We start from the raw sequence: 57,671 nt of genomic DNA on the forward strand, positions 1-57,671 counted from the left end.
CTCGACCACGAACTCGACACCCTCGTGCGCAAGCACGCCAAGGCGCAGGGCTACACGTTCGCGGGACCGGTGACGATCGCCATCACGCGAGACGATCAGCTCTCGACCGGCACGCTGCGAGTCGACTCCTTGACGGCAGAAGGCCGGGTGTCGTGGCGGGGTGTCGTCGATGTCGAGGGCAAGCGGCATCCGCTCGTCAAGGCCCGCACCGTGATCGGCCGTGGCAGCGATGCCGACATCACCATCGCCGACGCCGGCACGAGCCGCCGGCACGTCGAGATCCTCTGGGACGGCGAGCGAGCGATGGTCCGCGACATGAACTCGACCAACGGAACGCTGCTGAACGGTGTGAAGGTGGTCGAGGCCGCGCTGACCCCCGACTCGACCGTCACGATCGGGCGCACCGACATCGTCTTCCACGTCGTGGCGCAGGCATCGCCGCCGCTTCCACCGAAGCCGCCGCTTCCGACCGACATGACGCGCGCCTTCGACATCCGCGAGGGAGGTCCGCTCCCTTGAGCGAACTGACGCTCCTCCTCCTGCGCATCGGCTTCCTCGTGCTGCTGTGGGCGTTCGTCTTCGCCGTGGTCTATTCGCTGCGTGCGGATCTCTTCGGGGTGAAGGTGCGCCGGATGCCGGAGCCCCAGGCCGCAGCCGTGCCCGCCGCGGCGGCGGCCTCGGCATCCGCCCCCACCAGCGCCGTCCCGGCAGCCGCCGCCGCCCCGGTGAAGGGGGGCAAGGCGACCACCTCGACCGTTTCACGCATCGTCATCACGAGCGGCCCCAAGGCCGGGCTCGAACTGCCCCTCGGCACCGAGCCCCTCACGATCGGACGATCCAGCGAGTCGGGCCTCGTCATCCGCGACGACTACACCTCGAGCCACCACGCCCGCCTGCTCCTCTGGGGCGAGCAGTGGATGATCCAGGACCTCGACTCCACCAACGGCACCTGGCATGACAGCCTCCGTGTGACCACTCCCGTGCCGATCGTCGTCGGAGCGCCCATCAAGGTCGGCGCCACGACGTTCGAGCTGCGGAAGTAGCGAGCGGTCACCCGACAGATGGTCTTCCAGGGCTCGAGCGTTGCGATCTCGCACACCGGCAAGGTGCGCTCCAACAACCAGGACTCCGGGTATTCCGGCTCGAACCTGTTCGCCGTCGCCGACGGAATGGGCGGCCACGCGGGCGGCGACGTGGCCTCGAGCCTCGCGGTCGCCCGGCTCGAGTCGGTCGACCAGCCCTTCGACTCGACCTCGCAGGCGGAGCTCGCCCTGCGCCACGCCATTGCGGATGCCGCGAGCGAACTGAGCGAGACCGTCAGGATCCGTCCCGAGCTCGCCGGCATGGGAACCACCGTCAGCGCGCTCGTCATGGTCGACGAGTACGCCGTGATCGCCCACATCGGCGACTCGCGCATCTACCTCTACCGCGACGACACCCTCACCCAGATCACCACCGATCACACGTTCGTGCAGCGGCTGGTCGACTCCGGTCGCATCACGCCCGAAGAGGCGCGGTACCATCCCCGGCGGTCCGTGCTCATGCGCGTGCTCGGCGACATGGACACCGACCCCGAAGTCGACACGTTCATCATGCCCACGCAGCCCGGCGACCGGTGGCTGCTGTGCTCCGATGGTCTGACCGGTGTGGTCGACGAGGCGCACATGGCGAAGGTCCTCACGCAGGGCCTCCCTCCCGGGCGCACGGCCGACATCCTTCTGAAGCAGGCGCTCGACGGCGGGGCCCCCGACAACGTCACGATCGTCCTCGTCGACGTGGGGGGCCAGCATCCCGTCTTCTCCGGCACGCCGACCATCGTCGGATCCGCTTCCACGCCCATCGGGATCGACATCCCGGCGGCGCGGTCGGGCCGCGGGGGATGGCTGCACCCCGTGCGTCAGGCCGCGAATGAGCCCTCCCACTTCGAGCCGGCGCCCGAGTTCCTCGAGGAGCTCATCGAAGAGGATCGCCGGCGCGCCAGGCGGCGCTCGATCGGCTGGATCGTCGGAGTCACCCTCGCGCTGCTGCTGCTCGCGGCGGGGCTCGCACTGGCGTATCAGTGGACCCAGACGCGGTATTTCGTGGGCGCCGACGAAGACACCGTCGTGATCTACCAGGGGATTCAGCAGAACCTGGGCCCGTTCTCGCTCTCGACGCCGTACGAGGACACCGGCATCCCCCTCGACGATCTCTCCGAGTTCGCGCGCAGCACCGTGGAGCAGACCATTGCGACGTCCTCCCTCGAGCACGCGCAGCGCATCGTCGCGAGCCTCGCCGATTCAGCGGGAGGAGGAGGATGATGACCGCAGCAGATTCGACCGCCACAGGAGCGATCGCGACCGACACCGCCGTCCTCCGTGCGCTCAAGCGCATCCGGGTGCCCCAGACGCAGCGCAACCGCGAGCTCGGTCTGCTCGTCTTCGCGTTCATCATCAACGCGTCGGCCGTCGCCCTGGTGCAGCTCGGCGCGCTCGGGGCCATCGACGGCAACTTCCTGATCTACTGCGGTGGCCTGACGGCCCTCGTGCTCGCGCTCCACATCGTCCTGCGCCTGAGGGCACGGGATGCCGACCCCTTCATCGTGCCGATCGCGACCCTCCTCACGGGACTGGGCATCGCGATGATCTACCGGATCGACATCGCGATCGAGGATCAGGGCTGGGATGCCGCATCCACTCGCCAGCTCGCGTGGACGGCGATCGCACTGGTCGGCGCAGTCGCGGTGGTGCTGCTGCTGCGCAACTACCGGGTGCTCTTCCGCTACACCTACATCGCCGGGTTCGTCGGCATCGGGCTGCTGCTCCTCCCGGTGATCCCGGGGCTCGGAGCCGACGCTAACGCCGATGTGTGGGTGCGTCTCGGCTTCTTCTCCTTCCAGCCCGGTGAGCTCGCGAAGATCGCCCTCGCGATCTTCTTCGCGGGCTATCTCGTGCGCACGCGCGAGTCGCTCAGCTCGGTGGGGACCCGCTTCCTCGGGATCACCTGGCCGCGTGCCCGCGAGCTCGGTCCGCTGCTGGTCATCTGGTTCGTGTCGCTCGTGATCATCGTGCTCCAGCGCGATCTCGGAACCGGGCTCCTGATCTTCGGAATGTTCGTCGCGATGCTCTACGTCGCAACGGGCAAGACCAGCTGGGTCGTGATCGGCGTCGCCCTCGCGCTGGCGGGCGCCTTCCTCGCCTCGCGGGTGCTCCCGTACGTGCAGGGCCGGTTCCAGAACTGGCTGGATGCCTTCAATCCGGAGGTGCTCGAAGCGACGGGCGGCAGCTACCAGCTCGTCCAGGGCATCTTCGGCCTCGCTCAGGGAGGCCTGGTGGGCACCGGCCTCGGACAGGGCCGGCCGTACATCACCCCGCTCTCGCAGAGCGACTACATCCTGCCGAGTCTCGGCGAGGAGCTCGGGCTCGTCGGCGTCTTCGCGATCCTGTCGCTCTACATGGTGTTCGCGAGCCGCGGCATCCGCATCGGCCTCGCCGGTCAGGACGACTTCGGGAAGCTCCTCGCGACCGGCCTCTCGTTCACCATCGCGCTGCAGGTGTTCATCATGGTCGGAGGCGTCACTCGCGTCATCCCGCTCACCGGCCTCACCACCCCGTTCCTCGCCGCGGGTGGCTCGTCGCTGGTCGCCAACTGGATCATCGTCGCGCTGCTCCTTCGGATCTCGGATGCTGTCCGCAGCCGCCCGCGGGTGGTGATCGGCTGATGCCCGCCGACATCCCGACACTCCTGACCCGTGAGCCTCCTTCTGCCGGACGAGAGCGCGGGGCGCACCCGCGTTCTCGGCAGTCCGGTGGAGGCTCACGGTCTGTTCACGGGAGGTGCAGGTCGTGACCAAAGAACTGCGCCGCCTCAGCATCGTGATGCTCGTGATGTTCCTCGCCCTGTTCGCCTCCACCAGCTGGATCCAGGTGGTCCAGGCCGAGACTCTGGCGGAGAATCCCCGCAACACGCGCGCCCTCTACGACTCGTACCAGGTCCAGCGCGGCTCCATCATCGCGAGCGGCGCGGCGATCGCGACCTCCGTCGCCTCCGACGACGTCTACAGCTGGCAGCGGGTCTACACCGATGCCCCGATGTGGAGCCAGGTCACCGGCTGGATCAACCCGGTCCTCGGCTCCGCGACGGGCATCGAGCTCGAGATGAACCAGGAGCTGAGCGGAACGGCGGGCTCGCAGTTCCTCGCGCGACTGGAGCAGATCGTGACGGGTCAGCCCCAGCGCGGATCCAACGTCGTGCTGTCCCTCGACGCCAACGTGCAGCGCGCCGCCTTCGAGGCGCTGGGTGACACCCAGGGCGCGGTCGTCGCCATCGAGCCGTCCACCGGGCGGATCCTCGCGATGGTCTCCAGTCCCACCTTCGACACCAACCTTCTGGCGGCTCACGACTCGACTGCGGCGAACGACTACTACGACGCGCTGGAGGCGGATGCCGCGCATCCGCTGTTCAATCGCACGATCGGCGGCGATCTCAACCCGCCCGGGTCCACGTTCAAGCTCGTCGTGGCTTCGGCCGCGCTCGCTTCCGGGAAATACACCAGCCAGTCGACGCTGCCGAATCCCGCGTCGTATCAGCTGCCGCAGTCCAGCAGCCTCGTCTTCAACTCAACCGGCGGCACGTGCGGCCCGGGTGACACGGTCACGATCGCCGAGGCGCTGAGGCTCAGCTGCAACATCCCCTTCGCGGAGCTCGCCGTCGAGCTCGGAGACACCGCGATCCGCGACGAAGCCGAGAAGTACGGCTTCAACGCGTCATTCGAGCTTCCGCTGGTCACGACGCCGTCGAGCTACCCCCGGGGCCTCGACGACGCGCAGACGGCGCTCACAGGATTCGGACAGGGCCAGGTGACCGCCACGCCCCTGCAGATGGCAATGGTGTCGGCGGGCATCGCGAACGGGGGAATCGTCATGAACCCACGCATGGTGGACAGAGTGCTGGCACCCGACCTTTCGGTGCAGCAGACGTTCGAGAGCACCGAGTTCGGGCGCGCGCTCGACGAGGATCTGGCACAGGAGATGGTCGCGATGATGGTCGCCAATGTCAGTGACGGCGCAGCATCGGGTGCAAGAATAGACGGCGTCGATGTGGCCGGTAAGACCGGGACTGCAGAGAACGGCGACAGCGAGCCATTCACGTTGTGGTTCACGGGTTTCGCACCGGCCGACAACCCCCGGGTGGCTGTCGCGGTGGTCGTCGAAAACGGCGGTGGTCGAGGACAATCGGGCAGCGGCAACACGCTCGCGGCGCCTATCGCGAAGCAGGTCATGGAGGCGGTGGTGGGCAAATGAGACCGACGCAGGGTGCGACGTTCGGCGGACGCTACGAGCTCGATTCGCGGATCGCGATCGGCGGCATGGGCGAGGTGTGGGAGGCGACCGATCACGTCATCGGCCGAACGGTCGCCATCAAGATCCTCAAAGACGAGTACATGGGCGACCCCGGATTCCTCGAGCGCTTCCGCGCCGAGGCCCGTCACGCCGCGCTCGTCAACCACGAGGGCATCGCGAGCGTCTTCGACTACGGCGAGGAGAACGGCTCCGCGTTCCTCGTCATGGAGCTCGTCCCGGGTGAGGCGCTTTCGACGATCCTCGAGCGCGATGGCCAGCTTTCCACCGACAAGACGCTCGACATCGTCGCCCAGACGTCCGCCGCCCTGCAGGCCGCGCACTCGGCCGGCCTCGTGCACCGCGATATCAAGCCGGGCAACCTCCTCATCACGCCCGATGGGCGAGTGAAGATCACGGACTTCGGCATCGCGCGGATCGCCGACCAGGTGCCGCTCACCGCCACCGGCCAGGTGATGGGCACTGTCCAGTACCTCTCGCCCGAGCAGGCATCAGGCCATCCGGCGTCGCCCGCGACCGACACCTACTCGCTCGGCATCGTCGCGTACGAGTCGCTGGCGGGCAAACGGCCTTTCACCGGCGAGTCGCAGGTCGCGATCGCGATGGCGCAGATCAACGAGCAGCCCCCGCCGCTGCCCCCCACGGTCGCCACCCCGGTGCAGAACCTCGTCATGGCGATGATCGCCAAGAAGCCCGAAGACCGCCCCGCGACTTCCTCGGCTGTCGCCCGCGCGGCGACGGCGCTTCGGAGGGGGGATGTCGCAGCCGCAGCGGCCGCCGTGCCCGCGGTCGCCGGCGGCTTGATCGCGGCGGACGGTGCGACGCAGCTCCTCGAGACTTCCGCCGCGACTCGTCTCCTCACGGAGCCTGGCGTCATCGTCGATCCCGAAGCGGACGACCAGAAGCGCAAGCGAAGCCCGTGGACGTGGCCGCTCATCGCGCTGATCGCGCTGCTGCTGCTCATTCTGGGCGGCACGTTGTGGGCGATCTTCGCCAACAATGGCGACGACCCGAAGCCCTCGCCGACTCCATCGGCGACCCAGACGTCGGCTTCGCCCACGCCCACTCCCACCCCGACCGAGACGCTCATCGACATCGACGCGCTCGCACTCAAGGGCATGAACTGCGACGAGGCGGCGCAGACTGCGAAAGACGCGGGTGTGGATGCCGTGAACTGCGTAGGCGGGAACGCCGCTGCCTCCGGAGACCAGATCGGCATCGTCTACCAGGTGTCGCCGAGCGGCAGGATCGCGCCGTCGCAGCTGCTGACCCTCACCTTCTACGGAGACCAGACGCCGCTCACCGCGCCCTCCGCCCCGAGCCTCGCGTCGCCGGTCGCCCAGGGCGACACGGTGCAGGTGACGTGGACCGGCTACTCGTGCCCCTCAGGGGCGGGTTCGCCCAGTGCGTACAACCTCACCGCCACACAGGGGACGTTCCCCGTGACGGGTCAGTCGACCGCATCGTTCCCGGCGGCGGAGCGCTCGGCCGATCTGCTCATCACCGGCGATTCCGGGCAGACCGTCATCGTGACGTACACCGTGACGTGCACGGGCAACGGCGAGCAGCGCACGTCTCCAGCGTCCGCCGAGGCGAACGCCCAGATTGAATCGGCGGAGCAGACCGAGCCCGAACCGCAGGCGTCCCCCACCCCGTGACCCGCGCCGCGGGTGCGACCGGATCCGTCCGTTAGGCTGAATCTGGTCCACCCAGGGAGTTACCGTGACAGCTGAGCCGCGTGTGCTCTCGGGACGCTACCGCGTCGATGAACCCATCGGTCGAGGCGGCATGGCGAGCGTCTACCGAGGCTACGACCTGACCCTCGGGCGGGTGGTGGCGATCAAGGTGCTGCGGAGGGACCTCGCCCACGACGGCGCATTCCGGACGCGCTTCCGCCTCGAGGCGCAGGCCGCCTCCCGCATGTCGCACCCGACGATCGTCCGCGTCTATGACGCCGGCGAAGACAGCGAGATGGCGCCGGACGGCACCGTCAGCCCGGTCCCGTTCATCGTCATGGAGCTCGTCCAGGGCTCGCTGCTCAAGGACATCATCGCCGCGGGTCCCGTGCCTGTGCCCGACGCACTGCGCTACGTCGACGGGATCCTCGAGGCGCTCGAGTACTCGCACAGGGCGGGGGTCGTGCACCGCGACATCAAGCCGGGCAACGTCATGGTCACCGACGCCGGCCAGGTGAAGGTCATGGACTTCGGCATCGCCCGCGCCGTGTCGGACTCGTCCTCCACGGTGGCCGAGACCACGCAGATCCTCGGCACCGCCGCGTACTTCTCCCCCGAGCAGGCCAAGGGCGAGCCGGTCGATGCCCGAGCGGACGTGTATTCGGCGGGCGTGGTCCTGTACGAGCTGCTCGCCGGACGTCAGCCGTTCCGCGGTGAGACGCCCGTGGCGGTCGCCTACCAGCATGTGAGCGAGACGCCGGTCCCGCCGTCCGAGATCAACGAGACGGTTCCGCGGTCGCTCGATGCGATCGCACTGCGCGCGCTGGCGAAGGACCCCTTCCAGCGCTATCAGGATGCGGCATCCTTCCGCGAAGCTCTCGATGCCGCGATCGACGGCAAGTCGCCCTCGAAGCGACAGGTCGGCGCGCTCACGAGCGAGCTCTACGGGCCCAACCCCCGTCAGGCGGCGGAGACCGCCCGATCGCTCCGACAGCTGAGCACCGACACCACGATGACCCGCACGCAGTCGGGTCCTCCGGTGGCCTGGATCTGGGCGGGGGTCGCGGTCCTCGCGGCGCTGCTCATCGGGCTCGTGTTCTGGGTGACCTCCATCCAGACCCAGGAGCAGGTGCCCGCGGGCTCCCGCATCATCCCTGACGTGACGGACATGACCTATGACCGCGCGAACGAGATCCTCGGACAGGAGGATCTCCTCGCCTACCGCCTGGATGAGCCGAGCACCGAGGTGGCAGAGGGCAATGTCATCCGCACCGACCCTGAGGCGGGCATCTCGGTGGCGCAAGGCCAGCAGGTGAAGGTGTACGTCTCCGCCGGTCAGGAGACGGTGGTCGTCCCGCCACTCCAAGGACTGGGAGAGGATGCCGCGCGCTCCGCCCTCGCGTCCGCTCAGCTCGCCGTCGGTGCCATGACGCCGCGCAACGATCCCGACCTCGCGGCCGGCACCGTCATCTCGGCGGATCCGGCATCCGGGACCGAGGTCGCGATCGGAACGGTCGTGAACCTCGTGGTGGCGTCCGGCCTCGTCACCATCGTCGACTACAAGGGCTACACCGTAGATGCGGCCACGAGGGAGCTCGAGGCACCCGACGTCGCCCTGGTGGTGACCACTGCCGAAGACCCGGGGTGCCCCGCTTCGCCGTCTCCGACCGTGAGCCAGCAGTCCCTCCCTCCGGGAGACGTGCCGGTGCACTCCACCATCACGCTCACCTACTGTACGGGCGCTCCGGCCGGCGACGCGGGCTGAGTGCGGCGCCGCGAGCCGCGGCATCCCTGAGTCCTGCCGTCTCCAGCCAGTTGCCGAGCAGGCGGTGCCCGCCCTGGGTGAGCACCGCCTCAGGGTGGAACTGCACGCCTTCGATGGGCAGCTCCGTGTGACGGACCCCCATGATGACGCCGGTGTCCGTACGGCTCGTCACCACGAGTGACGGAGGCACGGACTCCGGCACCACGGCGAGCGAGTGGTAGCGGGTGGCGATGAACGGGTCAGGCAGCCCCGCGTAGAGCGCCCCACCGTCGTGGTGGACGAGCGAGGTGATCCCATGCATCAGTTCGGGCGCATGGTCGACCTCCGCGCCGAACGCGGCGGCGATCGCCTGATGGCCCAGGCACACGCCGAGGAGAGGGATGCGCAGATCGGCTGCGGCGCGGACCGCCGCGATCGACGCCCCCGCGCGCTCCGGAGTGCCGGGACCGGGTGAGACCAGCACTCCGCCATAGCCCGCGATCCGCTCGAACACCTCGTCCGGAGGTATCGAGTCGGCTTCGACGAGGTCGGTGCCGGCGCCCAGCTCGCGCAGATACCCGACGAGGGTGTGGACGAAGCTGTCGTGGTTGTCGATGACGAGGATGCTCGTCACTCGACCGTCACTTCCTGCGGCAGGAAGGTGACGCTCACCCACGGGAAGACGTAGAAGAAGAGCCCGTACAGCACGGCGGTGAAGAGGATCACGAGCAGAAGCACCCGCAGCCACCACGGCCCGGGGAGGAGGCGCCAGAGCCCCGCGTACATCAGGCCACCCCTCCCGTCAGAGAGGCGGGTACGCCGGCAGACCGCGGCGTGAAGGACTCGAACGCGCTGAACCCGACGATGCGCTCTGCCAGCGAGTACATCGGGCTGCAGCTCGTCATGGTCAGATAGCGGTCGTCGGCCTCGACTCCGACTTGCTGCGGCACGGGCAGGATCACCTCGACCGCGCTGGGCCGGACGTATTCGAGGGTGCGGAATCGGTAGGTGTACCAGCCGTCCGGCGTCTCGATCACAATGGCGTCACCCACATGGATCTCCGCGATCCGGTTGAACGGCTTGCCCCAGGTCGTGCGGTGGGCCGCCAGGGCGAAGTTGCCCAGCTCACCAGGCATCTGCGTGCCTGGATAGTGGCCGATCCCGATCGGGTCCAGTGTGCCGGCGCGTGTGACACCGCCGGCGATGTTCACGTGGTAGTCCGCGCCGAGTCGCGGGATCCACATGATTCCGAAGATCTGGGCGTCGGCGGGCTCAGCGAGGATGACCGGGTCGGCGGTCGGATCCGCGGGCGCGGGTTCGGGTGTCTCCGTCGCCTCGGGCGTCGCGGTGGCCTGCTCCTCGTACTGCTGCTGCCAGAGCTGGCTCTGCTCCTCTGCCTGGGACGCCMGCTCGGCGCCGTAGATCACATCGCCGAGCCACAGCTGCCACGCGACGAAGAGCAGCGTGACGACACCGAGAGTGATGAGGATCTCGCCCAGGATGCCGACCACCGACGCGCGGCGCCGGGGTCGGCTGCGCGCGCGATCACGGCGCCTGGGCGCGTCATCGTCCGTACCCGTTCCCCCCGGGCTGGAAGCGTCATCCACAGGGGGATTCTAAGTCAGCAAGGTGACCGCGACCGCGGCGATAGACTGGGCACATGGCACGATCTGGCAAAGACGAGGAGCTCGTCGAGCGCAACGAGGGCGAAGCGGCCCCGAATCCCGTCTGGTTCAAACCCGTCATGATCGGCCTCATGCTGATCGGGCTGGTCTGGATCCTGGTTTTCTACCTCAGCGGAATGGCGGCGCCGATTCCCGGCATCGCCGGCTGGAACCTGGTGATCGGGTTCGGCATCGCCTTCATCGGATTCCTGATGACCACCCGGTGGCGCTGACAGCCGCCCCTTCGTCCTTCACCGGCCGAGACTCGCACGTCGAGTCTCGGCCGTGTGGTTTTCCACAGGTTGACGATCACAAGAATTACACGCCTGTGATTCATCCCCACCTGGGGATGAACCTGTGGATAACTTCTACCGGTAGATGAGCGCGGGAATCGCCAGAAGGGCGATGCACCCGAGCGCCACGGCGACCAGCAGCCAGATCTGCAGGGCACGCTGCTCACGCCGGCGCGTACGCGCGAAGATCAGCCCCACCAGACCGCCGATCAGCAGGCCACCGAGGTGCGCCTGCCACGAGATGGAGATCGCGGCCAGAGCATCGCTGAAGGAACCGCGTCCGATGCTGCTCGCCAGCGCGTAGATGAACGGCCATGCGAAGTTGATCGCGATGACGATCGCGATCCGGCGGATGTCGGCGCCGATGTGGCGCCCGATCACGAGGAGCGCGCCGAAGAGGCCGAAGATGGCGCCTGACGCCCCCACGACCCATACTCCTGGAGCCAGCAGCGCGACCGCGACCGATCCGCCGAGGCCCGCGAGGAAGTACAGGACCACGAATCGCCAGTGGCCGAGCATCGGCTCGAGGATCCTGCCGATCATCCAGAGCGCGAGCATGTTGAGCGCGACGTGCAGGAAGCTGCCGTGCACGAAGAGCACCGTGATGAGCCGCCATGGCTGGAGCGGCGCCTGCCCGCCCGGCAGGACGAAGAGGCTGTTGAACGCCAGCCACGGTTCGACGAAGGGGATCAGGAGCTGCAGCACGTAGACGATGGCGGTCACGAGGACGATGCCGTACGTCGCGTACGGGCGCCCGCCCGACAGAGCCATCGGCTGAGAACGCGACCACCGCCGCTCGGCCTTGCGCTGCGTCTCGGAGACCGCCTTCTGCTGGTCGCGCATGCACTCCGGGCAGATGACGCCCACGGCGCCCTGGGTCTGGCACTCGGGGCAGATCGTGCGCAGGCACCGCTGGCAGAGCACGAAGCTCACGCGGTCGGGATGCCGGTAGCAGAAGTTGTCGCTGTTGCGACGGAACGCGTCGGTGGTCACGGACGAGAGCGACGGTCCCGGGCCGGTCAGGCCGCGGTGACGTCGATCGACTCGAGGACGACGGGCTCGATGGGCCGGTCACCCGCGGCGGTGGCGACACCGCTGATCTCATCGACGACCGCGCGGGACGCGGCATCCGCCACCTCACCGAAGATCGTGTGCTTGCCCTGGAGCCAGGGAGTGGGATCGGTCGTGATGAAGAACTGGGAGCCGTTCGTGCCCTCGGCCTTCCCCGTGATGGCGTTGCGGCGAAGACCGGCGTTGGCCATGGCGAGGATGTACGGCTGCTGGAAGTTCAACTCGGGGTGGATCTCGTCGTTGAAGGTGTAGCCCGGGCCGCCGGTGCCCTGCCCGAGCGGGTCGCCGCCCTGGATCATGAAGTTGGGGATGATGCGGTGGAACACGATGTCCTTGTAGAGCGGGCCCTCGCCGGGCTTGCCGGTCGCGGGGTTCTTCCACTCGCCGGTCCCGTCCGCCAGGCCGATGAAGTTCTCGACCGTGCGCGGAGCGTGGTCTCCGAACAGGTTGACGACGATGTCGCCGTGGTTGGTGTGCAGGGTCGCGACCGCGGTGGGGGTGGGCATGTGTACATTGTCGCAGAGTTCGATGCAACCCCTCCCGCGCTGAGCGCTGTCTGGCAAGATGGAGAGAACCACATCCCCCAACGACCGGGAGGGCCCCGTGAGCCTCAGCCGTAAGCGCAAGAAGGAACTCCGCAAGCTCCAGAGTCAGGCGACCAAGCTGTGGGAATCGCAGCAGGTGCTCGTCGGCGACGCGACCTCGGTCGCGCGTGAAGCCGGCCGCCAGCTCGGCTATTACAACCGCGAGCAGGTCGTTCCTCAGGTCAAGGCCACGTACGGCCGCTACGTCACACCCGTGGTCGACAAGGGCGTGACGGCTTCGAGGAACGTCGTGGATCACACGATCGTCCCTGCCGCCGGTGCCGTTGTCGGCTCCGCGATGTCCGTGTGGGATGCCGCCGCTCACACCCGTGCGAAGCTCTCGAATGGCCGGATCCCACTCCCCGTCATCGAGCCGCCCAAGCGCGGGATCGGTGCGGGCGGCGTCATCGCGATCATCTTCGGCGTCGCAGCCGCTCTCGGTGTCGCGTATGCCGCGTGGCAGACACTGCGTGCGGATGACGAGCTGTGGGTTGCCGACGACCCGCTGCGCGCACCCGACGCCTGAGTGACAGACCCGACGGAACGCGTCCAGGCCGCCGCAGCAGCGCGCGGCCTGGACGTGGAGATCCGCGAGCGTCCCGCAGCAGCGAGCCTGCGAGAAGCAGCCGAGCTCCTCGGCATCTCGCCGGCGGGCATCGTCAAGACCCTCGTCGTCAAGCGCAGCGACGATACCTATCTCTTCGCGCTGGTGCCGGGCGATCGCGCCATCTCGTGGCCGAAGCTGCGAGGCGTGGTCGGCGTCAACAAGCTCCAGCTCCCTGATCCTGAGCGCGCCCTCGCCGCCACGGGCTACGAGCGCGGGACGATCGTCCCGCTCGGCAGCTCGACGGAGTGGCCGATCTTCGCCGACGAGCAGATCGTCGGCCGGCGAATCGCGATGGGGGCCGGAGCGCACGGCTACAGCCTCTTCGTACAGGCCGACGATCTCATCGCCGCCTACGGAGCGACGGTCGCCGACATCTCACAGCCGATCGACTGACGTCCGGCTGCGGCATCCCCGCCCTAGCGGTGCCCTGCCATCGACAGCGCGATGTCGACCAGCTTGACGCGCTGAAGGGCGTCGACGGCGGGGAGAGGAAACCATTCCGCCCGGTCGGTCGACCCTCCCACCTCGTTGCGAAGGTGACCTCCGGTCACGCGGGCCCGGTACACGATGCGGAGCGTGTGGAGCGGCCCTTCCGCGCCGTCGGGGATGCGGTGAGAGGCAGGGATCACACGGGAGTGGATGCCGAGCAGCTCCTCGATCTCGACCCGGTAGCCCGTCTCCTCCAGGACTTCGCGCCGCGCCGCGTGCTCGGGCTCTTCGCCGGCCTCGATGCCGCCGCCGGGCATCGTCCAGGCTGCACGACGTCCCTCGTTCCAGTGGGCGAGGAGGACGCGTTCCTCGTCATCGACGATGACTGCATAGGCTGCCACACGCATGTCCATGCTTCACCATAGGCCGGGCGGTGTGCTCTGGGTGCAACGCGGAAGCGCCGTCCCCGCAGGAACGGCGCTTCGCACATCGTGGAGCCTAGGAGATTCGAACTCCTGACATCCTGCTTGCAAAGCAGGCGCTCTACCAACTGAGCTAAGGCCCCGGGGCTTGTTTCTGTGGGGCTACCAGGACTTGAACCTGGGACCTCTTCATTATCAGTGAAGCGCTCTAACCGCCTGAGCTATAGCCCCGCTGTGCCGGCACTTGCGCGCCGTCAACCTCCAAGACTTTACCTGACGCGCGGCCATTTCTCGAATCGAGGCCGATAGCCGCGACCCTGGTGCTTGACTGGGGTCGTGACTGCAGCGCCCCACGCCGGAGAAGTTCATGCGGGCAACCTGGGCCAGCGCCTCAATTGGCTGCGCGCGGGCGTGCTCGGTGCGAACGACGGGATCGTCTCGATCGCGTCACTCGTCGTCGGTGTGGCCGGCGCGACCACCTCGACGCCTGCCCTCCTTGTCGCCGGCATCGCGGGACTGGTGGGCGGCGCGGTGTCGATGGCCCTCGGCGAGTATGTGTCGGTGAGCAGTCAGCGCGATACCGAGCGCGCGCTCATCGCCAAGGAGCGCCGCGAGCTGGAGGAGATGCCCGAAGCCGAGCTCGAGGAGCTCACGCAGCTCTACCGCGACAGGGGTCTGTCCGAGGCCACGGCAGGCCAAGTCGCCAAGGAGCTCACCGCTCACGACGCGCTCTCGGCCCACCTCGAGGTCGAGCTCGGCATCAACCAGGACGATCTCGTCAACCCGTGGCACGCGGCCATCTCGTCGGCCAGCGCGTTCACGGTCGGTGCCCTCCTGCCGCTCCTCGCGATCCTCCTGCCGCCCCCGGAGTGGCGCATCCCGGTGACATTCGCGGCGGTGCTCCTGGCACTCGCTCTGACGGGGACGATCTCAGCGCGGCTCGGCGACGCCCCTGTCGGGAGAGCGGTACTCCGGCTCGTGCTCGGCGGCGCGCTGGCGCTCGCAGCCACCTGGCTCATCGGATCGCTGCTCGGCACGTCCGCGCTCGTCTGACCTTCTGGCGCATGGCCGGGATGCGAATGCCCCGCCCGGCGCGAGGCTGGGCGGGGCATCCGGTCGAATGAGCCTCAGTTCGAGGTGAAGCCCACCAGCAGCCCACCGGTGATCTTGACCGCGAGGTTGTAGATGCCCGCGACGACCGCGCCGAGGACCGTGACCACCACGAGGTTCAGGATCGCGACGATCGCAGCGACCGCCATGACCTGCGGCAGTCCGACGAACTGGCTGAGGGTGACCCCGCCGTCGGAGAAGCTCTGGAAGAACTCATCGACGCGACCGATGAGGCCGGTCGCCTGGATGACCATGTACACCATGAAGAACGCGACGACCGTCACGATCGCGATGGCCACAGCGGCAAGGAACGACAGCTTCAGGGCCGACCAGAAGTCCACGTACACCAGCCGCAGGCGAACCTGCTTGGCACTGGTCTTGTGACTCGACTTCTTGGCGAGCTTGTCGGCTACGGTGCTCATGCGTCAGTACTCTCCTGKGGGATGTCGGAAGAGGCCTCCGGTGCAGCGGACTCGACGTCTGCTTCGGCCTCTGTCTCGGCCAAGCCGCGCTCCCCGTTGCGCGCGATCGCAATGATGCGATCGTCGTCGTCGKGGCGGGCGAACACGACACCCATGGTGTCGCGACCCTTGGCAGGCACCTCGGCCACGGCAGAGCGTACCACCTTGCCGCTGGCAAGAACCACCAAGACCTCGTCGTCCTCGGACGCGATCAGGCCGCCGGCGAGAACCCCTCGGTCGTCGTTCAGCTTGGCCACCTTGATGCCGAGGCCGCCTCGGCTCTGGCTGCGGTACTGGTCGACGGCGGTGCGCTTGGCATACCCGCCTTCGGTGACCACGAAGACATAGCCGTCGTCGGCCGCGAGGGATGCCGACAGCAGACTGTCGTGGCCGCGGAAGGACATGCCCTTGACGCCTTCGGTCGATCGCCCCATCGGGCGCAGGGCCTCATCGGTGGCCGTGAACCGGAGCGACATCCCGTGCCTGCTGATGAGCAGGATGTCATCGCCCTCGTCGACGAGGAGTGCGCTGACGACCTCGTCGTCTTCGCGCAGACGGATCGCGATCACCCCGCCCTGGCGGTTCGTGTCGTACTCCGTGAGCCGGGTCTTCTTGATGAGCCCGCCACGAGTGGCCAGCACCAGATACGTGGCCACCTGATAGTCGCGGATGTCGAGGATCTGCGCGATCTCCTCGCCGGGCTGGAGCGCCAGGAGGTTCGCGACGTGCTGACCCTTCGCATCGCGTCCCGCCTCGGGCACGCGGTAGGCCTTCTCGCGGTAGACGCGGMCCTTGGTGCTGAAGAACAGGAGCCAGTGGTGGGTCGTGGTGACGAAGAAGTGCTCGACGACGTCGTCGGCGCGCAGCTGCGCGCCCTTCACGCCCTTGCCGCCGCGGTGCTGCGAGCGGTAGTTGTCGCTGCGGGTGCGCTTGATGTAGCCGTCGCGCGTGACCGTGACCACCATCTCCTCTTCGGGGATGAGGTCCTCGTCGGTCATGTCGCCGTCGAACCCGAAGACGATGTCGGTGCGTCGGTCATCGCCGAACTTGTCGACGATCGCGGTGAGCTCCTCGCGGATGATGAGACGCTGGCGGCCCGGGCTGGCGAGGATGTCGCGGTAGTCGGCGATCTGCGCCTCGAGCTCGGTGGCCTCGTCGATGATCTTCTGGCGCTCGAGGGCGGCGAGCCGGCGGAGCTGCATCGACAGGATGGCATCTGCCTGGATGTCGTCGATCTCGAGAAGCGACTTCAGCCCCGATCGGGCTTCATCGACGGTGGGCGACCGGCGGATCAGGGCGATGACCTCATCGAGCGCATCGAGCGCCTTGAGGTACGCACGCAGGATGTGCATGCGCTTCTCGGCCTCGCGCAGCCGGTACTGGGTGCGGCGCACGATGACGTCGATCTGGTGGTCGACCCAGTGCGAGATGAAGCCGTCGAGCGAGAGCGTCCGGGGGACGCCGTCGACGATCGCCAGCATGTTGGCGCCGAAGTTCTCCTGCAGCTGCGTGTGCTTGTACAGGTTGTTCAGCACGACCTTGGCGACAGCATCCCGCTTGAGCACGATGACGAGACGCTGACCCGTGCGTCCCGATGTCTCGTCGCGGATGTCGGCGATGCCGGAGATCTTGCCGTCGCGCGCGAGATCGGCGATCTTGAGCGCCAGGTTGTCGGGGTTCACCTGGTACGGGAGCTCGGTGATCACGAGGCACGTGCGGCCCTGGATCTCGGCGATCTCGACGACCGCGCGCATGGTGATCGAGCCGCGACCGGTGCGGTACGCCTCCTGGACACCCCGGGTGCCCAGGATCTGCGCGCCCGTCGGGAAGTCCGGTCCCTTGATGCGCTGCATGAGCGCCTCGAGCAGCTCTTCACGCGTCGCTTCAGGATGCTCGAGCGCCCAGAGCGCTCCCTGCGCCACCTCGCGGAGATTGTGCGGCGGGATGTTGGTGGCCATGCCGACCGCGATGCCCACGGAGCCGTTGACGAGCAGGTTCGGGAACCGCGCCGGCATGACGGACGGCTCCTGCGTCTGCCCGTCGTAGTTGTCGGTGAAGTCGACGGTCTCCTCTTCGATGTCGCGCACCATCTCGAGCGCGAGCGGAGCCATCTTGGTCTCGGTGTAGCGAGGGGCGGCGGCACCCATGTTGCCCGGGGACCCGAAGTTGCCCTGACCGAGCGCCAGGGGGTAGCGCAGTGCCCACGGCTGGACCAGGCGGACCAGGGTGTCATAGATGGCGGTGTCACCGTGCGGGTGGTACTGGCCCATGACCTCGCCGACGACGCGGGCGCACTTGGAGAAGGACTTGTCGGGGCGGTAACCGCCGTCGTACATGGCGTAGATCACGCGGCGGTGCACAGGCTTGAGCCCGTCGCGCACATCCGGGAGCGCGCGGCCGATGATGACCGCCATCGCGTAGTCGAGATAGCTGCGCTGCATCTCGCCCTGCAGGTCGACCTGCTCGATGTGCCCGTGGTTGTGCGAGGAGTCCTCGGTCGTGATGCTGTCGTCAGCCATGCGTTTCTCTTCCGTTGAGCCGGTCCATGTCCATGCGCCCGCTCAGCGACCGCACAGCGGCCGCGTGTCGAGGCGGAGGGACACTAGATGTCGAGGAACCGGACATCCTTCGCGTTCTTCTGGATGAACTGGCGGCGGGACTCGACGTCCTCGCCCATGAGCGTCGTGAAGATGGTGTCGGCGGCGACGGCGTCATCGATCGTCACCTGACGCAGCGTGCGGGTCGTGGGGTCCATGGTCGTCTCCCACAGCTCTTTGTCGTTCATCTCGCCGAGACCCTTGTAGCGCTGGATCCCGTTCTCCTTCGGGATGCGCTTGCCGCTTGCGAGACCGTCGTTGAGCAGCGCGTCGCGCTCGACGTCCGAGTAGACGTACTCGTGCGGCGAGTTCGACCACTTGAGCCGATAGAGCGGGGGCATCGCGAGATACACGTAGCCGGCTTCGATCAGACCGCGCATGTACCGGAAGAGCATCGTGAGCAGCAGCGTCGTGATGTGCTGGCCGTCGACATYGGCATCCGCCATCAGGACGATCTTGTGATAGCGGGCTTTCTCGACCGTGAAGTCCTCGCCGATCCCCGCGCCGAAAGCGGCGATCATCGCCTGGATCTCGTTGTTGCCGAGCGCCCGGTCGAGCCGCGCGCGCTCGACGTTCAGGATCTTTCCGCGGAGGGCGAGGATCGCCTGAGTGTGCGGGTCGCGACCCTGCACTGCGGAGCCGCCTGCCGAGTCGCCCTCCACGAGGAAGATCTCGCTGATCGAGGGGTCCTTCGACGTGCAGTCCTTGAGCTTGTCGGGCATCGACGCACTCTCGAAGACGCTCTTGCGGCGGGCCGTCTCACGAGCCTTGCGGGCGGCCAGGCGCGCAGTCGCGGCATCGATCGCCTTGCGGACGACGAGTTTCGCCTGAACGGGGTTGCGCTCGAACCAGTCACCCAGCTTGTCGCCGACGACCTTCTGCACGTACGCCTTGGCCTCGGTGTTGCCGAGCTTGGTCTTCGTCTGGCCCTCGAACTGCGGCTCGGAGAGCTTCACCGAGAGCACGGCGGTGAGTCCCTCTCGGACGTCGTCGCCGGACAGGTTCTCGTCCTTCTCCTTGAGAAGGCTCTGTGCGCGCGCGTACTTGTTGACGAGGGTCGTCAGCGCTGCGCGAAAGCCCTCTTCGTGAGTGCCGCCTTCATGGGTGTTGATCGTGTTCGCGTACGTGAAGACGTTCTCGGTGTAGCTCGTCGTCCACTGCATCGCGAGCTCGAGCGCGATGTGGCGCTCGGTGTCCTCGGACTCGACCTCGATGATCTGGTCGTTGACGACATCCGCGTGACGGGTCTTGTTGAGGTACTCGACGTAGTCGACGAGTCCCCGCTCATAGAGGAATGAGTCACTCGGCTGTGACAGCACGACAGCGCCCTCGACCTCGGTCTCGACGGCCTCGTTCGGACGCAGATCGGTCAGATCGATGCGGAGTCCCTTGTTGAGGAACGCCATCTGCTGGAACCGCGTACGCAGAGTCTCGTAGTCGAAGTCGACGGTCTCGAAGATCCCGGCGTCGGGCCAGAACGTGATAGTCGTACCGGTCTCGTCGCTCTCCTCTTCCTGCGCGAGGGGTGCGAGGGGCACGCCTCCGCCCGTGAACGACTGGCGCCAGACATGGCCTTGGCGGCGCACCGCGACCTCGAGTCGTGAGGACAGGGCGTTCACCACCGACGAGCCGACGCCGTGCAGGCCGCCGGAGACGGCATACCCACCTCCGCCGAACTTTCCGCCGGCGTGCAGCACGGTGAGGACGACCTCCACCGTGGACTTGCCCTCTGTGCGGTGCATGTCGACAGGGATGCCGCGGCCGTTGTCGATGACGCGCACGCCCCCGTCTTCGAGGATCGTCACATCGATGAGGTCGCAGAAGCCGGCCAGAGCCTCATCGACGGAGTTGTCGACGATCTCGTAGACGAGGTGGTGGAGTCCGCGTGGGCCGGTCGAACCGATGTACATGCCGGGACGCTTGCGAACCGCCTCGAGTCCTTCGAGAACCTGGATCGCGTCTGCACCATAGTCGCTGAGTGGTTTGGGCGGCGGGGTGATCGCGGGTTCTCCGGCGACGTTATCGGCATTCACAGACGTCATATGCTCTCGAGCGCTCCAGATCGGTCGTCGGGGATCGGTTCCATTCTACCAAGAAGCCGACCCTTCGCGCGCCTGAGCGGCCCTGTGCCGCGCTGAAATCCCGCCTGCCGACCCCGGACCTCACTCAGCCGTAGGTATCGCGCGGACCGCGCCCTGGAATGGCTCTGGGACCCCATTTCCATGAGGGAACGTCCGGCCCGATGAATCGGATCCCTTCGACCCCGGCATCCGGGAACCTGCGGACGATCTCGGAAAGGATGTGCGAGCGCATGAGCTGCAGCTGCTTCGCCCACGCTGTGGAGTCGGCCTGAACGGTGAGCGTTCCGTCCGCGAAGGCCACCGGCCGGGTGTGTCCGGCGGTGTCTGCGCCCGCGACCTCGTTCCACGAGCGCACCACGTCTTCCCGGGCGAGCTGGGCGTTCCAGCCGGAGTCGCGGGTGAGCGCCGCCACGACATCTCCGAGACCGCGTGGGTCGCGTCCGGCGGTGAAAGGTGCGTTCTCGTCGTCGGCGGCGCGGCGGCGCTTCTTGCGGAACGAGCGAGCGGACGGCTCGAGCCCGCGCAGCCGCAGATAGGTGGCGATCGTCTCCGGCAGGTCGGAAGGGTCGCCGCCGAACGTCGACCGGATAGCGGATGCCGCATCCCGCGGATCGACGGCGTCAGGCATCGGCCGTCTCGGTGATCTGCCCCGCCTCGACCCGCACCACGCGAGCGCGAAGCCCCTGCGGCACATCCTGTTCGACGGCGGCGGTGACGACGACCTGCTCGTAGCCCGCCACGAGGTCGGCCAGGCGCGCGCGACGATCGGTGTCGAGCTCGGCGAAGACGTCGTCGAGGATCAGCACGGGGTCGCCCAGCCGCGACTCGGCGCGCAGGAGCTCGGCCGAGGCCAGCCGCAGCGCCAGTGCGACCGACCAGGATTCTCCGTGCGACGCGTACCCCTTCACTGGTAGCCCGCGGACGCGAAGCACGAGATCGTCGCGGTGCGGCCCGACGAGGGTCAGGCCCCGATCGAGTTCGGCGGATCTGCGCTCGGCCAGTGCCGCGCGGAACATGTCGGAGGTCGAGGTCGACGCCCCGGGAGCGAGCCCTGGTTCTGCCGGGTCGCGCAGGGCGGCACCGTCTTCGGGATCGCCACCCTGCACCGACAGCGCCCACTCGAGCTCAGGCCGGTGGTCGGCGCCGGCGATCGCGGCATAGGCGGCAGCCAGCGGCGTCGCGAGCTCGTCTGCCAGGGCGACCCGCGCGTCGATCACCTGGGTGCCGATTGCGACGAGCTTGTCGTCCCACACGTCGAGCGTAGAGAGCGCATCTCCCCTGATGCCACGTGCTCGCGCCGATTTCAACAGTGCCGTCCGCTGCTTGAGTACCCGGTCGTAGTCGCCGAGCACAGCGCTCATGCGGGGCGAGCGCTGAACGAGCAGCTGGTCTGAGAACCGCCGGCGCGAGGACGGATCTCCGCGAACGATCTGGAGGTCTTCGGGAGCGAAGAGCACGACCTGCGCGTAGCGCGGGAGCTCGGAGGTCTTCACCGGCGCGCCGTTGACCCGCGCTTTGTTCGAACCCTGCCGGTTCACCTGCGCTTCAAGGAGGACTTTCCGTTCTCCGTGCGCCAGGCGCGCGCGGACGATCGCCGCATCGGCGCCGTCGCGCACCATCGGAGCGTCGTTCGACACCCGATGCGAGCCGAGCGTCGCGAAGAACGCGATCGCCTCAGCCAGATTCGTCTTGCCCTGGCCGTTGCGGCCGATGAACACATTCGGACCGGGACGGAGCGTGACATCGGCGACCGCATAGTTGCGGAAGTCGATGAGACTCAGCTGCTCCACGATCACGGATCAACCCTAGTTCTGGCCCCTGACGTGCCGGCTCCTGCCCGCTCGACGCATACCTTTCGCGCCAGCCGTGCGAGCGGATCGGGGCTCAGCGCAGGAGAAGGTTGGGCTGCAGCAGGTACTTGAACGTCTCAGCACCGCCCTTGTCGACCGACGTCTGAGGCGTGATGAGCACCGGGCTCAGCTTGTTGGCGTTCTCGCTCGAGGTGAAGGTGATCCGTGCGAACTCGCTGCGGACGGCCGAGAGCGCCTCGAGGAGGTACTGCGGGTTGAGTCCGAGCGTGACGTCGTCACCGGCGAGAGTCGCATCGACGGCCTCGGAAGCCCGCGCCTGCTCGGTGCCCGACGCATCCATCGACACGCCCTCGTCCGTGAAGGTGAACCTCAACGGGGCTGAGCGGTCGAGCACGAGCGAAACGCGCCGCACCGCTTCCTGCAGGTCGGCGGTGTTCACCACCGAGTGGTGCTCGGTCTGCTCCGGGAAAAGGCGCCGCACCGGCGGGAAATTGCCCTTGATCAGCAGCGAGGTCACGGTCTTGTTGCCGGCGGTGAACGCGATGATCTCGCGGTCGCCCGAGCCGGAGAAGGCGATCGAGATGTTGCCGCTGTGCGCGAAGGTCTTGCCGACCTCGATCAGCGTGCGCGCCGGGACGAGGGCCGTGGTCGGCTCCTCGGATGCTGTCGAGCCGCCGTCCCACGGGATCTCACGAAGCGCGACGCGGTAGCGGTCGGTCGCGACGAGGCTCAGCTGCGTGCCCGAGACCTCGAGCTGGACCCCGGTGAGCACCGGCGTCACATCGTCGCGGGAGGCCGCGAACGCGACCTGCGCGATGGCTGTGGCGAAGTCGTCGGCGGGCACGAGGCCGGATTCGCCGCTCACCTCGGGAATCGCGGGGTACTCCTGCACCGGCATCGACGCGAGGGTGAATCGCGCCGATCCGCAGGTGAGGACGATGCCCCCGTCGTCATCGACCTCGATCTGGATCGGGGCGTTGGGCAGACGGCTCGCGATGTCGGAGAGCAGACGGCCGTGGACGAGGATCGTGCCGGGCTCATCGACGGTGGCTTCGATCGTCGTGCGAGCGGACGCTTCGTAGTCGAAGGCGGCCAGCGAAAGGCCAGCCTCGCTCGCTTCGATCAGCACACCGGCCAGGATCGGCTGGGGATTGCGCTGCGGGAGAAGWTTGACGACGAACGACACGGCTTCGCTGAAGACATCGCGATTGACGTGGAACCTCACGGGGTCTCCCTTGTCGTCCTGGGGGCTTGGGTTACCCATGCTAGTGCCCTRCTCGGGGCGGACCCCAAGACACCGGCCCGGCGGCGTCAAGGTGATCGAACGTGTATCAATCAAAAGTTTCTTGTCATCTTGTTAACCCCTGTGGAATCTGTGGATAACTCGAGCGATCCCATGGGAGTCAACGGAACTACACGCGTGTGAGATGTGGAGCGCCTGAGGAATGCGCTCCGAGTCGCTCGTGCCACTCCCTCGGAGAACAGACCCTTCCTCCACAGGCTCGAGGCGATCGCCMACAGGTTTCGGCAATCAAGACGAGTTATCCACAGGTTTTCCACACTGTGAAGAACGCAGATAATGCCCCTGTTCTGGGCGAGGTGTCAAGGACTTTCGCCGGCATATGACCGCAGATGCCGATGCGGGCAGGCACGCCCCGCGGCGGCAGCATTCCCATCACGATCCCGGAATGCGATGCCGGGGGTGCACGGGAGGGTGTGAGTGCATGTCGTACGCGGGCACGCCGGCCACAGAGGCGTGGACCGGACGGGACGAACGAGAGATGCGGCGGCGTCAGCGGCCGTTGCGGCCGAGCTGTGCCGTGATCTCGGACACCTGGTTGTAGATCGAGCGACGCTCCTTCATGAGGTCGCTGATCTTCTTGTAGGCGTACATCACGGTCGTGTGGTCGCGGTTGCCGAAGAGCTGCCCGATCTTGGGGAGGGACAGGCTCGTGCGCTCACGGCAGAGGTACATCGCGATCTGGCGGGCGGTGGCGACCRCCTGTGACCGGCTGGAGCCGTAGAGGTCGTCGACCGTCAGCTTGAAGTAGGCAGCCGTGGCGGTGATGATGTCCGTCGGCGAGATGACGTTCGCGTCGTCCTGATCGATGATGTCGCGCAGCACGGTCTGTGCGAGTGACATGTCGAGGGTCGAGCGGTTGAGGCTGGCGAACGCCGAGACGCGGATGAGGGCGCCCTCGAGCTCGCGGATGTTGGATGAGACCACCGTCGCGATGTATTCGAGGACCTCGTCGGGGATGTGGAGCCTCTCGCTCTGCGCCTTCTTGCGAAGGATCGCGATGCGGGTCTCGAGGTCTGGGGCCTGCACGTCGGTGATGAGACCCCACTCGAAGCGGCTGCGCATGCGGTCTTCGAAGCCGGTCAGATGCTTGGGCGGCACATCGCTCGTGATCACGACCTGCTTGTCGTGATCGTGGAGGGTGTTGAAGGTGTGGAAGAACGCCTCCTGGGTCTCGGCGCGACCCTGCAGGAACTGGATGTCGTCGATGAGCAGGATGTCGACATCGCGGTATCGCGCCTGGAAAGCCGAGCCGCGGTTGTTGGCGATGGAGTTGATGAAGTCGTTCGTGAACTCTTCGCTCGAGACGTACCGCACCCGGATGCCGCTGTACAGGCTCATGGCATAGTCGCCGATCGCGTGCAGCAGGTGCGTCTTGCCGAGCCCGGAGTCGCCGTAGATGAAGAGCGGGTTGTACGCCTTGGCCGGGGCTTCGGCGACGGCGACGGCTGCCGCATGGGCGAAGCGGTTGGACTGCCCGATGACGAAGTTGTCGAACGTGTACTTCGGGTTCAGACGCGAGTCGCTGCGGGCCGATGCCGTGTCGACGGGGTCGTCGAGGCGCTGCCGGATCTGGGCCGGGGCCGGGGGGAGATCGAGATCGGGCGAGCCGGAGGTCGATACGAGGATCGGCGCTGTCAGATGCTGGTCGGCGAGATCGGGGTTCACGACGACGCGGAAGGTGGTGGCCACGGGCTCGGACTGCGGCACGCGCGCCAGGGCCTCGAGGATGGGTGCCCGCATCCGCTTGTTGATCTGCGCAGCGGTGAGGTCGTTGGGGACGTCGAGATACAGCGTTCCGCTCATCACGCCCTGGGGAACTGCGAGGTTGAGGAAGCCGTGAAGCTGCGGCGTCACTCGGTCATCCACCGTGAGTTCGCCGAGCACCGCCCCCCAGACAGGAACATCTGGAATCTCGAGCTGCGACATGGTCCCCCCGGAAAGAACTGCGCCTCAGAATCAGGGGACGCGACACCCTGTGCCTGTGGATAACTGCCGGAGCCACGCTAGTCAGCGGGCGTCTCGCGAGCAAACTCCACTGTAGATCCGGGCGCGTGTCGGTGCCAGGGCCCCGGTTCGATCTGTGCATAATGCCGGCTCGGAGGGCTCGGTTTGAGTTCTCGGCCCACACGACGTAGCCTTAATCGGTTGACTTATGCCCTCGCGGCAGTTTCCTGCAAGCAAGCACGTCTCCGGTCTGAGCGTCCCGGTGACATCCGATCCGGAAGAGATCCCATGAGCAAGCGCACCTTCCAGCCCAATAACCGCCGTCGTGCCAAGAAGCACGGCTTCCGTGCCCGCATGCACACGCGTGCCGGCCGCGCCATCCTTTCGGCGCGTCGCGGCAAGGGCCGCACCGAGCTCTCAGCCTGACATCGGGCGGTGCTCGCAAGGCCGAACCGACTCACCCGCGGAGCGGAATACAAGGCCGTCGTCCGTCGGGGTCGTCGCTGCGCGGCCGCGCACACCCTCACGTACGTCGTGACGTCGGGCGAGGCACGTCCGCCGCGGTTCGGCTTCATCGTGAGCAAGCAAGTCGGATCTGCTGTCGTGCGCAACACCGTGCGACGCCGTCTGAAGGCCGTATGCTTCGGTGCCCTGGAGGACGTGACTCAGGGATCGGATGTCGTGATCCGCGCCCTGCCCTCGTCGGCGAACGCAGACTTCTCCGAACTTCGAGCCGAAGTCCAACGCTGTCTCGCGCGAAAGGCCGCGGCATGAGCGTGCTGCCCGGCTACGCGCTCGGCGACGGCCGGCTTGAGGCATCCGACGCTCTGCGCGCTGTTCCGCTCGTCCCTCGCAACCTCGCGCTCGCGCTTCTGCACGGCTACCGTGCGACGATCTCGCACACCTATGGCGACGTCTGCAAGTACTTCCCGTCGTGCTCCGCGTACGCCGTCGGAGCGCTGCAGCAGCACGGCATCGTCAAAGGCGTTGGTCTGACCACAGCTCGCCTCGCCCGTTGTCATCCCTGGGCTGAAGGCGGCGTCGATGACGTCCCGCCGCACCGGCGGTTCCGCTACGACTTGACCCCGCACGGTTATGTCGTGCCCCTGAGAAAGGACTGATCCGTGACGGATCTGCTTCTGCTTGCCACCAGCACCCCGGCGCCAGCCGCGGCTGCCGGTGGATTCGACCTGCTCGGAATCATCCTCTGGCCGCTGAAGTGGCTGGTCGAACTGGTCCTCGTAGCATGGCACGCGCTCTTCACGTTCATGGGCCTCCCGGCCGCGGACGGCATCACCTGGGTGCTGGCCATCGTCGGACTGGTCGTCGTCGTGCGTGCGGCTCTGATCCCCCTCTTCGTGAGGCAGATCAAGAGTCAGCGCAAGATGATGGAAATCGCCCCTGAACTGCGGAAAGTTCAAGAGAAGTACAAGGGCAAGAAGGATCAGCTCTCGCGTGAGGCCATGAGTCGCGAGACGATGGCGCTCTACAAGAAGCACGGCACCACCCCTGTCTCGAGCTGTCTGCCGCTCCTGGTGCAGATGCCGGTCTTCTTCTCGCTCTATTCGGTGCTGAGCTCGATCAAGCTGCACGCCGAGAGCGGTCTCGGTGGCGTCGGACCGCTCACCCCGGAACTGACCCTCGAGTTCTACAACGCCAAGCTCTTCGGCGTGGCGTCGCTGCACGAGACCCTGATCGACGCGATCAACGCCCAGAACACCACGGCGATCATCATCCTGGTGACCCTGGTGGTCCTCATGATCGCGTCGCAGTTCTTCWCTCAGCTGCAGATCATCTCGAAGAACCTCTCCCCCGAAGCCAAGACCGGCCAGGCCTACCAGATGCAGAAGGTGATGCTCTACGTCCTGCCGCTGGGCTTCGTCTTCTCCGGCATCTTCTTCCCGCTCGGCGTGGTCATCTACTGGTTCGTGTCGAACCTGTGGACCATGGCGCAGCAGTTCCTCGTCATCCGCGAGATGCCGACCCCCGGGTCTGAGGCGGCGAAGGAGCGCGAAGAGCGACTCGCTCGCAAGGGCAAGGCAATCGACTCCTCCGGCAAGGTCGTCTCGATGGAGAAGTACCAGGCCGAGCAGCAGCGCCTTCTCGAAGAGGCCGAGCGGGCCCGCGCCGCCGCCCCGAAGCGCCAGCAGCCGGTCAACAAGCAGCGTGCGAAGAAGCAGACCCCGCAGAAGGGYGGCTCGCCGAACCCCGGTTCGACGAAACCCGGACAGAGTGGGGCGACGGATGCCGGCGAGCCCAAGCCGACGGATGCGTGAGCGTCGTCGCGCCCATGTCCGTGAACGAGATGCCTGAAGTGACTACCGAGGACGCCATGACCACCACCGATCCCATCGACTCCGCGGAAGCTCTCGCCCCCCAGCGGGAGCCCGCCACTGTGGAGCAGCTCGAGCAGGAAGGCGACGTCGCGGCTGACTACATCGAAGCACTGCTCGACATCGCCGACATCGATGGCGATCTCGCTCTCGATGTGCGCTCGGGGCGCGCATATGTCTCCATCGAGGCAGAGGATGAGAGCGCTCTCACGCTGTTGTCTGCACCGGATACCGTGCAGGCTCTCCAGGAGCTGACGCGCATCGCGGTACAGAGCCGGACCGGACGCTTTTCACGGTTGATCCTCGACATCGGCGGATCACGCGACACCCGCGAGCAGCAGCTCGCGACCCTGGTGGACCGGGCAATTGCGCGCCTGGAAGAAGGCGCGACGCAGGCCTCACTGCCGTCGATGTCGAGCTACGAGCGCAAGCTCGTTCACGACATCGTGGCCGACCGCGGCTTCGTCTCTGAGTCGTACGGTGAGGGCGCGGACCGCCACACGGTCATTCGCCGCCACTGATGTTTCACGTGAAACAGTCATGAGTGAGGTTGAGGTCGAGCCGGCTGCCGCAGCGGAGATCTTCAGGGACCGGATCGAGTTGGCCCGTCAGTTCACCCAGGCGCTTGCCGAGCAGGGTGAAGAGCGAGGGCTGATCGGGCCGCTCGAACCGCCCCGCCTGTGGACACGCCATGTGCTGAACAGCGCCGTCATCGCGCCGCTGTTCACCGGTCGTGTGGGTGACATCGGATCTGGCGCCGGTCTCCCGGGCCTGGTGCTCGCGATCGCTCGCCCGGACGTCGAATGGATCCTCATCGAGCCGATGGAACGCCGCGTCGCCTGGCTGTCTGAGCAGGTGGCAGAGCTTGGACTGGACAACGTCGAGGTGCTGCGCGCTCGAGCCGAGGACTGGAAGCGCGGACCGGTGCTGGATGCGGTCACCGCCCGCGCCGTCAGCGCTCTCCGGACCCTCGTGCCGATCACCGCGCCTCTGGTGCGTGACGGCGGCGAGCTGATTCTGATGAAGGGCGCCAGCGCGGMGACCGAGGTCGACGCCGCCACCAAGCCCCTGCGCAAGTTCGGCGTGACAGATGTTCGCGTAGAGGTTCTGGGCGCAGAGTTGCTCTCCGAGCCCACCCGCGTCGTGCGAGCGACGATCCGCCGCTGACCCCACTGAACACGCCGAGCGAGTGGCGAGCGCAGCCGCCGTGGTCCTGTGGGTCGGGTCGGGAGCAATGCCGACGCTGTCCCGGTGATCGAGTAGCGACGAAGCCGGCCCTGTCCCCCGGTGATCGAGTAGCGAGCGAAGCCGGCGCAGTCCCGGGGATCGAGTAGCGAGCGAAGCCCGCGTATCGAGATCCCGCCGCCGCTCTTGCTAGATATCCCGAGCACGTCGGCTGAGTCCTCTGCTGGTTTCGATACGCCGCGGGCGGCAACTCAACCAGCGGGATCGCGCGGCTGCGATGGTGATTGGTGCGATCAGCCGGTGTCCCGGTGATCGAGTAGCGAGCGTAGCCCGCGTATCGAGATCACGCCGCAGTGATGGCTGTACATCGCGAGCAGGTGGCTGAGTCGTCTGCTGGTTTCGATACGCCGCGGGCGGCTACTCACCCAGCGGATCGCGAGCCTGTGTGGGTGATTGGTGCGAATCCGCCGGTTTCCGGATGATCGAGTAGCGAGCGAAGCCCGCGTATCGAGATCACGCCGCAGTGATGGCTGTACATGACGAGCAGGTGGCTGAGTCGTCTGCTGGTTTCGATACGTCGCAGGCGGCTACTCAACCAGCGGGATTGCGCGGCCGCGTGGGTGATTGGTGCGAAGCGGCGGGTTTCCCGGTGATCGAGTAGCGAGCGAAGCCCGCGTATCGAGATCACGCCGCCGTGATGGCTGTACATCGGGAGCAGGTGGGCTGAGGTCGTCTGCTGGTTTCGATACGCCGCAGGCGGCTACTCAACCAGCGGATCGCGCGCCTGCGTGGGTGACTCGTGCGAATCTGCCGGTTTCCCGGTGATCGAGTACCGAGCGAAGCCCGCATATCGGTATCGACGTCATCCCCATGTTTCACGTGAAACATCACCCGCGGTCCTCCGCGTTTCACGTGAAACAGTCCTCCCAGTACCGGCCCGACTGTCTCCCCCACAGTCAGCTCTGCGCACTCAGTGCTCACACAAACGTCGCAGATACCCACCGTCGTCATCACCCGAAGACACCTTGGACTGATGGCCTACATGTACATCCTTGAGTGCAGCGACCGATCCCTCTACGTCGGCAGCACCCGGAATCTCGATCGAAGGCTCTGGGCGCACAACGAGGGCCTCGGTTCTGCGTACACGAGGCACCGATTACCGGTCCGCCTGCTGTACTTCGAGAAGTATGACCGGATAGATGCAGCATTCGCGCGTGAGAAGCAGGTCCAAGGATGGAGCCGCGCCAAGCGGTTGGCGCTGGTGAAGTACACACCAGAGAAGCTGCCTCCGCTGAGCCGAAAGCCGCCTCGCAAGGAATAGTGGCACCGTTTCACGTGAAACATCTCTCGACGTATTGGTTTCGATACGCCGCGGGCGGCTACTCAACCACCGGGACGCCCGCATTCCGATGATCGAGTAGCGAGCGGAGCCCGCGTATCGAGATCAGGCGCCGGAGAACGCCGGACGGGACGCTGGTTTCGATACGCCGCGGGCGGCTACTCAACCACCGGGACGCCCGCATTCCGATGATCGAGTGGCGAGCGGAGCCCGCGTATCGAGATCAGGCGCCCGGGGACACGCCGGGCTGGACGCTGGTTTCGATACGCCGCGGGCGGCTACTCAACCAGCGGGACACCGCCATCCCGGTGATCGAGTAGCGAGCGAAGCCCGCGCATCGAGATCAGGCGCCGGAGGACACGCCGGGCTGGACGCTGGTGTCGATACGCCGTGGGCGGCTACTCAACCACCGGGACGCCCGCATTCCGGTGATCGAGTGGCGAGCGAAGCACGCGAACCCGAGATCAGGCGCCGGAGAACGCGCCGGACAGGACCCTGGTTTCGATACGCCGCGGGCGGCTACTCAACCACCGGTTGCCGGTGATCGAGTAGCGAGCGGAGCCCGCGTATCGAGATCACGCGCTCGGGGATGCGCCGGAATAGCTGCTGGCTGGTTTCGATACGCCGCGAGCGGCTACTCAACCAGCGGGACGCCGGCATCCCGGTGATGGAGTAGCGAGCGAAGCCCGCGGATCGGGATCAGGCGCCCGGGGATTGCGCCGGATGGGCTTCTGGGTGGTTTCGCTACGCCGCGGGCGGCTACTCAACCAGCGGGACGCCGCCATCCCGGTGATCGAGTAGCGAGCGAAGCCCGCGTATCGAGATCAGGCGCTGGAGGACGAGCCCGGTCATGAGCCCGCTGGTTTCGATACGCCGCGGGCGGCTACTCAACCACCGGGAAGCCCGCGTATCGAGATCACGTCGTGGGGAGCGAGCCCGGKAAGATCGACGTGAGACGGGCGCGGGAGAAGGGGGTKGGGGAGGCGCGGGATAGAGTTGACAGGAGTTCTGGACGGCATCCGAAAGGTGGAGTGTTTCACGTGAAACAACCCGAGAACGCGGAGGCCGCGGCATCCTCTTCGTTCGAAGACACCCCTCTCGCGCGCGAACTCGCAGACCTCACCGCTCGCAGGAGAGCGCTCGAGCACACCGACATCGCACTGTCAGGAAAGACTCGCGTCCTCACGGTCTCGAACCAGAAGGGCGGCGTGGGAAAGACCACGACAGCCGTCAATATGGCGGCCGCGCTGGCCTCGGTCGGTGCTCGCGTGCTCGTGATCGACTTGGATCCCCAGGGAAACGCCTCGACGGCACTCGGCGTGCCGCACACCTCTGACGTTCCCTCGGTCTACGACGTTCTGATCGACGAAACTCCACTCGCGGACATCATTCAGACAAGCCCCGAGTCTCCCAATCTGCTGTGTGCGCCGAGCACAATTCACCTGGCTGGCGCCGAAATCGAACTCGTGTCGCAGGTCGCGCGTGAGCACCGGCTTCGCACGGCGCTCGACGACTATCTGGCGAATCTCGAAGAGCGCCTCGACTTCGTGATCATCGACTGCCCGCCGTCGCTGGGACTGCTCACCATCAACGCGTTCGCCGCCGCGCAAGAGCTGCTCATCCCGATCCAGTGCGAGTACTACGCACTCGAGGGGCTCAGTCAGCTCCTCGGAACCGTCAGGATGATCCAGAGGCACCTGAACCCTCGGCTGTTCCTGTCGACGATCGTCCTGACGATGTACGACGGGCGTACCCGTCTCGCGCAGCAGGTCGCCGAGGAGGTGCGCACGCACTTCGCGAAGGAAGTGCTCCACACCGTCATCCCGCGATCAGTGCGCGTCTCCGAGGCGCCGAGCTTCGGGCAGACGGTCATCGCGTACGACGGCCAGTCGGCCGGCGCCATCGCCTATCGCGAGGCCGCCGTGGAACTCATTCGACGAGACGACGTCGTCCACAACCGAGAGGAAGCCTGATGGCCAAGCGAACAGGACTGGGCCGAGGGATCGGGGCTCTCATCCCCACGAGCGAGACGTCGGATGCACGGCCGGTCGACGTGCTCTTTCCTCGCTCCTCTGCGCCCGCGACTGCCACTGCCGTCATCGAGCGCGAGGAAGAGCCGTCGAGCCCAGACCTCGTCGAGGTGCCAGGCGCCCGCCTGATCCACGTCGACCCGAACTCGATCGTTCCGAACCCACGGCAGCCACGGACCCACTTCGACGCGGATGACCTCGCTGAGCTCGTGCACAGCGTCAAGGAGTTCGGGGTCCTGCAACCTGTCGTGGTGCGCGACGCCGGCGACGGCACGTACGAGCTCATCATGGGGGAGCGCAGGACGCGCGCAGCGCGCGAGGCAGGTCTCGAATMGATCCCGGCCGTCGTTCGCGATACCGCGGATGAGCACCTCCTCCGCGATGCCCTGCTCGAGAACCTCCACCGAAGCGAGCTGAACCCCCTCGAAGAGGCATCGGCGTATCAGCAGCTTCTGGAAGACTTCGGCATCACACAGGAGGAGCTCGCGACAAGGATCGGCCGCTCCCGTCCTCAGATCAGCAACACCATCCGCCTGCTGAAGCTGCCCGTCCCGGTGCAGCAGAGGGTGGCCGCGGGAGTCCTGTCGGCGGGACACGCGCGAGCGATCCTGTCGCTCGACAACCCCGAATCCATGCAGCGTCTCGCCGACAAGATCGTCAACGAGGACCTCTCGGTCCGTGCGGCGGAAGCGGCCGCCAAGGCTCCGGATGCCGGTCGCGCACCCGCGGTGAAGCCCCAGGCCGGTTCCCGCCGAGCGCACCTCGACGAGGTCGCAGAGCGCCTCGGCGATCGGCTCAACACACGTGTGCGCATCTCCTTGACAGCGAGAAAAGGCCAGGTCAACATCGATTTCGCAAGCATTCAGGATCTCAATCGCATCCTCGAAGAGCTCGGCGAAACCGGCTACGGCTCGGCCTGATCGAGGGCCGGACGCGCCCATCCGAGGGTGACGGCTCGCCTTCGCAGAACCTCGGCCTCGGCCGTGTTACCCGGAAGGTCCGCGGCCCGGAGGAATGCCACAATGGCGGCATCCGGCTGTCCGACGCGCTCCAGAAGCTCACCGCGCACGCCGTGAAAAGGCCGGAACCCTGTCAGCTCGGATTCCAGGTCGTCCACGATGCTCAGGGCGCGCGCCGGACCCTCGACCATCGACACCGCGACAGCCCGGTTCAGCTGGATCACCGATGACGGAGCCAAGCTGAGGAGTGCGTCGTACAGGGCGACGATCCGCGGCCAATCCGTGTCATCTGCCGTCGGTGCAACGGCATGACACTCGGCCACCGCGGCCTGCAGCCCGTAGTATCCCAGCCCGCGATCGAATGATTGCGCCTTGGCAAGTGCCGTCCGACCTCGCTCGATCGCCGAGCGGTCCCAGCGCGAACGATCCTGCTCCGGGAGGGTCACCGGCAGGCCCTCTGGATCGGTCCGCGCAGCGAACCGCGACGACTGGAACTCCATGAGCGCCGTCAGCGCCAACACCTCGGGCTCGTTCGGCGCGAGCGCACCCAGCTGGCGCGCGAGCCTCACGGCTTCGCGAGCGACGTCGGGTCGCACGGGCAGTGCGCCGTCCGCCGGGGCGTACCCTTCCGTGAAGAGCAGATAGACGACCTGCAGGACGCTCGCGAGTCGCTGCGGGCGCTCCGCACGGCCGGGGATCTCGAACGGGACGCCGGCATCAGCCAAGGCGCGCTTCGCCCGTACGATGCGCTGCTGCACCGTCGGCACCGTGAGGAGCATGACCCGGGCGATCTGCTCGGTCGTCAGGCCTGCCACCGTCCGCAGCGTCAGTGCCAGCCGTGCGGCGGGGGCGAGGACCGGGTGACACGCCACGAAGACGAGACGCAGGACGTCGTCATCGATGCGGTCGGGATCACCCGCCGTCTGAACGTCGTCCCTCGAGTCGGCAGAGAGCACGTCGTTCCCCAGAACCGCCATCCGCTCCTCCAGTCTCTGACGACGACGCCACCCGTCGATGGCGCGCCGCTTGGCCACCGTCAGCAGCCACGCACCCGGGTTGTCAGGGATTCCCGACCGCGGCCAGGAGCCCAGAGCTTCGACCAGTGCCTCCTGAGCGAGATCCTCGGCCCACGCGAAGTCACCCGTGTGACGCGTGAGCGCGGCGACGATGCGCGCAGATTCCGCGCGCCACACGGCCTCGACCGCGCGGCGGGCGTGCTCGGCATCCGCGATCACAAACTGCTCCCGAGAGGGGGCTGCCCGTCGGTGACCGCCTTTAGGCTTGAGTAATGGCGACGCGTGACGACACCCCCCGCCGGAGGGCCAGTCTCGAGCTCCTGCGTGCGGAGGCCGCGGACGAGCTGTCTGTGCTGGTTCACGAGAGGCTCCGCAACGGGGAGGATCCGTGGGATTTCATGGAAGACCTTCCGAGTGTCGATGAGCTCGTGGTCTACACCCTTCGCGCGGAGAACATCCTGGCGAACGGGGGCTCGAGACCCAACGAGGCTCGCCACTACCGCGTGCTCCGGCAGATCGCACTCGAATATCCGCCCCTGACGCGAGCCGTGTGGCGGCTGCTCGGGGACGCCAACACGCACCGCCGCTGGGATGCGGTGGTGCGCGCTGACGCGTCGTAGTCGGGGCATCCCGTCAGCGATCAGCTGGTCGCTGCCCGCCATTCCTGCTCCCGGGCGACCGATTCACCGGCCGACACGCCCTGGAGGTCGGGCAGGAAATCGGCGATCTCATTGACACGCCGCACCTCGAGCGCCGTGCCGGGCCCCAGAGGGCACTTCCGCGCCCAGTGCTCGGCCTCTTCACGGCTCGCGACCTCCAGCAGCCAGTAGCCCGTGAAGATCTCGCGCGCCTCGGCGTAGGGTCCGTCGGTGACGACGGGCGGCTGCGAAGAGAAGTCGACGCGGAACCCCTCGGTCGCGTCGGCGAGGCCCTCGGCTGAGAGGAAGACTCCCGCCTTCTGCAGTTCGTCGTTGTACGCCCCCATCACCGCGAACACCTGGGCGAGGTCGAGGGTCTGGGCGGCACGGGCCGCAGCCTCGGGCTCCACCTGCATGATCAGCATCCAGCGCATGTCCTGCTCCTTGTCGTCAGCGGGCCGTTCCCGCTCGAAGACGGCTCTCTCGCCGGCTTTCACTCAGACGTCGAACGGGCGTGAGAGATATCGACATCCTCCGGGAAATCGGCGTCGAAATCGATGGATGCCGCAAACGGCATAAGTGCGACAGCGACGGCGGCTCCGACATCCGGAGCACAGAAAAGCCCCGCGCACCGGGGATTCCTCCACCGAAGCGCGGGGCTTCTGAAACCGAAGGCGGATTACGCCAGGTAGTTCGCGAGATCCTGCTCGAGAGCGAACTTCGGCTTGGCGCCGATGATCGTCGTCTGCACCTCACCCTTGTTGAAGACCTTCATCGCCGGGATAGACGTGATCTGGTACTTCATGGCGAGATCGGGGTTCTCGTCGACGTTGAGCTTGAGGATCGTGATCTTGTCGGGGTGCTCGGCCTGGATCTGGTCGAGGATCGGCGAGACCATGCGGCACGGCCCGCACCACTCGGCCCAGAAGTCGACGAGCACGGGCCCGTCAGCCTGCAGAACATCCTCGCTCCACGAGGTCGAATTGGTGGCCTTGGCAGTCATAGGGTTTCTCCTTCGATCGGAACGTCAGGGGGGCGAGCCTCATGGGAGGGGAACGTCCGCGGAGGCGGAGATGTTCCCCACGCCGACTCAGGCGGCGTCGACCTCGGCGAGGCCTTCGATTTGATCGGCATCGGCGACTGGCGCCCCCGCTTCGCCGAGCGAAGCCAGGAAGTGCTCGACATCGAGGGCGGCGACGGTTCCGCTGCCGGCGGCCGTCACAGCCTGCCGGTAGGTCGGGTCGATGACATCGCCCGCGGCGAAGACGCCGGGCAGCGACGTGCGAGATGAGCGGCCGTCGACCCAGATGGTGCCCGCAGACGTGAGCTCGAGCTTGTCGTGCACGAGGTGGGTGCGCGGGTCGTTGCCGATGGCGACGAAGACGCCATCGAGCGGGATGCTGCGCTCCGTGCCGTCGATCGTCGAACGCAGGAGCAGGCCGTTGACGGCCTCGTCACCGAGGATGTCGATGACCTCGCTGTTCCAGACGAACTCGATCTTCGGGTTCGCGAACGCGCGCTCCTGCATGATCTTCGAGGCGCGCAGTTCATCGCGGCGGTGGACCACGTAGACCTTCGATGCGAACTTCGTGAGGAAGGTGGCCTCCTCCATCGCCGAGTCACCGCCGCCCACAACCGCGATCTCGCGCTCGCGGAAGAAGAACCCGTCGCAGGTGGCGCAGTAGGACACCCCACGGCCCGAGAGGCGCTCCTCGCCCTCGATGCCGATCTTGCGGTACGCCGAGCCCGTCGCGTAGACGAGGCTCGTCGCCTCGTGCACAGCGCCGCTGCCGAGAGTCACGCGCTTGACGGGACCAGAGATGTCGAGATCGACGACATCGTCGTAGAGCACCTCCGCACCGAAGCGCTCGGCCTGCTCCTGCATCTTGGTCATGAGGTCAGGGCCCAGAATCCCCTCGGGGAAGCCGGGGAAGTTCTCGACATCGGTCGTGTTCATCAGCTCGCCACCCGCCTCGACCGAGCTCGCGATGACCAGCGGCTCGAGGTTCGCGCGAGCCGCGTAGATGGCCGCCGTGTAGCCGGCAGGCCCCGATCCGATGATGATGACGTGACGCACGTCCGCCCCCTCTGTGAGTTCCGGATGACTCAACCAATCGTAAGCGCGCGGTATTCCGCGGCTCGTGCGCATGACGGGGGTTCACAGAACACCCTGGGCGAACTCCCACGGGTCAGCGGCCGCGGAGCCTGCGCACGATCGGCCCGACCACGGCGAGCTCGGGGGCCCGCAGGAGTGCCAGCATCCCGAGATAGACCAGCACTGCGACGGCCCCGATGACGGCCGTCCCGATGGCGCCGAGCAGGCGGTCCGACACCGTCCAGCCGTTCACGCCGCCGAGGAGGAGGAAGGTGCCCCATCCCGCGGCGGCCGCGGGGATCGCCGCGAGAGCGAAGCGGCCGAGCGACAGCATCCATCGACCGACTCCGATACCGCCGAGTCGACGGTTCAGGAGCCACGTCGCCACGATCACCTGGATGATGCTCGAGATCGACTGGCCGAGCGCAACGCCGGCCGCGAGCCGATCGAGGGGAAGCGTCGCCGAAGCGATCAGCGCGGTCGCGATGACGATCGTCGTCTGCAACAGCGTGAACATGAAGGGCGTGCGCGTGTCGTCGTAGGCGTAGAAGGTCCGCTGCACGACGAACAGCACCGCCAGCGGCACGAGCGAAACGAGGAAGCACACCAGCACGAGTGCGGCGTCGACTGCCTGTGCGGGAGTCGCGGTGAAGATGCGCGAGGCGGGGATCGAGGCCACCATCAGGGCTGCGGTTGCGATCATCGTGAAAAGGCCGAGGGTCCGGATGCTGCTGCCGATGTCGGCTCGCACAGCATCGTCGCGACCGGCATGCGCGTGCTCACTGAGCTGCGTGAAGTACGGCGTTCCGATCGACAGCACGATGATCGAGTAGGGGAGCATGAAGATCAGCCAGGCGTTCTGTGAGGCCATCATCGCCGCGCCCTCGCCCGATGCGGGGGACAGCACGCGCGACTGCACGACGCCCGCGAGCTGCCCGGCGAGGACCATGAGGAACGTCCACTTGGCGAGATCGCGGAGCTTTCCGAGACCCAGGCCCCGCCAGCGGAAGTCCGGGCGCAGGTGGAGGCCGGCGCGTCGCCAGAAGAACACGAGCAGCAGCGTCTGGAGGACGATTCCGAGGGTCGCGGTGCCGCCGAGGAGGGCGATCATGCCGGGTGTCCAGTCCTCGACGATCGTCTGCTCGGGACCGAAGAGCAGGATGAACACCGTGAAGCCGGCGATCGACACCAGGTTGTTGATGATCGGCGCCCAGGTGTACGGGCCGAAGACGCGACGAGCGTTGAGGATCTCGCCGAGCAGCGCGAAGAGGCCGTAGAAGAGGATCTGCGGCAGGCACCAGTACGCGAAGGATGTCGCCAGGGCCAGCTGGTCGGGTGGGAAGTCCGGTGCGTACAGGAGAACGAGCCATGGTGCCAGTGCCACCGCCAGAGCCGTCGTGCCGAGCAGGACGACGGTGCCCATCGTGACCAGCTTGGAGATGAAGGCCTGGCCGCCGTCGGGATTGGCTGCCACCTTGACGATCTGCGGCACGATGACCGCGGTCAGCAGCCCGGTCGAGATGATCGTGTAGATGATGTTCGGCAGCTGGTTGGCGACCGCGAACGCGTCGCCCGCGCGGCTCTGCACCGAGCCGATCGCCGCGACCAGCACGATCGTGCGCAGGAGGCCCGTGAGCCGCGAGACGAGCGTTCCGGCGCCGATCATCGCGCTCGCGCGGGCGATGCCGCTCATCGGATGGGCTCCTCGGGCTCGGCGGGATCGGGTTCGCTCCGGTCGGGTTCGCTCCGGTCGGGTTCGCTCAGCTCAGGTTCGCTCCGGTCGGGCTCGGCGGGATCGGGCTCGGCGGGATCGGGCTCGGCGGGATCGGGTTCGTTCGGCTCAGCCGCATCGGGTTCGTTCGGCCCAGCGTCCACAGTCGGCCCTTCGAGGCCCGCCTCGGCATCCTTCCGCCGCCGCCGTCGCCGCTGGATCGTGCGAATGACTCCGACGAGGAGGAATCCCACACCGAACACACCGATGATGACGAGTCCGATGCCCTCCCACTCCGCGCGGACGTGCACCTCGCGGGTCTGCGCGTCGCCGATGAGCACGCCGGTCGGGCTGCGCAGTTCGAGCTGGATGGTCACATCGCCGCTGCCGAGCTGCGCCTGGACAGGGACCTCGACGCGCGTGTTGCTCCGGGGCTGCGCGACGACACTGGTGGTCTGCTGCACCCTGAGGCGCAGATCGTCCGGCGCGGCGAACAAAGTCACGTTGGCGGGGTAGGGGAGGTCGTTGCGGACCCAGACCGGGATGACCGCGCCCGAGGTGATCAGCTGGATCGGGCTTGCGCGGATGATCCCCACGGAATTCAGCGTCGCAGCGGATTCGCCGCGGTGGGTCTCGAGTGCCGCAGCCCATGCCTCGGGCTGCGGGCGCCATGCCTCGCCCAGGAGTTGAAGGATCTCGGCGCGCTCGGGCTGCCGGAGCAGTCCCGGGTCGTCGAGGATGGAGGAGAAATCGGCGATCGCGGCCTCATCGGCGACGAGCGCGGATGCCGCCGCGGTGCGGGCTTCGTCTGCCGCGATGGCGACGACGTCGAGGGCTTGCGAGGTCGAGTTCACGAGCGTGCCCAGGGCGGCCGGGGTCGCCGAGGGAGTGCCCAGCGCCGCCGTGATCGCCGTGCGGAGGGCGACCCGCGAGCGATCCTCCGCGCGGTCGACCGTCACCAGCAGCGGTGCGCCCCCGGTCTCGTCCAGCGCGAACGAGAGATAGGCCGTGGCGGCCGCCAGATGTGCGCCGCGCAGCGACGCGATGTCAAGGGTCGAGGCATCAGCAAGCTCGTCTGAGATCGCCGAGTCGTAGACGAGCACGGGTGCTTCCCCGGCGCTGCCCGGGGCGGCGACGGTCCTGCCATCGGCTCCGGCAGCCGTCGTATCGGAGGGGATGAGCGTCAGACCCCGCTGATCGTCGACGGTCAGCGCGCCGAGGGCCGCGACGACATCAGCGCCGGCCGTCCCCGTCGCAGGCCAGAACACGCCCGCGCGAGCCTGCCCGATGTCGAGCAGGGCTTCGGTGTCGGGGTAGACCGGAGCGGTCGGGTCGAGGACGGGGCTCGCGGACGGGGTGGGCTCGGGGGCGTCCTCCGCGATGAAGTCGTCCGGGGTGAGATAGGCCTGCAGGGAGGTCGGGCGAAGGGGCGGGACGATTCCCGCCTGCACTTGGGCCGCCACATCCGCGTCCCCGAACTGCAGGGCGAAGCGGGTCTGCGGAAGCCCCTCCAGCCGTGCGAGCCACAGCAGGGCGTTCGGCGGCGCGGAGGCGCCGAGCGCCCTGATCGCCGCCGGGATCGCCGGGTCGACAGCGAGGATGACCTCGGTGCCCTCGACGGCATCGAGGATGTTGGTCAGCGATCCCTCTGGACCGGTCAGCTCGACCAGTTCGTCGGGGGTGAGGAGTCCCTCCGCGGTGGGACCGGCCGTGACGGGAACCACGACGCCCACACCGACGGGGGCGGCGGCGTCGTCGGGGACGACGACCGCGCTCGTCGACGTGAAGGATGCCTCGCCCGTCGTCAGCGTGGCCACCACGGGGTAGACGCCGGGGGTGAGGGCGGCGAGCCGGGGGTCGCCTTCCCCGGCTGTGATTCCCCGCGTCTCGGCGGCACCGGCATCCACAGCAGGAAAGGCGATCGAGGCGAGTTCGGCCACACTGGCCGTTCCCTCGCCATCGAGCCATGCCGCGAGATCGCGGCGGTCAGTGAGGGGCGTCGTCCCGAACGACAGCGACACCGTGCCTGGAGAGGTCGGCGAGAACGTGGCGTTCGCCAGGGTGACCGAGACCGTCAGGGTCTCGCCCGGCCTCAGGATGCCGTTCGAGATCGGGGCGAGCGTGAACTCGGCGTCTCCCTCGACCGCGCTTGCGGAGGGAGTCGGCGACGGCGTCGCGGACGGAGACGAGGCCGTTCCGGCGGTGATCGCGGAGGAGGCCGTGCCGGCGGTGATCGCGGAGGCGGCGGGGGCTGCTCCGAGACCGATGAGCATCGCGGCGAGCCCCGCGATCGCACCCAGACGAACGCGGAGTCCCGGCCCGGAGGGCAGGGGGCGCGTAGGGGGATCAATCATGCTGGCGTTCGCTCCTGTGCGATTCCGGACCGCACGATCGACTGTGATTCTACGGGCGTGCCCTTCGAGCGCCCCGCGCGTGCACCGCGGTTCGCGCGTCCGGGGTGCACAGGTGCCGGACCCGGGTTGAATGGACACCGTGACATCGCTCCCCGTCCCCGTGCCCGATCCACAGCTGTGCGCGGCGCTCGCCGACGACCTGCGAGAGGCCGGCTACCACGGCGCTGACGTCCGCGCGGCGTGGGGTGACGTCGCCGACGAGGCCCTCGGACGCGGCCTCCGCTTCCCCGCCGTGCGTGCGCTCGAGGGCCGCGAGGACCCGCTCGCCGTCCTCGCGCGGCTTTTCACGCTCGGGATGCCGCAGCCCGCCGGCCTCGTGGATTCGGCCCTCCCGCGGACCCGGGGTCACGGGCTGGTGGGCCTCGGGCTCGCACGGCGCGAAGCGCCCAGCATCCGTCCGCTCGCCCTCGTGCGCGCCCAGCCGTTCGCGGACGACGCCGGCGACGGCGGCTGGTGGATCGCGAGCGACCTCGACGAGGCGGCCCTGGGCGGGCCCCTGCCGGTGGACCACGTGCTGGGCGTCGGCGGAGCGTCGATGACCCTTGCCGCGCTGCAGCTGCCGACTCCCGCTGCGCGGGGCCTCGATGTCGGCACGGGATGTGGGATCCAGGCGCTGCGCGCTCGCCGCAACGTGGACCAGATCGTCGCAACCGACATCTCGGAGCGTGCTCTGGGCTTCGCGCGACTGAACGCCATGCTCAACGGGGTGGGAGGAATCGACGTCCGTGCCGGCAGCCTGTTCGAACCTGTCGCGGGTGAGCAGTTCGATCGGATCGCGTCGAATCCGCCGTTCGTCATCACGCCGCGGATCGCCGGCGTGCCGGAGTACGAGTACCGGGACGGCGGCATGGTCGGGGATGACCTCGTCTCGGAGTTCGTGCGCGGCGCCGGGGCGCACCTCGCACCGGGCGGCGTCGCACAGCTGCTGGGCAACTGGGAGACGCGGGACGGTGTCGAGGGACTGGATCGCGTGCGGGGCTGGGTGGAGTTCTCCCCGGTGCCGCTGGACGCGTGGGTGATCGAGCGCGAAAGCCTCGACCCGCTCGCGTACGCCGAGCTGTGGATCCGTGACGGCGGGACGGTGCCGGGCGACCCCGACTTCGCCCGCCTCGCTCAGGCGTGGCTCGACGACTTCGACGAGCGGGAGGTCACCGCCATCGGATTCGGCTACATCCTGCTCCGCCGCCCCGCCGAGGGGGCGCCCACCCTCGCGCGCTACGAGCGGGTCAGCGAGGCGCCGAGCGGCGCGCACCTCGGACGTCACTTCGCCGATGCACTCGCCGCGCACGATCGACTCGCGGTGCTCGATGACCAGGGCGTCGCGGCATCCGTGTTCCATGTCGGGTCGGACGTCACGGAAGCCCGCCACCACCTCCCCGGTGAGGAGGCGCCGAGCGTCATCGAGCTGCGGCAGGGCGGCGGACTCGGGCGCACCATCGGGGTGGATCCGGCGCTGGCGGCACTCGTCGGCGCCTGCGATGGAGACCTCGCGATCGATGTGCTGTCGGACGCGATCGCCCAGCTGATGGACGTCGACCCCGTCGCCCTCCGCGCGGACCTGCTGCCTCGGGTGCGCGAGCTCGCCTTCGCGGGATTCCTTCGGTTCGAGGACTGACCGTCAGCGGGGCCGCCCCGGGGTCGTCGGTAGGCTCGTCGCATGCTCAACATGGCCGAGGGCGTCGCCCGGCTCGGTGCGCTCGCGGAGTCTCACGTCGTCGCGACGCTCGGCCGGGCGTTCGCGGACGCGGGCCGCGAGCTGGCGATCGTCGGCGGGCCGGTGCGCGACGCGCTGCTGGGCCGCGCGACGAACGACCTCGATTTCACGACGGATGCCCGTCCCGACGAGATCCTCGCCATCGTCACGCCGATCAGCTCGGTGCAGTGGGACGTCGGACGCGCCTTCGGGACGATCGGGGCCCGGGTCGCGGGCGAGCAGGTCGAGGTGACCACCTACCGCGCCGACAGCTACGACGGTCTGACGCGGAAGCCCTCGGTCGAGTTCGGCGACAATCTCGAGGGCGACCTCGTGCGCCGCGACTTCACGGTCAACTCCATGGCGCTGCGGGTGACCGGCCGCACCCTCGTCGACCCGACCGGGGGCGTCGAGGACCTTCTCGCTGGCCGGCTGCGCACGCCCATCGACGCGCGCGTGAGCTTCGGAGACGACCCGCTGCGGATGCTCCGCGCCGCGCGCTTCGCGTCGCAGCTGGAATTCGCCGTGGACCCCGACACCGAGGCCGCCATCGCCGAGCTGCGCGAGACGCTGTCGATCGTGAGCCCCGAGCGCATCCAGGGTGAGCTCACGCGACTGCTGCAGACGGACGACCCGGTGCGCGGCATCCGCCTCCTCGTCGACACGGGCCTGATGGACGTGTTCCTGCCCGAGGTTCCGGCGCTGCGGCTCGAGGTCGACGAGCATCACCACCACAAAGACGTCTACGAGCACTCGCTGACGGTGCTGCGCCAGGCCATCCAGCTCGAGCGGTTGCGGCATCCGGATGCTGCTCCCGACGTGCCGCTGCGGCTCGCCGCCCTGCTGCACGACATCGGCAAGCCGTCCACCCGGCGCCTCGAGCCGGGCGGCGGGGTGACCTTCCATCACCACGACGTCCGCGGCTCGCGGCTCGCCAAGAAGCGCCTGCAGGCGCTGCGGTTCGACTCCGACACCATCGGGGTCGTGTCGCGGCTCATCGAGCTGCACCTGCGCTTCTTCGGGTACGCCGAGGGTGCGTGGACCGATTCCGCCGTACGACGCTATGTGCGGGATGCCGGGGGCGAGCTGGAGCGGCTGCACATCCTCACCCGTGCCGACGTGACCACCCGCAACAAGCGCAAGGCCGCTCGCCTGGCCGGGGCGTACGACGACATCGAGCGACGCATCGCGGAGCTGGCGGAGCAGGAGGAGCTCGAGGCGATGCGTCCCGAGCTCGATGGGAACCGCATCCAGGAGCTCCTCGGCATCGGACCGGGGCGCGAAGTGGGCGAGGCCTATCGGTTCCTGCTCGACATCCGCCTCGACGAGGGACGCATCGGCGAGGAAGAGGCCGAGGCGCGCCTCAGGGCGTGGTGGGCTGCCCGCGCCTGAGTCAGCCGTCGCCGTGCCCGGCGCGCCTACACTGAGACGCACGCTCCCCGACGTCGATCGGAGCCGCGATGACTTCACCGTGGTCGACCAGGCGCGATGCCTCGCCCGAGAACTCGCGACTGATCATCGAGCGTGCCCACGAAGAGCTCGTGTCGGGAAATGCCGCGGATGTGCGGCTCGGCGATATCCGTCCGCTGGTCCGCGAGTCCTGGCGTCGATCGGTCGCGAAGCTCGTCGGGGCCGAGGCGCTTCCACCGCTCGACCTTCCGCTCCCTCAACTCGACGAGTACCGGCGGGCGCACCCTCTCGCGGGCGTGATCGGCATGATCCGGGGTCTCCTGATTCCCGGCGACCCCGAAGACGCCGGTGTCGTGGTGGCGGTGGGGGATGCCGCGGGCCGGCTCCTCTGGGTCGAGGGGGATCACCGCATCCGCGCCCTGACGGGTGACATGGGATTCGTGGCGGGTGCGAACTGGTCGGAGGACGCGGTCGGCACGTCTGCGCCGGGAACCGCCATCGCCCTCGACCGGTCGGTGCAGATCCGGGGCGCAGAGCACTTCAACCGGCTGGTGCAGCCATGGTCCTGCACCGCGGCGCCGGTGCACGACCCGGAGACGCGCCGCATCGTGGGGGTCATCGACGTCACCGGTGGCGAGCAGGTGGTCACGCCGCAGGCTCAGCTGCTGGTGGATGCCACGGCGCGCGCCGTCGAGGGGGAGCTCCTGCTCGCGCGACTGCGGGCCCGAGAAGCGACGCCTGCACCCCGGCCGGCCCGCCGCATGGAGGCGACCCGCACGACCCTGCGCGTGCTCGGCCGCGATCGGGCGCTCCTGGAGGTCGCGGGCGACGGCGTCGAGAAGATCTCCGAGCTGGGGCAGAGGCACGCCGAGCTGCTGCTGATGCTCGCCACCCATCGCGAGGGCCTCTCGGCCGACCGGCTCGGCGAGCTCGTGTACGGCGACCCCGAGGCCTCCGTCACCCTCCGTGCCGAGATGGTGCGCCTGCGGAAAGCGCTCGAGAGGACCGCGCCCGCCATGACGCTCGAGTCCCGTCCCTACCGGCTGTCAGCGCCCATCGAGACGGACGCCCACCAGGTGCTCTCACTGCTCGATCGGGGTGCGCATCGCGTCGCGCTCGCCGCCTATCGAGGCGACGTGCTCCCGGACTCGTCCGCGCCGGGAGTGGAGGAGTTCCGCGATTCGGTGCGTACGGCGCTGCGCGAGGCGCTCCTGGCCGAGGCATCCGTCGACGTCCTCCTCGTCTTCGCCGACACCGCGGCCGGCGCCGACGACGAGGAGCTCCTGCGGCTGTGCCTGTCGATGCTGCCCGCGCGCTCGCCGAAGCGCGCCGGGGTCGTGGCGCGGATCGAGCGGCTCGAGAGCCTCGAGCGCGAGTAGGTCGCCCCGGCGCCGCTGGAGCGGCCCCCGGCTCGATCGGACGTTCGCCCCGCTCGCCCCGACTCGCGTCCACCCGCACCCCCCGGATCCACAGGTCAACCACCGATCCACAGGTCCGACCGGCCGATATCTCCCTGCAGACGCGTGGTTGACCTGTCGACCGGGCGCCCGGAGGAATGCCGGACGGATGCCGCGGCATCCCGTGCAACATCGTGCAACGTGGCCGGCCCTATCTTCGTCGCAGCGCGGCACCGAAGCCGCCGAAGCGTCGAAGGAGACACACATGACCATCGTCGAAGAGGGCGTCTCGAGCGTCTATGCCGCCCCCGGCCAGCGGGGATCGGTCGCCGACTACCGTCCGCGGTACGGCCACTACATCGACGGCGAGTTCGTCGAGCCCGTCCGCGGCCAGTACTTCGAGAACATCTCGCCCGTCAACGGCAAGCCCTTCACCGAGGTCGGCCGCGGCACCGTCGAGGACGTCGACCGCGCCGTCGAGGTCGCATGGCAGGCGTTCGAGTCGTGGAAGCGCACGACACCGGCAGAGCGCGCCAACATCCTGAACAAGATCGCCGACCGCATCGAGCAGAACCTCGAGGCGATCGCCGTGGCCGAGACCTGGGAGAACGGCAAGCCGATCCGCGAGACCCTGGCCGCCGACATCCCGCTGGCGATCGACCACTTCCGCTACTTCGCGGGTGTGCTGCGCGCCCAGGAGGGGTCGCTCAGCCAGATCGACGAAGACACGGTCGCCTACCACTTCAACGAGCCGCTCGGCGTGGTCGGCCAGATCATCCCGTGGAACTTCCCGATCCTCATGGCGACGTGGAAGCTTGCCCCCGCCCTCGCCGCGGGCAACTGCGTGGTGCTCAAGCCGGCCGAGCAGACCCCGGCCAGCATCCTGTTCCTCTTCGAGATCATCGGCGACCTCCTGCCCGCCGGCGTCGTCAACATCGTCAACGGCTTCGGGATCGAAGCCGGCGCCCCGCTCGCGCAGCACAAGCGGATCCGCAAGGTCGCCTTCACGGGTGAGACCACCACCGGACGCCTCATCATGCAGTACGCCTCGCAGAACCTCATCCCTGTCACGCTCGAGCTCGGAGGCAAGAGCGCGAATGTCTTCTTCGAGGACGTCGCCCGGTCGCAGGACGACTACTACGACAAGGCGCTCGAAGGCTTCACGTTCTTCGCACTCAATCAGGGCGAGGTGTGCACCTGCCCCTCCCGCGCACTCATCCAGCGCTCCATCTACGACGGTTTCCTCGGCGACGGGCTCGACCGCGTCGCGAAGATCGTGCAGGGCAACCCGCTGGACCCGGCGACGATGATCGGCGCGCAGGCGTCGAACGATCAGCTGGAGAAGATCCTCAGCTACATCGACATCGGCACGCAGGGCGGCGCGAAGCTGCTCGCCGGCGGTCACCGCGTCGATCTGGGCGGAGACCTGAGCGAGGGGTACTACGTCGCGCCGACGGTGTTCGAGGGCACGAACGACATGCGGATCTTCCAGGAGGAGATCTTCGGGCCCGTCGTCTCGGTCACCTCGTTCAACGACTTCGACGAAGCCATCTCGATCGCCAACGACACGCTGTACGGACTGGGCGCGGGCGTCTGGAGCCGCTCCGGCGACACCGCCTACCGTGCCGGCCGAGCCATCGAAGCCGGCCGCGTCTGGACGAACACCTATCACCAGTACCCCGCGCACGCCGCGTTCGGCGGGTACAAGCAGTCCGGCATCGGGCGCGAGAACCACCTCAAGATGCTCGACCACTACCAGCAGACGAAGAACCTCCTCGTCTCGTACGCCGAGGGGCCCATGGGCTTCTTCTGAGCCGCCGGCCGGCTCACGCTCGTCCGACGACCGGATCCCCTTGACGGTCGTCGGACGAGGATTCCCCCCACACGAGAGCCGCCGCATCCTCGACGCGGCGGGCGGGTGATGGCCCGAGTGACAGTGACGAGGCGAGATGACAGAGACGCAGACCTCCAGCCGGGTGGCCGTGACGGATGCCGCTGCCGCCCTGATCCGGCAATTGACCGCGCAGCACGGGCCGCTCATGTTCCACCAGTCGGGCGGATGCTGCGATGGCAGCGCGCCCATGTGCTACCCGGTCGGCATGTTCCTCACCGGCCCGAGCGACGTGCACCTCGGCTCGCTGGAGGCGGGGCTCGACGATCCGATCGAGGTCTACATCTCCGAGGCGCAGTTCGAGTACTGGAAGTACACGCACCTGACCATCGACGTCGTGCCCGGCCGCGGCGCCGGGTTCAGCGTCGAGGGCCCGACGGGCAGCCGGTTCATCATCCGCAGTCGCATGCTCACCGAGTCGGAGCTCCTCCACTTCGGGCTCGGTCCCGGCCGCTGAAACCCGGGGCTGGTGGCCCGCGCCCGATTCAGCCCACCGGATGACAGGTCAACCACGGATCCCCAGGGCCGATCCGCCGAATCCTCCCTGTAAACGCGTGGTTGACCTGTCGAACCGGTCAAGGGACCCCTTCGCCTAGCCTCGGCATCCGTTCCCCTGCAAGGATCGTCCTGACGAGGGGGGTCTGATGACCACGGACGACCGACCGACGCCGACGCTCGCCGCACTCGCCGAGGCACACGGAGTCGCGACAGGCTACTGGTCGTTCTTCGGCGACCGCGTGGAGGTGCCGGCAAGCACCCTGCGGCTCATCCTTCGCGCGATGGGCGTCGCGGCGGACGACGAGGCGTCGGCGGCCGCGGCACTGATCGCGGCCGACGAAGCGCCGTGGCGGAGCCTGCTCCCGCCCTCGGTCGTCGTGCGGAGAGGCGGGGGCGAAGTGCTGGTGCACGTCGCCGACGGATGCGATGTCGAGGTCACCCTGACGCTCGAGGACGGGTCGCGGCGCAGCATCCGGATTCCCGACCAGCAGGCGGAGTCGCGGACGATCGACGGCTCGCCGCGGTGGCGGGTGCGCGTGCCGCTGCCCGACGATGTGCCGCTCGGCTGGCACACCCTGACCGCCGGCGAGCACCGGGGAGCGATCCCGGTCCGCGCGGCGAAGGCTGCGCTCATCGTGACGCCTGACCGGCTCTCGCCTCCGCGGACGCGTCCCGGAGCCGGCCACCGGGCGTGGGGACTCATGGCCCAGCTGTACTCCGTGCGTTCGCGGGCGTCCTGGGGCATCGGGGATTTCGCCGACCTGGGAGACCTCGCCACCATTGCCGCGGCGCGGGGCGCCGACTTCCTGCTGGTCAACCCGATCCATGCGGCCGAGGTCACGGTGCCCATCGAGCCGTCGCCTTACCTGCCGGCCACGAGGCGGTTCATCGCTCCGCTCTACGTACGACCTGAGGACATCCGCGAAGCGGCGTATCTCACCCCGCAGGACGCAGCGCTCGTGAGCGGGGCCAAGCTGCCCGCCGCTGCCACCGACACCGACCCCGAGCTCGTCGACCGCGATATCGCCTGGATCGCGAAGCGCCAGGCGCTCGAGATCATCCACCGCGCTCCCCGGAGCGCTGCACGGCAGGCCGCCCTCGATGCCTTCATCTCGGCCGGAGGCGCGGCGCTTCAGGACTTCGGCCTGTGGTGCGCGCTCGAGGAGCATTACGCGCAGCTGCCCGCCGGTGAGGAAAGGCCCGCGGACGCCCGCGACATCGGATCACCGCTCGTCGCAGAGCTGCGCGTTCGGCTCGCTGAACGCGTCGATTTCCATGTCTGGCTGCAGTGGATCGCCGACGATCAGGCCCAGGCGGCCCAGCATGCCGCGCGCGCGGCAGGCATGAGCATCGGCGTCATGCACGATCTGGCGGTCGGGGTGGATCCGGAGGGATCGGATGCCTGGTCCCTGCGTGACATGTACGCCCAGGGCATGCGCGTCGGCGCGCCGCCGGACATGTACAACCAGCAGGGGCAGGACTGGAGCCAGCCGCCGTGGCTGCCGCCCGCGCTCGCCGCAGCCGGGTATGCGCCGCTGCGCGACATGATTCGCAACCTCCTGCGGCACGCGGGGGCACTCCGGATCGATCACGTCATCGGGCTCTTCCGCCTGTGGTGGATTCCGACGGGCCAGGCACCGACCGCCGGAACGTATGTCCGGTACGACCACGAGGCCATGATCGGCGTGCTGGCACTCGAAGCCGAGCGCGCCGGCGCGGTCCTCATCGGCGAGGACCTCGGCAACGTCGAGCCGTGGGTGCGCGAGTATCTCTCGTCTCGCGGGGTGCTGGGCACCTCCGTGCTGTGGTTCGAGTACGAGGGCGACGGCTTCAAGCCTCCGGAGAATTACCGCGAGTCGGTGCTCGCCACCGTCAACACGCACGATCTCCCGCCGACGGCGGGGTATCTCGCCGGCGAGCACGTCGACCTGCGAGCGCGGCTGGGCCTGCTCACCGAGCCGGTCGAGCAGGTGCGCACCGAAGCGATCGCAGAGCGCGACCGGATGCTGTCGCTCCTGCGCGAGCGCGGGCTCATCGACGCGGGTGCGACCGAGCAGGATGTCGTCGAGGCGCTGCACGTGCTGCTGACCGCTTCGCCATCGGTGCTCCTCGGTGTGGGGCTGGTCGACGCCGTGGGCGAGCGGCGCGTGCAGAACCAGCCCGGCACACACCGGGAGTATCCGAACTGGCAGGTGCCGCTCGCCGGGCCCGAGGGCCGGTGCGTGCTCGTCGAGGATCTCGCGACGAACGAGCGATTCGCGTCGCTGACCGCGGCCGTGAACAGCGCGCTGCGCAATTCGCTGACCTGATCGACGGTCGCGCCGAGCATGTCGCACGCGGGATGCGGCATCCCGTGCCACTTTCGCTGGATTGCAGTCTCGTTACGAATCGTTCACTCGATTGCCCTCGGCGCCTTGCCCGGCGAAGATATCCCGAGTGGCTGAGTCGCCTGGCGCAGCCGATCCTTTTCACAGCAGAGGTAGCAATATGTCACTGCATCACAGCGCGCGCGGCCGTCTGGGCCTCGCCATCGGGGCCTTCGGCGCCTCGGCTCTCCTTCTCGCCGGCTGCGCCGGCGGCGGAGGCAACACCGACAGCACCGACGAGGCGTCGGGCGAGCCGATCATCGTCGGCACGACCGAGACCATCACGTCCATTGACCCTGCGGGTTCGTACGACAACGGCTCGTTCGCGGTGATGAACCAGATCTACCCGTTTCTCCTCAACAGCGTCTACGGAACCGCTGAGGTCACACCCGACATCGCCGAGTCGGCTGAGTTCACCTCGCCGACCGAGTACACGGTGAAGCTCAAAGAGGGTCTGAAGTTCGCGAACGGAAACGACCTGACCGCGTCGGACGTCAAGTTCAGCTTCGATCGTCAGACCGCCATCGCTGACGAGAACGGTCCGTCGTCGCTGCTCGGCAACCTCGAGAGCACCGAGGCCGTGGATGACACGACAGTCGTCTTCACGCTCAAGAGCGGCAACGACCAGACCTGGGAGCAGATCCTCTCGAGCCCCGCCGCTCCGATCGTGGACGAGGACGTCTTCTCAGCCGACAGCGTCACGGCCGACGCCGACATCGTCGCAGGCAAGCCCTTCGCGGGCCAGTACGTCATCGACTCGTACAAGGTGAACGAACTCATCTCGTACTCGCCGAACGCCGACTACCAGGGCAACCTCGGTGCCGCAGAGAACGCCGGTGTGACGGTCAAGTACTACACCGACGCCTCTAACATGAAGCTGGATGTAGAGGGCGGTGACATCGACGTCGCATTCCGCAGCTTCTCGGCGACCGACATCGACGACCTGTCCACGAACGACGCCGTCAAGATCGTCGACGGCCCCGGTGGAGAGATCCGCTACATCGTCTTCAACTTCGACACGATGCCCTTCGGCGCGAAGACCGCCGAGGCCGACGCCGCCAAGTCGCTCGCCGTCCGCCAGGCGGCGGCCGACCTGATCGACCGCGACGCGATCTCGAAGGACGTGTTCAAGGGCACCTACACGCCGCTCTACTCGTACGTCCCGCAGGGGCTCACAGGCGCGAACGAGGCCCTCAAGGGCCTCTACGGCGACGGCAACGGCGGCCCGGACGCCGACAAGGCGGCGGCACGCCTCGAGGAGGCGGGAGTCGCGACGCCCGTGACCCTCAACCTCCAGTACGCGGGCGACCGCTATGGCCCCTCGTCGGGTGACGAGTACGCCGCTATCAAGTCGCAGCTCGAAGAGACCGGCCTGTTCACGGTGAGCCTCGCGCAGACGGAGTGGGGGCAGTACTCGAAGGACCGCGTCGCCGATGCGTACCCTGAATACCAGCTGGGCTGGTTCCCGGACTACTCAGATGCCGACAACTACCTGCGTCCGTTCTTCGCCGCGGACAACTTCCTCGCGAACCACTACGAGAACACCGAGGTGCAGGACCTCATCTCGACGCAGCTGACCGAGACAGACGCCGCAACGCGCGAGGAGGACCTCGGCCAGATCCAGGATCTCGTCGCGGCCGACCTCTCCACACTGCCGATGCTTCAGGGCGCGCAGATCGCGGTCGTGGGTGCCGCGGTGGAGGGCACGACCCTCGACGGGTCGTTCAAGTTCCGCTACGCGCCGATTCACAAGTAGCAGTCAGTACGTGCCGGGGTCCGGCCGACGGGTTCGTCCCGCCGACCGGACCCCGGTTCATGCCCCTAACCTGAAGGTTCTCCATGGTCACAGTGACCGATGCAGKAGTCGCCTCGTCCTCGCTCGTCTCTCCGAAGAGCGGCGGGATGTGGCGCTACATTCTGGTGAGGTTCTTCCTCATCCTCCCGACCGTGATCATCGTCGTCACGGTGGTCTTCTTCCTCACTCGCTTCACGGGTGACCCCATCACCTTTGCGCTCGGCGGGCGCCTCCCGCCCGATCAGCTGGCGGAACGCATCGCCGCAGCCGGCTACGACCGGCCCGTGATCATCCAATACTTCGAGTACCTCGCGGGTGTCTTTCGCGGTGACTTCGGCACGACCATCACCGACAATCGCCCTGTCGGCGAGATACTCCTGACGTACGGCTCGGCGACGCTCGAGCTCGCCTTCTACGCGCTCGTCGTGGCTTTCGCGGTCGGCATCCCGCTCGGGATCCTCGCCGCGGCGAAGCGCGACCGAGTACCGGACGCCCTGCTCCGCTTCGGCGCGATCCTCTTCTACGCGACGCCGATCTTCTTCGTCGCGATCGTCTTGAAGCTCGTCTTCTCGGTGTGGCTCGGCTGGCTTCCTGTCGCGGGTCGCGCCTCCACGCGCACCGAGCTGCGGCTGCAGAGTCTCGAGAACCCGACGGGCATCTACCTCATCGATGCGTTCCGCCTCGGCAGCCCGGCGGCCGTCACGGACGTGCTGTGGCACGCTGTTCTCCCCGGCCTCGCGCTCGGGCTCCTCACCGCCGGGATCTTCTTGCGTCTGGTCCGCACGAACGTCATCGGTACCCTCGGTTCGCAGTACGTCACGTCGGCGCGCTCCCGAGGGGTGAACGAGTACCGTCTGCTGACCAAGCACGCGTACCGGCCGGCTCTCATCCCGATCGTCACGGTCATGGGACTGCAGATCGCCCTGCTCCTGTCGGGTGCGGTCCTCACCGAGAAATCGTTCGAGTGGAGGGGCATCGGCTTCATGCTCTCGGAGTACATCAAGGCCCGCGACTTCGTCGCCGTGCAGGGCATCATCATCATGATCGCGATCATCGTGGCCTTCACGAACTTCCTCGTCGATATCATCGCCGCCGTCATCGACCCGCGGGTGAGGTACTGATGTCTGCCGAGAACCAGACCCCCCTGGGGACGGATGCTGTCGCTCCGGCCTCCGCTCCCGCTTCGCCCGCCGTGACCGAGATCTCGCCCCGCAAGGTGCCGCTCCTCGACCGCATCCCGGTGATCTCGCATCTTCGCCAGAGCGTGGGCCTTCAGCGCGGGATGCTGGTGTTCGGCCTGATCCTCTCGACGGTCTTCGTCGTGGTGGCACTGTTCGCGCAATGGATCGCACCCTTCGGCTGGGCGCAGCGCGGCGTGGACGGCGTGTCGTTCGGCACGCAGATGCCGCCGAATCCGGTCAACATCTGGGGCACGACCGTGGGCGGCTTCGACGTCTACTCGCGCGTGATCTGGGGAGCGCAGACCGCCCTGTTCGTCATCCTGTTCGCCGTTCTGTTCTCGATCTTCCTTGGCATCTTCCTCGGTCTCGTGAGCGGCTACTTCGGTGGGTGGCTCGATCGAGTCCTCGTGGTCATGGCGGACGCCATCTACGCCATTCCGTCACTGCTCCTCGCGATCGTGCTCGCGATCGCGATCTCGCGGGGGCAGTCGACACTGTGGGGCGGGATCATCTCGACGGCGCTCGCGATCACCGTCGTGTTCGTGCCCCAGTACTTCCGCGTCATCCGCGCCGAGGTCGTGCGGATCAAGGCCGAGCCCTTCGTCGAGTCTGCGCGAGTCATCGGGGTGCCGACCTACCGCATCCTCACGCGCCACGTGCTGCGCAACTCGACCCGGTCGATCCCGGTCATCGTGACGCTCAACGCGTCGGAGGCGCTCCTGACCCTCGCGGGCCTCGGGTTCCTCGGGTTCGGCATCGAGGCGACGGCCGCCGCCGAGTGGGGCTACGACCTCGGGCGCTCCGTCGCAGATGTCTCGAGCGGCATCTGGTGGACGGCAATCCCGCCCGGCATTGCGATCGTCGTCGTCGTGCTCGGCATCACGCTCGTCGGCGAGAGCCTCAACGATCTGAGCGACCCGCGGCTGCGCCGCCGTCGCCGCGCGGGAGGTGCCGCATGACCGACATCGCATCCGTCTCCGATCTGAAGATCACGTTCGCGACCGATGGCGAGCCTGTCCGCGCCGTCGACGGCATCTCGCTCGAAGCGCGTGCCGGTGAGGTGCTCGCGATCGTCGGCGAGTCAGGGTCGGGCAAGACCGTCACCGCCAACGCGCTGCTCGGGCTCCTGCCCGAGACCGCGACGCTCTCGGGCGCCATCATCGTACGGGGTCGGGACGGCGGCGAGACCGACATCGTGCACGCGAGCGCGGGCGATCTGCAGGAGATGCGCGGCCGGGACGCCGCGATGGTGTTCCAGGAGCCGTCGACCGCGCTCAATCCCGTCTTCACCGTCGGCTTCCAGATCGCGGAGGGCCTGAAGGCTCACGAGCGGATCTCGAACTCCGAGGCCAAGGCCAAGGCCGTCGAGATCCTCCGGAAGGTCGGCATCCCGGATCCCGAGAAGCGCGTCGATGACTACCCGCACCAGTTCTCGGGCGGCCAGAAGCAGCGTGTGGTCATCGCGATGGCGCTCGTGCTGGATGCGAAGCTGATCATCGCCGACGAGCCGACGACGGCGCTGGATGTCACCGTGCAGGCGGAGATCCTCGAGCTGCTGCGCGCCTGTCGCGACGAGTTCGGCGCGACGGTCGTGCTGATCACGCACAATATGGGGGTCGTCGCCGATCTCGCCGACCGAGTGATCGTCATGTATCGCGGCGAGATCGTCGAGCAGGCGCCTGTGCAGCAGCTGTTCGCCCATCCTCAGCAGGAGTACACGCGCGAGCTGCTCGCCGCCGTGCCGCATGTGGGGCACGGCAAGAGCGCGAGCCAAGACCGCTCGACGCCCGCTCCGACCGTCCCACCGGAGGGCAGCCTGGTCGTCGCCCGACAGGTGCAGATCGGGTACCCAGGACGCTTCGGCGCCGCCGGCGTCATCGCGGTGAAGGGCGTGGACTTCTGGATCGGACCCGGTGAGGTCGTCGGGCTCGTGGGCGAATCCGGCTCTGGCAAGACGACCATCGGCCGCGCCATGGTCGGACTCACCGAGGTTCTCGGCGGGTCGCTCACCGTGCTCGGTCAGGAGCTGCTCGGGGCGAAGCCGCGCCACCTGGTCAAGCTGCGCCCCGACATCGGGTTCGTGTTCCAGGACCCCGCGACCAGCTTCAACCCGCTGCTGACCATCGCGGAGTGCATCGCCGAGCCGATCGTCGTGCACAAGCGGGCGCGCTCCACGCAGGCGGCCCGTCAGCGGGTGAACGAGCTGCTGGATGCCGTCCGCCTGCCCGCGTCATTCGGCGACCGGTTCCCGCACGAGCTGTCGGGCGGGCAGCGCCAGCGCGCCTCGCTGGCGCGAGCGCTGGCGCTCAACCCGAAGCTGCTCATCGCCGACGAGCCGACCAGTGCGCTCGACGTGTCGGTGCAGGCGCGGGTGCTCGAGCTGTTCGACGACCTGCAGCGTGAGTTCGGCTTCGCCTCCCTGTTCATCAGCCACGACCTCGCCGTCATCGACCAGGTGGCCGATCGTGTGATCGTGCTGCGCAACGGCGAGATCCGAGAACAGGGGACGACGGCGCAGGTGCTGCTGAACCCGAAGGACGACTACACCAAGCGTCTGCTGGCCTCTCTTCCGGTGCCGGATCCCGTCGAGCAGGCCGCCCGCCGCGCGGTGTGGCAGGCGACCAGGGGCAACTGAACGCCTCGAGAGCAGACAACGCGAAGGCCCGGGTGATTCCTCACCCGGGCCTTCGTGTTGATCAGCGCTTGCCGCCGCCGTTGTTGGTGACGCTCAGGACGTAGTCCGCGTCGAGGAACGTCAGGTCGCCCGTCGGGAGGTTCGACACCAGCGTTGCGAAGTCCCGGTTCTTGCCGTTCGCGCACTTGGTGTTGAACCCGCTCTGGGTGATCTGGTCGCCCGAGAGACGGTAGACGTAGTTGCCCGCGCCGTCCGTCACCTCGAACGCGTTGGTCACGCCCGGCGTGAGGTCGCAGGTCGAGATGACCTGGAGTGTCCAGTTGTTGTCCTGGAGGCCCGTCGTCGCGAACCACTCGCCCTCGTCCGACGACACGGTGGCCGCCGCGTGGTTGACCATGACGTCATCGATGAACCAGCCGGTGTCAAGGTACGCCGCGTCCGTGGAGTACCGGAACTGCACATCGGTCGTTCCCTCCGGCAGCTGGGCCGTCAGGTGGATGTACTCCGGGTCGTCGACGAAGTACGTGCCACCCGAGGTGCCGGTGAGGCCGTTGCCCTCGGTGTTCCCTCCGTGCGGGTCGTCATTCGACGTCACCACGGCGCCGCTGTCGTCCACGAGCGGGACAGTGACCCAATTGCCGTCGACGAGGGCCTCGACGAATCCGTAGTCCCAGCCCTCTTCGATGAAGTGCCAGGTCCAGAAGTCAAGCGAGGTCACCGGGCTGGTTGCGTCGACGTCGAGGATGTTGTCGGACTGGCTCTCGTAGCCCCCGTACCAGTGCGTGTCTCCGGTGTGCGGTGCGACCTGGGTGGTGTCGTCACCATCCAAGGAGACCGTCACGTTCGGTCCCGGGTTGCGGAACCGCTCGACCTGAATGCCGTACGGGACAGCGGTCGGGGACTGGCCGTTCGCGCGCTTGTTCCACTTCGACGACGGCTGGGCACCCTGGCTGCTGCCGCGTCCGCCCCAGAAGAGGTCGTCGGCGATGTCGATCGTGTAGCCACTGGAATCGGCGGTGCCGAAGTCGGCGGACTTGATGTCCCAGCGGGCCGACTTCTCGTCGTCCAGGTACACCGCGACGGCCCAGTCCTGATACAGGGTGGTCACATCACGCAGGTGCGACCCGGTCTCCGCGTTGAACGCATCGATGGCGGCCTGGACGCCGTCCATGCCGTCGAGCGGGTTCTCGAAGATGCGCTTGATCAGCAGGTCGCCGGCTGTGGCGTCGTACTGAAGATCGGGCTCGTAGGTGCCGTCGCCGTTGCCGCCTGCCTGCTCCCACAGGTACTGGAAGAAGGTGTACGCAGCTCCGTAGTTCTGCAGGCCACCCGCCCATCGAGTGAGCGAGGTGTCGGAGTAGAACACCTGGTGGTACAGCAGGTGGGACCCCGTGACGTCGTAGCCGTTGAGGAATGCCGCGAAGTCAGCAAGACCCTCGTCGACCCACGAGAGCTCGCCCGGGTCGCTGTAGTTGTGCAGCAGGTGCTCGAGCTCGTGCGCGATCACACCTTCGTACAGGGTCGGGCGATCGTTGGCCGGATCGTCGTCGCGCCAGTCCGAGTCGTTCGGGCCGACGCGGTTCGCCCAGTCCAGGGCGTCGATGACGATGACGTTCATGCTTGACGAGTCGATGTAGTCGGGGGCGAAGTACCCGGCCGTGTAGCTGTCGGCGTCGCAGTTGTAGTAGGCCTCGTCCTGCACGTTGTAGACCACCATGACGAGCGAGTCGCTCGCCGGGTCAGTCGGGTCCGCCGCATCCATCGGTCCGAAGTGCTCTTCGTCGACTGCGACGATCTGGTTCGCGAGCTGATTGCCCATGTAGTCGATCTGGGCTTGGGTGATCGTGAACTCCTCGGGTGTCGCATCCGCGCACGGGACGAACTCGTCCCCTGGCGTGGGGTCGAATCCCGGATCCATGCTCTGGACACCCTCAGGTGCGCTGCCATCC

51 protein-coding genes and 2 tRNA genes (2 of these 53 cut by a window edge) are annotated in these 57,671 nt (G+C 67.7%); 31 read left to right on the forward strand and 22 right to left on the reverse strand.

Annotated elements, in window-relative coordinates:
- The 7 genes from AC1DP3_RS10945 to pknB form a co-directional block, all read left to right on the forward strand.
- Positions 1 to 519 carry the 3' portion of an FhaA domain-containing protein gene (locus AC1DP3_RS10945; protein ID WP_477293196.1) on the forward strand. Its footprint begins 228 nt before the window's first position, so the window shows 519 of its 747 coding nt (coding positions 229–747); its start codon lies beyond the left edge, outside the window; the stop codon is at positions 517 to 519.
- A complete protein-coding gene (locus tag AC1DP3_RS10950; protein ID WP_477293197.1) occupies positions 516 to 1,043 on the forward strand; it encodes an FHA domain-containing protein FhaB/FipA in 528 nt (175 codons plus the stop codon). Before AC1DP3_RS10945 ends, AC1DP3_RS10950 begins: the two co-directional genes overlap by 4 nt.
- 18 nt (positions 1,044 to 1,061) lie before the next feature.
- Complete coding sequence (locus AC1DP3_RS10955) at positions 1,062 to 2,300, forward strand: Stp1/IreP family PP2C-type Ser/Thr phosphatase (RefSeq protein ID WP_477293198.1); 1,239 nt, start codon at positions 1,062 to 1,064, stop codon at positions 2,298 to 2,300.
- Positions 2,300 to 3,700, forward strand: a complete 1,401-nt coding sequence (locus AC1DP3_RS10960; RefSeq protein WP_477293199.1) for an FtsW/RodA/SpoVE family cell cycle protein — start codon at positions 2,300 to 2,302, stop codon at positions 3,698 to 3,700. The genes AC1DP3_RS10955 and AC1DP3_RS10960 overlap by 1 nt, the downstream gene beginning before the upstream one ends.
- A 124-nt stretch (positions 3,701 to 3,824) precedes the next feature.
- Complete coding sequence (locus AC1DP3_RS10965; protein WP_477293200.1) at positions 3,825 to 5,282, forward strand: peptidoglycan D,D-transpeptidase FtsI family protein; 1,458 nt, start codon at positions 3,825 to 3,827, stop codon at positions 5,280 to 5,282.
- The gene (locus AC1DP3_RS10970) at positions 5,279 to 6,997 is read left to right on the forward strand and encodes a serine/threonine-protein kinase (RefSeq protein WP_477293201.1); all 1,719 of its coding nucleotides are present in this window, start codon (positions 5,279 to 5,281) and stop codon (positions 6,995 to 6,997) included. Before AC1DP3_RS10965 ends, AC1DP3_RS10970 begins: the two co-directional genes overlap by 4 nt.
- Positions 6,998 to 7,061: 64 nt before the next feature.
- Positions 7,062 to 8,780, forward strand: a complete 1,719-nt coding sequence (pknB, locus tag AC1DP3_RS10975; protein ID WP_477293202.1) for a Stk1 family PASTA domain-containing Ser/Thr kinase — start codon at positions 7,062 to 7,064, stop codon at positions 8,778 to 8,780.
- Here pknB and AC1DP3_RS10980 read toward each other — a convergent pair.
- Genes AC1DP3_RS10980 through AC1DP3_RS10990 form a run of 3 tightly spaced genes read right to left on the reverse strand, consistent with a single transcriptional unit; the run spans position 8,740 to position 10,366 of the window.
- Positions 8,740 to 9,393: an anthranilate synthase component II gene (locus AC1DP3_RS10980; RefSeq protein WP_477293203.1), complete on the reverse strand. Its 654-nt coding sequence runs from the start codon at positions 9,391 to 9,393 to the stop codon at positions 8,740 to 8,742. The genes pknB and AC1DP3_RS10980 overlap by 41 nt on opposite strands.
- The gene (locus AC1DP3_RS10985) at positions 9,390 to 9,545 is read right to left on the reverse strand and encodes a hypothetical protein (protein ID WP_477293204.1); all 156 of its coding nucleotides are present in this window, start codon (positions 9,543 to 9,545) and stop codon (positions 9,390 to 9,392) included. The genes AC1DP3_RS10980 and AC1DP3_RS10985 overlap by 4 nt, the downstream gene beginning before the upstream one ends.
- Positions 9,545 to 10,366, reverse strand: coding sequence for a class E sortase (locus tag AC1DP3_RS10990; protein ID WP_477293205.1), 822 nt, complete (start codon positions 10,364 to 10,366; stop codon positions 9,545 to 9,547). Before AC1DP3_RS10990 ends, AC1DP3_RS10985 begins: the two co-directional genes overlap by 1 nt.
- Before the next feature lie 53 nt (positions 10,367 to 10,419).
- Here AC1DP3_RS10990 and AC1DP3_RS10995 point away from each other — a divergent pair, with 53 nt between their 5' ends.
- Positions 10,420 to 10,656, forward strand: coding sequence for a cell division protein CrgA (locus AC1DP3_RS10995; RefSeq protein ID WP_477293206.1), 237 nt, complete (start codon positions 10,420 to 10,422; stop codon positions 10,654 to 10,656).
- Positions 10,657 to 10,791: 135 nt separating this feature from the next.
- Here the strand turns inward: AC1DP3_RS10995 and AC1DP3_RS11000 are convergent, their stop codons facing one another.
- A complete protein-coding gene (locus tag AC1DP3_RS11000) occupies positions 10,792 to 11,709 on the reverse strand; it encodes a rhomboid family intramembrane serine protease (RefSeq protein ID WP_477293207.1) in 918 nt (305 codons plus the stop codon).
- 26 nt (positions 11,710 to 11,735) lie between these two features.
- Positions 11,736 to 12,293, reverse strand: a complete 558-nt coding sequence (locus tag AC1DP3_RS11005; protein ID WP_477293208.1) for a peptidylprolyl isomerase — start codon at positions 12,291 to 12,293, stop codon at positions 11,736 to 11,738.
- A gap of 97 nt (positions 12,294 to 12,390) precedes the next feature.
- On the opposite strand from AC1DP3_RS11005, the gene AC1DP3_RS11010 reads away from it, so the two are divergent.
- Together AC1DP3_RS11010 and AC1DP3_RS11015 are read left to right on the forward strand one after the other, a co-directional pair.
- A complete protein-coding gene (locus AC1DP3_RS11010; protein WP_477293209.1) occupies positions 12,391 to 12,897 on the forward strand; it encodes a DNA helicase in 507 nt (168 codons plus the stop codon).
- Entirely contained in the window at positions 12,898 to 13,371 is a 474-nt protein-coding gene (locus tag AC1DP3_RS11015) for an aminoacyl-tRNA deacylase (RefSeq protein ID WP_477293210.1), read from the forward strand.
- A gap of 23 nt (positions 13,372 to 13,394) precedes the next feature.
- Here AC1DP3_RS11015 and AC1DP3_RS11020 read toward each other — a convergent pair whose 3' ends face one another.
- The 3 genes from AC1DP3_RS11020 to AC1DP3_RS11030 form a co-directional block, all read right to left on the reverse strand.
- Positions 13,395 to 13,820, reverse strand: coding sequence for an NUDIX hydrolase (locus AC1DP3_RS11020; RefSeq protein WP_477293211.1), 426 nt, complete (start codon positions 13,818 to 13,820; stop codon positions 13,395 to 13,397).
- A 79-nt stretch (positions 13,821 to 13,899) separates the two neighbouring features.
- Positions 13,900 to 13,972 (reverse strand) — tRNA-Ala (locus AC1DP3_RS11025).
- A 14-nt stretch (positions 13,973 to 13,986) separates the two neighbouring features.
- Positions 13,987 to 14,060: transfer RNA gene (locus AC1DP3_RS11030), tRNA-Ile, on the reverse strand.
- 93 nt (positions 14,061 to 14,153) lie between these two features.
- Here AC1DP3_RS11030 and AC1DP3_RS11035 point away from each other — a divergent pair.
- The gene (locus AC1DP3_RS11035; RefSeq protein WP_477293212.1) at positions 14,154 to 14,882 is read left to right on the forward strand and encodes a VIT1/CCC1 transporter family protein; all 729 of its coding nucleotides are present in this window, start codon (positions 14,154 to 14,156) and stop codon (positions 14,880 to 14,882) included.
- 74 nt (positions 14,883 to 14,956) lie between these two features.
- On the opposite strand, the gene AC1DP3_RS11040 is transcribed toward AC1DP3_RS11035, so the two are convergent.
- From AC1DP3_RS11040 to dnaA, 7 genes are all read right to left on the reverse strand, one after another.
- A complete protein-coding gene (locus AC1DP3_RS11040; RefSeq protein WP_477293213.1) occupies positions 14,957 to 15,361 on the reverse strand; it encodes a DUF3566 domain-containing protein in 405 nt (134 codons plus the stop codon).
- The gene (gene gyrA, locus AC1DP3_RS11045) at positions 15,358 to 17,919 is read right to left on the reverse strand and encodes a DNA gyrase subunit A (RefSeq protein WP_477293214.1); all 2,562 of its coding nucleotides are present in this window, start codon (positions 17,917 to 17,919) and stop codon (positions 15,358 to 15,360) included. The genes AC1DP3_RS11040 and gyrA overlap by 4 nt, the downstream gene beginning before the upstream one ends.
- An 83-nt stretch (positions 17,920 to 18,002) precedes the next feature.
- Positions 18,003 to 20,039, reverse strand: coding sequence for a DNA topoisomerase (ATP-hydrolyzing) subunit B (gene gyrB / locus AC1DP3_RS11050; RefSeq protein ID WP_477293215.1), 2,037 nt, complete (start codon positions 20,037 to 20,039; stop codon positions 18,003 to 18,005).
- 124 nt (positions 20,040 to 20,163) lie between these two features.
- On the reverse strand, positions 20,164 to 20,706 hold the full coding sequence (locus AC1DP3_RS11055) for a DciA family protein (protein WP_477293216.1): 543 nt from the start codon (positions 20,704 to 20,706) through the stop codon (positions 20,164 to 20,166).
- Positions 20,699 to 21,874 (reverse strand): DNA replication/repair protein RecF, encoded by a 1,176-nt coding sequence (recF, locus tag AC1DP3_RS11060; RefSeq protein ID WP_477293217.1) that lies wholly within the window; start codon positions 21,872 to 21,874, stop codon positions 20,699 to 20,701. Before recF ends, AC1DP3_RS11055 begins: the two co-directional genes overlap by 8 nt.
- 88 nt (positions 21,875 to 21,962) lie before the next feature.
- Positions 21,963 to 23,114, reverse strand: coding sequence for a DNA polymerase III subunit beta (gene dnaN / locus AC1DP3_RS11065; RefSeq protein WP_477293279.1), 1,152 nt, complete (start codon positions 23,112 to 23,114; stop codon positions 21,963 to 21,965).
- A gap of 567 nt (positions 23,115 to 23,681) precedes the next feature.
- Positions 23,682 to 25,118 carry a chromosomal replication initiator protein DnaA gene (gene dnaA, locus AC1DP3_RS11070; protein ID WP_477293218.1) on the reverse strand — a complete coding sequence of 479 codons (1,437 nt, stop codon included), beginning with the start codon at positions 25,116 to 25,118 and terminating at the stop codon, positions 23,682 to 23,684.
- A gap of 306 nt (positions 25,119 to 25,424) precedes the next feature.
- Here dnaA and rpmH point away from each other — a divergent pair, with 306 nt between their 5' ends.
- The 9 genes from rpmH (at position 25,425) to AC1DP3_RS11115 (ending at position 32,943) form a co-directional block, all read left to right on the forward strand.
- Positions 25,425 to 25,562 (forward strand): 50S ribosomal protein L34, encoded by a 138-nt coding sequence (gene rpmH / locus AC1DP3_RS11075; RefSeq protein WP_055961817.1) that lies wholly within the window; start codon positions 25,425 to 25,427, stop codon positions 25,560 to 25,562.
- A 9-nt stretch (positions 25,563 to 25,571) separates the two neighbouring features.
- Entirely contained in the window at positions 25,572 to 25,910 is a 339-nt protein-coding gene (gene rnpA, locus AC1DP3_RS11080; protein WP_477293219.1) for a ribonuclease P protein component, read from the forward strand.
- Positions 25,907 to 26,257, forward strand: coding sequence for a membrane protein insertion efficiency factor YidD (yidD, locus tag AC1DP3_RS11085; protein WP_477293220.1), 351 nt, complete (start codon positions 25,907 to 25,909; stop codon positions 26,255 to 26,257). Before rnpA ends, yidD begins: the two co-directional genes overlap by 4 nt.
- A 12-nt stretch (positions 26,258 to 26,269) precedes the next feature.
- On the forward strand, positions 26,270 to 27,412 hold the full coding sequence (yidC, locus tag AC1DP3_RS11090) for a membrane protein insertase YidC (RefSeq protein WP_477293280.1): 1,143 nt from the start codon (positions 26,270 to 26,272) through the stop codon (positions 27,410 to 27,412).
- Positions 27,413 to 27,468: 56 nt separating this feature from the next.
- On the forward strand, positions 27,469 to 27,990 hold the full coding sequence (locus AC1DP3_RS11095) for a Jag family protein (protein WP_477293282.1): 522 nt from the start codon (positions 27,469 to 27,471) through the stop codon (positions 27,988 to 27,990).
- Positions 27,991 to 28,009: 19 nt separating this feature from the next.
- Positions 28,010 to 28,636 (forward strand): 16S rRNA (guanine(527)-N(7))-methyltransferase RsmG, encoded by a 627-nt coding sequence (gene rsmG, locus AC1DP3_RS11100; RefSeq protein WP_477293221.1) that lies wholly within the window; start codon positions 28,010 to 28,012, stop codon positions 28,634 to 28,636.
- A 1,060-nt stretch (positions 28,637 to 29,696) separates the two neighbouring features.
- Positions 29,697 to 29,975: a GIY-YIG nuclease family protein gene (locus tag AC1DP3_RS11105; protein WP_477293284.1), complete on the forward strand. Its 279-nt coding sequence runs from the start codon at positions 29,697 to 29,699 to the stop codon at positions 29,973 to 29,975.
- 1,058 nt (positions 29,976 to 31,033) lie between these two features.
- The gene (locus AC1DP3_RS11110) at positions 31,034 to 31,966 is read left to right on the forward strand and encodes a ParA family protein (protein ID WP_477293222.1); all 933 of its coding nucleotides are present in this window, start codon (positions 31,034 to 31,036) and stop codon (positions 31,964 to 31,966) included.
- On the forward strand, positions 31,966 to 32,943 hold the full coding sequence (locus AC1DP3_RS11115; protein ID WP_477293223.1) for a ParB/RepB/Spo0J family partition protein: 978 nt from the start codon (positions 31,966 to 31,968) through the stop codon (positions 32,941 to 32,943). Before AC1DP3_RS11110 ends, AC1DP3_RS11115 begins: the two co-directional genes overlap by 1 nt.
- Here the strand turns inward: AC1DP3_RS11115 and AC1DP3_RS11120 are convergent.
- Positions 32,928 to 34,217, reverse strand: coding sequence for an RNA polymerase sigma factor (locus AC1DP3_RS11120; protein WP_477293224.1), 1,290 nt, complete (start codon positions 34,215 to 34,217; stop codon positions 32,928 to 32,930). The two genes, AC1DP3_RS11115 and AC1DP3_RS11120, sit on opposite strands and share 16 nt — an antisense overlap.
- A gap of 53 nt (positions 34,218 to 34,270) precedes the next feature.
- Between AC1DP3_RS11120 and AC1DP3_RS11125 the strand changes: the two genes are divergently transcribed.
- Entirely contained in the window at positions 34,271 to 34,618 is a 348-nt protein-coding gene (locus AC1DP3_RS11125; protein WP_477293225.1) for a tryptophan synthase subunit alpha, read from the forward strand.
- A 20-nt stretch (positions 34,619 to 34,638) separates the two neighbouring features.
- Here the strand turns inward: AC1DP3_RS11125 and AC1DP3_RS11130 are convergent, their stop codons facing one another.
- From AC1DP3_RS11130 to AC1DP3_RS11150, 5 genes are all read right to left on the reverse strand, one after another.
- Complete coding sequence (locus AC1DP3_RS11130) at positions 34,639 to 35,070, reverse strand: YciI family protein (RefSeq protein WP_477293226.1); 432 nt, start codon at positions 35,068 to 35,070, stop codon at positions 34,639 to 34,641.
- Between the two features lie 245 nt (positions 35,071 to 35,315).
- The gene (gene trxA, locus AC1DP3_RS11135) at positions 35,316 to 35,639 is read right to left on the reverse strand and encodes a thioredoxin (RefSeq protein WP_477293227.1); all 324 of its coding nucleotides are present in this window, start codon (positions 35,637 to 35,639) and stop codon (positions 35,316 to 35,318) included.
- Between the two features lie 87 nt (positions 35,640 to 35,726).
- Complete coding sequence (gene trxB / locus AC1DP3_RS11140) at positions 35,727 to 36,713, reverse strand: thioredoxin-disulfide reductase (RefSeq protein WP_477293228.1); 987 nt, start codon at positions 36,711 to 36,713, stop codon at positions 35,727 to 35,729.
- 112 nt (positions 36,714 to 36,825) lie between these two features.
- Positions 36,826 to 38,424, reverse strand: coding sequence for a murein biosynthesis integral membrane protein MurJ (murJ, locus tag AC1DP3_RS11145; RefSeq protein WP_477293229.1), 1,599 nt, complete (start codon positions 38,422 to 38,424; stop codon positions 36,826 to 36,828).
- On the reverse strand, positions 38,421 to 40,796 hold the full coding sequence (locus AC1DP3_RS11150; RefSeq protein ID WP_477293230.1) for a DUF6049 family protein: 2,376 nt from the start codon (positions 40,794 to 40,796) through the stop codon (positions 38,421 to 38,423). The genes murJ and AC1DP3_RS11150 overlap by 4 nt, the downstream gene beginning before the upstream one ends.
- Positions 40,797 to 40,926: 130 nt before the next feature.
- Here AC1DP3_RS11150 and AC1DP3_RS11155 point away from each other — a divergent pair, with 130 nt between their 5' ends.
- The 10 genes from AC1DP3_RS11155 (at position 40,927) to AC1DP3_RS11200 (ending at position 55,722) form a co-directional block, all read left to right on the forward strand.
- Positions 40,927 to 42,471, forward strand: a complete 1,545-nt coding sequence (locus tag AC1DP3_RS11155; RefSeq protein ID WP_477293231.1) for a DUF7059 domain-containing protein — start codon at positions 40,927 to 40,929, stop codon at positions 42,469 to 42,471.
- Positions 42,472 to 42,513: 42 nt separating this feature from the next.
- Positions 42,514 to 43,941: a CCA tRNA nucleotidyltransferase gene (locus tag AC1DP3_RS11160; protein WP_477293232.1), complete on the forward strand. Its 1,428-nt coding sequence runs from the start codon at positions 42,514 to 42,516 to the stop codon at positions 43,939 to 43,941.
- 68 nt (positions 43,942 to 44,009) lie between these two features.
- Complete coding sequence (locus tag AC1DP3_RS11165; RefSeq protein ID WP_477293233.1) at positions 44,010 to 45,338, forward strand: GAF domain-containing protein; 1,329 nt, start codon at positions 44,010 to 44,012, stop codon at positions 45,336 to 45,338.
- A 283-nt stretch (positions 45,339 to 45,621) separates the two neighbouring features.
- The gene (gene exaC / locus AC1DP3_RS11170) at positions 45,622 to 47,169 is read left to right on the forward strand and encodes an acetaldehyde dehydrogenase ExaC (RefSeq protein WP_477293234.1); all 1,548 of its coding nucleotides are present in this window, start codon (positions 45,622 to 45,624) and stop codon (positions 47,167 to 47,169) included.
- 136 nt (positions 47,170 to 47,305) lie between these two features.
- Positions 47,306 to 47,704, forward strand: coding sequence for a DUF779 domain-containing protein (locus tag AC1DP3_RS11175; RefSeq protein ID WP_477293235.1), 399 nt, complete (start codon positions 47,306 to 47,308; stop codon positions 47,702 to 47,704).
- Positions 47,705 to 47,891: 187 nt separating this feature from the next.
- Complete coding sequence (gene malQ / locus AC1DP3_RS11180) at positions 47,892 to 50,054, forward strand: 4-alpha-glucanotransferase (protein ID WP_477293236.1); 2,163 nt, start codon at positions 47,892 to 47,894, stop codon at positions 50,052 to 50,054.
- Between the two features lie 178 nt (positions 50,055 to 50,232).
- The gene (locus tag AC1DP3_RS11185) at positions 50,233 to 51,867 is read left to right on the forward strand and encodes an ABC transporter substrate-binding protein (protein WP_477293237.1); all 1,635 of its coding nucleotides are present in this window, start codon (positions 50,233 to 50,235) and stop codon (positions 51,865 to 51,867) included.
- 83 nt (positions 51,868 to 51,950) lie between these two features.
- Entirely contained in the window at positions 51,951 to 53,027 is a 1,077-nt protein-coding gene (locus tag AC1DP3_RS11190) for an ABC transporter permease (RefSeq protein WP_477293238.1), read from the forward strand.
- Positions 53,027 to 54,046: an ABC transporter permease gene (locus AC1DP3_RS11195; RefSeq protein WP_477293239.1), complete on the forward strand. Its 1,020-nt coding sequence runs from the start codon at positions 53,027 to 53,029 to the stop codon at positions 54,044 to 54,046. The genes AC1DP3_RS11190 and AC1DP3_RS11195 overlap by 1 nt, the downstream gene beginning before the upstream one ends.
- Positions 54,043 to 55,722 (forward strand): dipeptide ABC transporter ATP-binding protein, encoded by a 1,680-nt coding sequence (locus tag AC1DP3_RS11200; protein ID WP_477293240.1) that lies wholly within the window; start codon positions 54,043 to 54,045, stop codon positions 55,720 to 55,722. Before AC1DP3_RS11195 ends, AC1DP3_RS11200 begins: the two co-directional genes overlap by 4 nt.
- Before the next feature lie 61 nt (positions 55,723 to 55,783).
- On the opposite strand, the gene AC1DP3_RS11205 is transcribed toward AC1DP3_RS11200, so the two are convergent.
- Positions 55,784 to 57,671 carry the 3' portion of a hypothetical protein gene (locus AC1DP3_RS11205; protein ID WP_477293241.1) on the reverse strand. 176 nt of this gene lie beyond the right edge of the window, so only the last 1,888 of its 2,064 coding nucleotides appear in the window; its start codon lies off the right edge, out of view — the gene reads right to left on this strand; it ends in the stop codon at positions 55,784 to 55,786.

The organism is Microbacterium sp. P5_B6 (genome assembly GCF_056400345.1).

Bases quoted from the DNA above. Each gene is read 5' to 3' on its own strand.
- AC1DP3_RS10955 (WP_477293198.1), top strand. From the start codon at position 1,062: ATGGTCTTCCAGGGCTCGAGCGTTGCGATCTCGCACACCGGCAAGGTG.
- AC1DP3_RS10960 (WP_477293199.1), top strand. From the start codon at position 2,300: ATGACCGCAGCAGATTCGACCGCCACAGGAGCGATCGCGACCGACACC.
- AC1DP3_RS10970 (WP_477293201.1), top strand. From the start codon at position 5,279: ATGAGACCGACGCAGGGTGCGACGTTCGGCGGACGCTACGAGCTCGAT.
- AC1DP3_RS10985 (WP_477293204.1), bottom strand. From the start codon at position 9,545: ATGTACGCGGGGCTCTGGCGCCTCCTCCCCGGGCCGTGGTGGCTGCGG.
- AC1DP3_RS10995 (WP_477293206.1), top strand. From the start codon at position 10,420: ATGGCACGATCTGGCAAAGACGAGGAGCTCGTCGAGCGCAACGAGGGC.
- AC1DP3_RS11005 (WP_477293208.1), bottom strand. From the start codon at position 12,293: ATGCCCACCCCCACCGCGGTCGCGACCCTGCACACCAACCACGGCGAC.
- AC1DP3_RS11020 (WP_477293211.1), bottom strand. From the start codon at position 13,820: ATGGACATGCGTGTGGCAGCCTATGCAGTCATCGTCGATGACGAGGAA.
- AC1DP3_RS11040 (WP_477293213.1), bottom strand. From the start codon at position 15,361: ATGAGCACCGTAGCCGACAAGCTCGCCAAGAAGTCGAGTCACAAGACC.
- AC1DP3_RS11055 (WP_477293216.1), bottom strand. From the start codon at position 20,706: ATGCCTGACGCCGTCGATCCGCGGGATGCGGCATCCGCTATCCGGTCG.
- rpmH (WP_055961817.1), top strand. From the start codon at position 25,425: ATGAGCAAGCGCACCTTCCAGCCCAATAACCGCCGTCGTGCCAAGAAG.
- yidD (WP_477293220.1), top strand. From the start codon at position 25,907: ATGAGCGTGCTGCCCGGCTACGCGCTCGGCGACGGCCGGCTTGAGGCA.
- AC1DP3_RS11095 (WP_477293282.1), top strand. From the start codon at position 27,469: ATGACCACCACCGATCCCATCGACTCCGCGGAAGCTCTCGCCCCCCAG.
- AC1DP3_RS11105 (WP_477293284.1), top strand. From the start codon at position 29,697: ATGTACATCCTTGAGTGCAGCGACCGATCCCTCTACGTCGGCAGCACC.
- AC1DP3_RS11125 (WP_477293225.1), top strand. From the start codon at position 34,271: ATGGCGACGCGTGACGACACCCCCCGCCGGAGGGCCAGTCTCGAGCTC.
- AC1DP3_RS11130 (WP_477293226.1), bottom strand. From the start codon at position 35,070: ATGCGCTGGATGCTGATCATGCAGGTGGAGCCCGAGGCTGCGGCCCGT.
- trxA (WP_477293227.1), bottom strand. From the start codon at position 35,639: ATGACTGCCAAGGCCACCAATTCGACCTCGTGGAGCGAGGATGTTCTG.
- murJ (WP_477293229.1), bottom strand. From the start codon at position 38,424: ATGAGCGGCATCGCCCGCGCGAGCGCGATGATCGGCGCCGGAACGCTC.
- AC1DP3_RS11150 (WP_477293230.1), bottom strand. From the start codon at position 40,796: ATGATTGATCCCCCTACGCGCCCCCTGCCCTCCGGGCCGGGACTCCGC.
- AC1DP3_RS11155 (WP_477293231.1), top strand. From the start codon at position 40,927: ATGGACACCGTGACATCGCTCCCCGTCCCCGTGCCCGATCCACAGCTG.
- AC1DP3_RS11160 (WP_477293232.1), top strand. From the start codon at position 42,514: ATGCTCAACATGGCCGAGGGCGTCGCCCGGCTCGGTGCGCTCGCGGAG.
- AC1DP3_RS11165 (WP_477293233.1), top strand. From the start codon at position 44,010: ATGACTTCACCGTGGTCGACCAGGCGCGATGCCTCGCCCGAGAACTCG.
- exaC (WP_477293234.1), top strand. From the start codon at position 45,622: ATGACCATCGTCGAAGAGGGCGTCTCGAGCGTCTATGCCGCCCCCGGC.
- AC1DP3_RS11175 (WP_477293235.1), top strand. From the start codon at position 47,306: ATGACAGAGACGCAGACCTCCAGCCGGGTGGCCGTGACGGATGCCGCT.
- malQ (WP_477293236.1), top strand. From the start codon at position 47,892: ATGACCACGGACGACCGACCGACGCCGACGCTCGCCGCACTCGCCGAG.
- AC1DP3_RS11185 (WP_477293237.1), top strand. From the start codon at position 50,233: ATGTCACTGCATCACAGCGCGCGCGGCCGTCTGGGCCTCGCCATCGGG.
- AC1DP3_RS11195 (WP_477293239.1), top strand. From the start codon at position 53,027: ATGTCTGCCGAGAACCAGACCCCCCTGGGGACGGATGCTGTCGCTCCG.
- AC1DP3_RS11200 (WP_477293240.1), top strand. From the start codon at position 54,043: ATGACCGACATCGCATCCGTCTCCGATCTGAAGATCACGTTCGCGACC.